At 44.3% G+C, this 57,671-nt stretch carries 52 protein-coding genes (2 of these 52 running past the window's edge); 35 read left to right on the top strand and 17 right to left on the bottom strand.

The window, feature by feature from the left end; all coding sequences use genetic code 11:
- Positions 1 to 887 carry the 5' portion of a class I SAM-dependent methyltransferase gene (locus tag ACTXGJ_RS03860; RefSeq protein WP_439241667.1) on the bottom strand. The gene continues 649 nt to the left of window position 1, outside the view, so only the first 887 of its 1,536 coding nucleotides appear in the window; the start codon lies at positions 885 to 887; the stop codon falls past the left edge of the window.
- A gap of 338 nt (positions 888 to 1,225) precedes the next feature.
- Here ACTXGJ_RS03860 and ACTXGJ_RS03855 point away from each other — a divergent pair, with 338 nt between their 5' ends.
- Positions 1,226 to 2,017, top strand: coding sequence for a glucose 1-dehydrogenase (locus ACTXGJ_RS03855; protein ID WP_443565180.1), 792 nt, complete (start codon positions 1,226 to 1,228; stop codon positions 2,015 to 2,017).
- Positions 2,018 to 2,199: 182 nt separating this feature from the next.
- Here ACTXGJ_RS03855 and ACTXGJ_RS03850 read toward each other — a convergent pair whose 3' ends face one another.
- The 3 genes from ACTXGJ_RS03850 to nadR all read right to left on the bottom strand — a co-directional run bounded on the left by ACTXGJ_RS03850 (position 2,200) and on the right by nadR (position 4,780).
- Positions 2,200 to 2,667, bottom strand: a complete 468-nt coding sequence (locus tag ACTXGJ_RS03850; RefSeq protein WP_443565179.1) for an Mpo1 family 2-hydroxy fatty acid dioxygenase — start codon at positions 2,665 to 2,667, stop codon at positions 2,200 to 2,202.
- Positions 2,668 to 2,886: 219 nt separating this feature from the next.
- Entirely contained in the window at positions 2,887 to 3,639 is a 753-nt protein-coding gene (gene pnuC, locus ACTXGJ_RS03845) for a nicotinamide riboside transporter PnuC (protein WP_439241661.1), read from the bottom strand.
- 94 nt (positions 3,640 to 3,733) lie between these two features.
- Positions 3,734 to 4,780 (bottom strand): multifunctional transcriptional regulator/nicotinamide-nucleotide adenylyltransferase/ribosylnicotinamide kinase NadR, encoded by a 1,047-nt coding sequence (nadR, locus tag ACTXGJ_RS03840; RefSeq protein WP_443565178.1) that lies wholly within the window; start codon positions 4,778 to 4,780, stop codon positions 3,734 to 3,736.
- Positions 4,781 to 5,166: 386 nt separating this feature from the next.
- On the opposite strand from nadR, the gene ACTXGJ_RS03835 reads away from it, so the two are divergent.
- The 4 genes from ACTXGJ_RS03835 (at position 5,167) to ACTXGJ_RS03820 (ending at position 9,504) form a co-directional block, all read left to right on the top strand.
- Entirely contained in the window at positions 5,167 to 5,379 is a 213-nt protein-coding gene (locus tag ACTXGJ_RS03835; RefSeq protein WP_439241657.1) for a PspC domain-containing protein, read from the top strand.
- Between the two features lie 466 nt (positions 5,380 to 5,845).
- Positions 5,846 to 6,913 (top strand): glycine--tRNA ligase subunit alpha, encoded by a 1,068-nt coding sequence (gene glyQ, locus ACTXGJ_RS03830; protein ID WP_439241655.1) that lies wholly within the window; start codon positions 5,846 to 5,848, stop codon positions 6,911 to 6,913.
- A 9-nt stretch (positions 6,914 to 6,922) separates the two neighbouring features.
- Positions 6,923 to 9,016, top strand: coding sequence for a glycine--tRNA ligase subunit beta (glyS, locus tag ACTXGJ_RS03825; RefSeq protein ID WP_443565177.1), 2,094 nt, complete (start codon positions 6,923 to 6,925; stop codon positions 9,014 to 9,016).
- Between the two features lie 170 nt (positions 9,017 to 9,186).
- A complete protein-coding gene (locus tag ACTXGJ_RS03820) occupies positions 9,187 to 9,504 on the top strand; it encodes a hypothetical protein (RefSeq protein ID WP_439241651.1) in 318 nt (105 codons plus the stop codon).
- 12 nt (positions 9,505 to 9,516) lie between these two features.
- On the opposite strand, the gene ACTXGJ_RS03815 is transcribed toward ACTXGJ_RS03820, so the two are convergent.
- Both ACTXGJ_RS03815 and ACTXGJ_RS03810 read right to left on the bottom strand, forming a co-directional pair.
- Positions 9,517 to 10,122, bottom strand: coding sequence for a cell division protein ZapA (locus ACTXGJ_RS03815; RefSeq protein ID WP_443565176.1), 606 nt, complete (start codon positions 10,120 to 10,122; stop codon positions 9,517 to 9,519).
- A gap of 44 nt (positions 10,123 to 10,166) precedes the next feature.
- Entirely contained in the window at positions 10,167 to 10,628 is a 462-nt protein-coding gene (locus tag ACTXGJ_RS03810) for a hypothetical protein (RefSeq protein WP_439241647.1), read from the bottom strand.
- A gap of 191 nt (positions 10,629 to 10,819) precedes the next feature.
- On the opposite strand from ACTXGJ_RS03810, the gene ACTXGJ_RS03805 reads away from it, so the two are divergent.
- From ACTXGJ_RS03805 to ACTXGJ_RS03790, 4 genes are all read left to right on the top strand, one after another.
- Positions 10,820 to 11,473 (top strand): UPF0149 family protein, encoded by a 654-nt coding sequence (locus tag ACTXGJ_RS03805; protein ID WP_439241645.1) that lies wholly within the window; start codon positions 10,820 to 10,822, stop codon positions 11,471 to 11,473.
- A 92-nt stretch (positions 11,474 to 11,565) separates the two neighbouring features.
- Positions 11,566 to 12,051, top strand: a complete 486-nt coding sequence (locus tag ACTXGJ_RS03800) for a nucleoside deaminase (RefSeq protein WP_443565175.1) — start codon at positions 11,566 to 11,568, stop codon at positions 12,049 to 12,051.
- Between the two features lie 194 nt (positions 12,052 to 12,245).
- Complete coding sequence (gene argE / locus ACTXGJ_RS03795) at positions 12,246 to 13,478, top strand: acetylornithine deacetylase (protein WP_443565174.1); 1,233 nt, start codon at positions 12,246 to 12,248, stop codon at positions 13,476 to 13,478.
- Positions 13,479 to 13,641: 163 nt separating this feature from the next.
- Complete coding sequence (locus ACTXGJ_RS03790; protein ID WP_443565173.1) at positions 13,642 to 14,382, top strand: LysE family translocator; 741 nt, start codon at positions 13,642 to 13,644, stop codon at positions 14,380 to 14,382.
- Between the two features lie 146 nt (positions 14,383 to 14,528).
- Here the strand turns inward: ACTXGJ_RS03790 and miaB are convergent, their stop codons facing one another.
- Entirely contained in the window at positions 14,529 to 16,016 is a 1,488-nt protein-coding gene (miaB, locus tag ACTXGJ_RS03785; RefSeq protein ID WP_443565171.1) for a tRNA (N6-isopentenyl adenosine(37)-C2)-methylthiotransferase MiaB, read from the bottom strand.
- 469 nt (positions 16,017 to 16,485) lie between these two features.
- Here miaB and ACTXGJ_RS03780 point away from each other — a divergent pair, with 469 nt between their 5' ends.
- The 4 genes from ACTXGJ_RS03780 to ACTXGJ_RS03765 all read left to right on the top strand — a co-directional run bounded on the left by ACTXGJ_RS03780 (position 16,486) and on the right by ACTXGJ_RS03765 (position 21,838).
- Positions 16,486 to 18,636 (top strand): lytic transglycosylase domain-containing protein, encoded by a 2,151-nt coding sequence (locus tag ACTXGJ_RS03780; RefSeq protein ID WP_443565170.1) that lies wholly within the window; start codon positions 16,486 to 16,488, stop codon positions 18,634 to 18,636.
- A gap of 424 nt (positions 18,637 to 19,060) precedes the next feature.
- Positions 19,061 to 19,861: a T2 family ribonuclease gene (locus tag ACTXGJ_RS03775; RefSeq protein WP_439241633.1), complete on the top strand. Its 801-nt coding sequence runs from the start codon at positions 19,061 to 19,063 to the stop codon at positions 19,859 to 19,861.
- A gap of 516 nt (positions 19,862 to 20,377) precedes the next feature.
- Entirely contained in the window at positions 20,378 to 21,361 is a 984-nt protein-coding gene (locus ACTXGJ_RS03770) for a malate dehydrogenase (protein WP_439241631.1), read from the top strand.
- 237 nt (positions 21,362 to 21,598) lie between these two features.
- Entirely contained in the window at positions 21,599 to 21,838 is a 240-nt protein-coding gene (locus tag ACTXGJ_RS03765; protein WP_439241629.1) for a DUF2789 family protein, read from the top strand.
- A 93-nt stretch (positions 21,839 to 21,931) separates the two neighbouring features.
- On the opposite strand, the gene ribF is transcribed toward ACTXGJ_RS03765, so the two are convergent.
- Positions 21,932 to 22,972 (bottom strand): bifunctional riboflavin kinase/FAD synthetase, encoded by a 1,041-nt coding sequence (gene ribF / locus ACTXGJ_RS03760; RefSeq protein ID WP_439241627.1) that lies wholly within the window; start codon positions 22,970 to 22,972, stop codon positions 21,932 to 21,934.
- A gap of 146 nt (positions 22,973 to 23,118) precedes the next feature.
- Between ribF and ACTXGJ_RS03755 the strand changes: the two genes are divergently transcribed.
- A complete protein-coding gene (locus ACTXGJ_RS03755; RefSeq protein WP_439241625.1) occupies positions 23,119 to 23,733 on the top strand; it encodes a GNAT family N-acetyltransferase in 615 nt (204 codons plus the stop codon).
- Positions 23,734 to 23,789: 56 nt separating this feature from the next.
- On the opposite strand, the gene ACTXGJ_RS03750 is transcribed toward ACTXGJ_RS03755, so the two are convergent.
- From ACTXGJ_RS03750 to ampD, 3 genes are all read right to left on the bottom strand, one after another.
- Complete coding sequence (locus ACTXGJ_RS03750) at positions 23,790 to 24,404, bottom strand: hypothetical protein (RefSeq protein ID WP_439241623.1); 615 nt, start codon at positions 24,402 to 24,404, stop codon at positions 23,790 to 23,792.
- 104 nt (positions 24,405 to 24,508) lie between these two features.
- Positions 24,509 to 26,059, bottom strand: coding sequence for a murein biosynthesis integral membrane protein MurJ (gene murJ / locus ACTXGJ_RS03745; RefSeq protein ID WP_439241621.1), 1,551 nt, complete (start codon positions 26,057 to 26,059; stop codon positions 24,509 to 24,511).
- Between the two features lie 117 nt (positions 26,060 to 26,176).
- Positions 26,177 to 26,812 (bottom strand): 1,6-anhydro-N-acetylmuramyl-L-alanine amidase AmpD, encoded by a 636-nt coding sequence (gene ampD / locus ACTXGJ_RS03740; RefSeq protein ID WP_439241619.1) that lies wholly within the window; start codon positions 26,810 to 26,812, stop codon positions 26,177 to 26,179.
- 216 nt (positions 26,813 to 27,028) lie between these two features.
- Between ampD and ACTXGJ_RS03735 the strand changes: the two genes are divergently transcribed.
- From ACTXGJ_RS03735 to lpxC, 13 genes are all read left to right on the top strand, one after another.
- Positions 27,029 to 29,242 (top strand): Lnb N-terminal periplasmic domain-containing protein, encoded by a 2,214-nt coding sequence (locus tag ACTXGJ_RS03735; protein WP_443565169.1) that lies wholly within the window; start codon positions 27,029 to 27,031, stop codon positions 29,240 to 29,242.
- A 50-nt stretch (positions 29,243 to 29,292) separates the two neighbouring features.
- A complete protein-coding gene (locus ACTXGJ_RS03730; protein ID WP_439241615.1) occupies positions 29,293 to 30,153 on the top strand; it encodes an NAD-dependent epimerase/dehydratase family protein in 861 nt (286 codons plus the stop codon).
- Positions 30,154 to 30,231: 78 nt separating this feature from the next.
- Positions 30,232 to 31,242 carry a hypothetical protein gene (locus ACTXGJ_RS03725; RefSeq protein ID WP_439241613.1) on the top strand — a complete coding sequence of 337 codons (1,011 nt, stop codon included), beginning with the start codon at positions 30,232 to 30,234 and terminating at the stop codon, positions 31,240 to 31,242.
- Positions 31,243 to 31,328: 86 nt separating this feature from the next.
- Complete coding sequence (gene pyrE, locus ACTXGJ_RS03720; RefSeq protein ID WP_439241611.1) at positions 31,329 to 32,060, top strand: orotate phosphoribosyltransferase; 732 nt, start codon at positions 31,329 to 31,331, stop codon at positions 32,058 to 32,060.
- A gap of 68 nt (positions 32,061 to 32,128) precedes the next feature.
- The gene (gshB, locus tag ACTXGJ_RS03715) at positions 32,129 to 33,100 is read left to right on the top strand and encodes a glutathione synthase (RefSeq protein WP_439241937.1); all 972 of its coding nucleotides are present in this window, start codon (positions 32,129 to 32,131) and stop codon (positions 33,098 to 33,100) included.
- A 162-nt stretch (positions 33,101 to 33,262) separates the two neighbouring features.
- Positions 33,263 to 33,706, top strand: coding sequence for a DUF2147 domain-containing protein (locus ACTXGJ_RS03710; protein ID WP_439241609.1), 444 nt, complete (start codon positions 33,263 to 33,265; stop codon positions 33,704 to 33,706).
- A gap of 220 nt (positions 33,707 to 33,926) precedes the next feature.
- Positions 33,927 to 35,012, top strand: a complete 1,086-nt coding sequence (gene murG, locus ACTXGJ_RS03705; RefSeq protein WP_443565168.1) for an undecaprenyldiphospho-muramoylpentapeptide beta-N-acetylglucosaminyltransferase — start codon at positions 33,927 to 33,929, stop codon at positions 35,010 to 35,012.
- 84 nt (positions 35,013 to 35,096) lie between these two features.
- Positions 35,097 to 36,536 carry a UDP-N-acetylmuramate--L-alanine ligase gene (gene murC / locus ACTXGJ_RS03700; RefSeq protein ID WP_439241606.1) on the top strand — a complete coding sequence of 480 codons (1,440 nt, stop codon included), beginning with the start codon at positions 35,097 to 35,099 and terminating at the stop codon, positions 36,534 to 36,536.
- Between the two features lie 72 nt (positions 36,537 to 36,608).
- Positions 36,609 to 37,703: a D-alanine--D-alanine ligase gene (locus tag ACTXGJ_RS03695; RefSeq protein WP_439241604.1), complete on the top strand. Its 1,095-nt coding sequence runs from the start codon at positions 36,609 to 36,611 to the stop codon at positions 37,701 to 37,703.
- A 348-nt stretch (positions 37,704 to 38,051) separates the two neighbouring features.
- Positions 38,052 to 38,864, top strand: a complete 813-nt coding sequence (locus tag ACTXGJ_RS03690; RefSeq protein WP_439241602.1) for a cell division protein FtsQ/DivIB — start codon at positions 38,052 to 38,054, stop codon at positions 38,862 to 38,864.
- 158 nt (positions 38,865 to 39,022) lie between these two features.
- Positions 39,023 to 40,315, top strand: coding sequence for a cell division protein FtsA (gene ftsA / locus ACTXGJ_RS03685; protein WP_439241600.1), 1,293 nt, complete (start codon positions 39,023 to 39,025; stop codon positions 40,313 to 40,315).
- Between the two features lie 138 nt (positions 40,316 to 40,453).
- On the top strand, positions 40,454 to 41,632 hold the full coding sequence (gene ftsZ / locus ACTXGJ_RS03680; RefSeq protein WP_439241598.1) for a cell division protein FtsZ: 1,179 nt from the start codon (positions 40,454 to 40,456) through the stop codon (positions 41,630 to 41,632).
- Positions 41,633 to 42,027: 395 nt separating this feature from the next.
- Positions 42,028 to 42,945, top strand: a complete 918-nt coding sequence (gene lpxC / locus ACTXGJ_RS03675; RefSeq protein WP_443565167.1) for a UDP-3-O-acyl-N-acetylglucosamine deacetylase — start codon at positions 42,028 to 42,030, stop codon at positions 42,943 to 42,945.
- Positions 42,946 to 43,233: 288 nt separating this feature from the next.
- Here the strand turns inward: lpxC and ACTXGJ_RS03670 are convergent, their stop codons facing one another.
- A complete protein-coding gene (locus ACTXGJ_RS03670; protein ID WP_443565166.1) occupies positions 43,234 to 43,737 on the bottom strand; it encodes a hypothetical protein in 504 nt (167 codons plus the stop codon).
- Positions 43,738 to 43,952: 215 nt separating this feature from the next.
- On the opposite strand from ACTXGJ_RS03670, the gene ACTXGJ_RS03665 reads away from it, so the two are divergent.
- The gene (locus ACTXGJ_RS03665) at positions 43,953 to 44,681 is read left to right on the top strand and encodes a CHAP domain-containing protein (protein ID WP_439241592.1); all 729 of its coding nucleotides are present in this window, start codon (positions 43,953 to 43,955) and stop codon (positions 44,679 to 44,681) included.
- A gap of 142 nt (positions 44,682 to 44,823) precedes the next feature.
- Here ACTXGJ_RS03665 and ACTXGJ_RS03660 read toward each other — a convergent pair whose 3' ends face one another.
- Both ACTXGJ_RS03660 and ACTXGJ_RS03655 read right to left on the bottom strand, forming a co-directional pair.
- Positions 44,824 to 45,519, bottom strand: coding sequence for a DOMON domain-containing protein (locus tag ACTXGJ_RS03660; RefSeq protein WP_443565165.1), 696 nt, complete (start codon positions 45,517 to 45,519; stop codon positions 44,824 to 44,826).
- Between the two features lie 170 nt (positions 45,520 to 45,689).
- Positions 45,690 to 46,001, bottom strand: coding sequence for a YhbY family RNA-binding protein (locus ACTXGJ_RS03655; protein ID WP_439241588.1), 312 nt, complete (start codon positions 45,999 to 46,001; stop codon positions 45,690 to 45,692).
- Between the two features lie 358 nt (positions 46,002 to 46,359).
- On the opposite strand from ACTXGJ_RS03655, the gene ACTXGJ_RS03650 reads away from it, so the two are divergent.
- From ACTXGJ_RS03650 to ACTXGJ_RS03625, 6 genes are all read left to right on the top strand, one after another.
- The gene (locus tag ACTXGJ_RS03650) at positions 46,360 to 46,992 is read left to right on the top strand and encodes an RlmE family RNA methyltransferase (protein WP_443565164.1); all 633 of its coding nucleotides are present in this window, start codon (positions 46,360 to 46,362) and stop codon (positions 46,990 to 46,992) included.
- A 305-nt stretch (positions 46,993 to 47,297) separates the two neighbouring features.
- Positions 47,298 to 49,193 carry an ATP-dependent zinc metalloprotease FtsH gene (ftsH, locus tag ACTXGJ_RS03645; protein WP_439241584.1) on the top strand — a complete coding sequence of 632 codons (1,896 nt, stop codon included), beginning with the start codon at positions 47,298 to 47,300 and terminating at the stop codon, positions 49,191 to 49,193.
- A 258-nt stretch (positions 49,194 to 49,451) separates the two neighbouring features.
- Positions 49,452 to 50,354: a dihydropteroate synthase gene (gene folP / locus ACTXGJ_RS03640; protein WP_443565163.1), complete on the top strand. Its 903-nt coding sequence runs from the start codon at positions 49,452 to 49,454 to the stop codon at positions 50,352 to 50,354.
- A gap of 128 nt (positions 50,355 to 50,482) precedes the next feature.
- On the top strand, positions 50,483 to 50,758 hold the full coding sequence (locus tag ACTXGJ_RS03635) for an FAD assembly factor SdhE (RefSeq protein ID WP_439241580.1): 276 nt from the start codon (positions 50,483 to 50,485) through the stop codon (positions 50,756 to 50,758).
- A 70-nt stretch (positions 50,759 to 50,828) separates the two neighbouring features.
- Positions 50,829 to 51,296 (top strand): protein YgfX, encoded by a 468-nt coding sequence (locus tag ACTXGJ_RS03630; protein WP_443565162.1) that lies wholly within the window; start codon positions 50,829 to 50,831, stop codon positions 51,294 to 51,296.
- A 287-nt stretch (positions 51,297 to 51,583) separates the two neighbouring features.
- Positions 51,584 to 52,312 (top strand): YidB family protein, encoded by a 729-nt coding sequence (locus tag ACTXGJ_RS03625; RefSeq protein ID WP_443565161.1) that lies wholly within the window; start codon positions 51,584 to 51,586, stop codon positions 52,310 to 52,312.
- A gap of 158 nt (positions 52,313 to 52,470) precedes the next feature.
- Here the strand turns inward: ACTXGJ_RS03625 and ACTXGJ_RS03620 are convergent, their stop codons facing one another.
- The 3 genes from ACTXGJ_RS03620 to trmB form a co-directional block, all read right to left on the bottom strand.
- A complete protein-coding gene (locus ACTXGJ_RS03620; RefSeq protein ID WP_443565160.1) occupies positions 52,471 to 53,670 on the bottom strand; it encodes a regulatory protein RecX in 1,200 nt (399 codons plus the stop codon).
- A gap of 53 nt (positions 53,671 to 53,723) precedes the next feature.
- Positions 53,724 to 54,797: a recombinase RecA gene (recA, locus tag ACTXGJ_RS03615; RefSeq protein ID WP_439241572.1), complete on the bottom strand. Its 1,074-nt coding sequence runs from the start codon at positions 54,795 to 54,797 to the stop codon at positions 53,724 to 53,726.
- 1,054 nt (positions 54,798 to 55,851) lie between these two features.
- Complete coding sequence (gene trmB, locus ACTXGJ_RS03610) at positions 55,852 to 56,703, bottom strand: tRNA (guanosine(46)-N7)-methyltransferase TrmB (RefSeq protein WP_443565159.1); 852 nt, start codon at positions 56,701 to 56,703, stop codon at positions 55,852 to 55,854.
- A gap of 485 nt (positions 56,704 to 57,188) precedes the next feature.
- Here trmB and ACTXGJ_RS03605 point away from each other — a divergent pair, with 485 nt between their 5' ends.
- Positions 57,189 to 57,671 carry the 5' portion of a DUF2628 domain-containing protein gene (locus ACTXGJ_RS03605; RefSeq protein WP_443565158.1) on the top strand. It continues 447 nt past the right edge of the window, so only the first 483 of its 930 coding nucleotides appear in the window; it begins with the start codon at positions 57,189 to 57,191; its stop codon lies beyond the right edge, outside the window.

Here is a 57,671-nt window from a genome sequence, read left to right as displayed (position 1 = left end):
TAATCGCGCCGAAACTGCTTATTGTGCATATAGTCTTTGACGCTTTGGGCGAACATAGGGTCGTCTAAGCTTTCTATAAAGTTGAGCTGCTCGCTGTTATAGCTACTAGGCTTATAGTCTTCCAAAAAATTGGCAGAACAAGCAAAGCTAGTCTTAGTCGGAGACAACCAATCTGCCATCTCAGAAAAATACATCGGCTGCCAATCGCGGTTGAAGTACTCATGAGCTAAATAATTGGGGTTTTGCTGGCTGATATCGTCTAAGCGCTTGGGTATAGAAGGCACTTGTTGAACGAGCGGCTGACAAAGCGTCAATAGCTCTTGGGTGAACTTAATGGAAGCTTCGACACGTTTTCCCATTCCTTGTCCGCGGCTACCATGCATATGATCGTGCTCGGTGAGCATATGACGTATAGGAGAAGCGGCTGACCAACCTGGCAAAGTGTTATAGCTGATATAGAGGACGCCGCCAACCTTTAATTTGCGGCGAATAAAATCAGCGATAACTTCGCGGTTCTCGTTAGAGACCCAGGACCAGATCCCATGCAGGCCAATAAAATCAAAATCGGGCAAATCCTCACGGTTGCAGAATTCGCTAAAAGACTGATCAAACAGATGCGCGTTGCTTGTTGAGATATTAGAGAGCTCTTTGGCAAAGCTGGCTTGTGAGGGATTGAAGTCGGTGCCATACCATTCGACGTCTGAGGCTGCGGCATGAGCATTAATAGACATACCTTGACCAAAACCCAGCTCGCAAGCAGTCGTGAACTTAGGTGCATCTAGTCCCGCCATTAGAAAGGGGATTTTGACACTATTAGGGTTGAGCTCTGAATAATAGCCATAAGTATAGTTGATATCGCTGATATAGCCTTCTGACCAGTTTGCCATTTTACATCCTTGTTTCATCGGTGAGTTTATGGAACGCTTGAAAATCTCATGCTAGAGCGTGTTGAACGCGCCCTAATTATCATACTGCCACAAATACTAGGGTAAAAATTTAATATATCGCGTTTGCAGCATGCTAAAAGGCTGCGCTGTGACGTAATAAGGTTACAAAAAGTCAGTCAACTTGCCATATCTACTTGAGGTTAGCACAGCATAATGAATTGTGTAATCTTTAAGCGATACTTAAAGTATAAGTTTTAGACTAATAAAATTAAGATAATCGTCACTGCAAGTTTACCCAAGCCTAATAACAAATCATAATTAAAATAGGAGTATTTTTTATGCCAAAATTTAAAGATAAAACGTTTAACGAGCTATTTGACCTATCAGGCAAGATCGCTATCGTCACCGGCGGCGCTAACGGTATCGGTAAAGCAAGCGCCCTACGACTGGCGCAAGCGGGCGCTAACATTGTCATCGCTGATCTAAAAATAGACGATGCCAAAGCCGCTGCCCAAGAGATTGAAGGCTTTGGCGTTAAAGCCCTAGCGATCGAGTGTAATATCTTAAAAGATGATGACCTAAAAGCCATGGTAGAGCAAGCGGTCAGTGAGTTTGGCACGGTCAATATCTTGATTAATAACGCGGGCGGCGGTGGTGGCGGTAAAGAAAATCCATTTAAGATTTCGGTAGATGACTTTCGCCGCGATTTTGAGCTAAATGTCTTTAGTGGCTGGCGCTTATGTCAGTTATGCGTGCCGCATATGAAAAAATCAGGCTATGGTTCTATTGTCATTACCACATCAATGTCGAGTGTCAATAAAGATCCTAATATGAGTGGTTATGCTGCCTCCAAAGCAGCGGTCAACCATATGGTTGCGAACTTAGCACATGACTTCGGCCCTGAGGTGCGTATTAATGCGGTCGGGCCGGGAGCCACGCGTACCGATGCGCTAAAATCAGTGCTGACGCCCGAAATTGAAGAAAAAATGCTCTCACATACGCCAATTAAGCGCTTAGGTGAAGCGGACGATATCGCAGGCGCTATGCTCTATTTTGCTGCGCCAATCTCAGAGTGGGTCAGCGGTCAGACCTTGTTTGTCAATGGCGGCGGCGTGCAGACTCTGAGTTAAATAAATGACACTTTATCAGCTCCTATATTTAAAACTACAGTAGCTGATGTTAAGGCAAATAAAAGCGCGATCTTGCTAGCAAGATCGCGCTTTTTTGCTTATTTAGCCGTAATAAAATCTTTGCAAAGATGAGACGCTGGGCTAAAGCAAAAGCCGTAGCTTTGTATCTAAGATAGAACGCTCTAAGCCGTTTGCTTATTCTTACCACCCATTAAGCTATTGACCACCCAAGCTGGGCCAATTAATAAGAACTGTAAGTCTTCAAAGAAAGAGGGCTTTTTACCTTCGATCTTATGACCGACAAACTGGCCGATCCAAGCGACCATGAAGATGCTGGCCCAAACCTTAAAGCCGATAGGTAGCGCTGCCATTACTGATAAGCAAATCAGGATAAATATGCCCATCGCTAAAAATAATGGCGTTGACAGCTGCATATAAAACAGCAGTACTAAAGCGCTTAGTACTAAGGTAATCCAAACCGATAGCGACATACCCATGCCTAAGATACTAACAAAAATAGTCGGTACTGCCATCCAGTGGATCTTCTTATTGATTAAGTTTTGATGGCTGACTGCATATTCGCTAAGCCATTGCTCAAGCGAGCGTTTTGACATTTTTTGCTGCTTATGAGATTTAGAGTTAAGAGACATACTAACCTCCTTGTTGTTGTCTATAAAATACCGTTGGTTTATGAGGTAAAACGATAACCATACCCTTAGTTTTAGCATTATTTAGCGCGCGCTACCACTTTATCGAGTAAACCCTAGCGTCATAAGGAGATGCTTTAAGCGTTATCATCTCAAAACTATCGCAAAGTGATGCACCACTTTCTAGCTCCAACAAGCTTTAGTTTTGGATTTAAGTTGATCCTATTTACGTTGTACTTTCACTAAGTCTTGCTCGCTGCGATACCATTCATAAAGCCCGACAAAGGAGTTGACTTGATAGACCATGGTTTGAATCGCAAAGATGTAATTGCCCGTCATGAGATTCACCGTGAGCCATACGAAGTTGGAGATAATCCATAACCACCAGTTAAAGGAGTAGCGCAAAATCATCGCTGCTTGCGCGGTGATAGAAAGAATAAAGGCGATAACGTTAATCCAGAAAAAAGAGATCACGCCCAAAAATAAACTACTATCGTTTTCGACAACTGCATAACCGTAGCTTGCCAGTAGCCTGTTGACAGTAGGGAAGAGCGCTAGGCCAATGACCATAAAGGTAATGGTAATGAGCCAGACCCACTTGTTCGCTGATTTGGGTATCATGTTGCCGTCAGCGTCGGTATTCTTTGACCAATAAAATAGGCCATAAAGGTGAGTGAAAAAGTTAAACAAAGGCGCTAGCATCAGCCCGACTGAACCTGCTGTGCCTTGTACCACCACTTCACCGGCGGTTGCCGCCATACCAAAACCATTACCGGCGACGTTTTTGCGAAACGATAAAGACACCACGCAGATCAGACCAATAAAAGAGACGCCCAAATAAAACCAATCTAGAGTGCTATGCTCAGTGGTGAGCCAAAACCCTGTACTTAGCGCTATGACCCCTGAGATAAACCAGATAATAATCCATTGTAGCGACCACTTGCCAGTGATGTCGTCTAGTAACTGAATGCGCATAGGGTAGTTATCCTTTAAGTCTTGCGTTTATTGGAGTTGTGGGGTTATCGATGTCTAAGCGTTATGCATGATACTTGCTGCTATTTTATTTATTCTAAAATGTTTTGCCGTAGATATGCTTATCGATAAACTCAACGGCCTGTCGATAACGCGTGTCATAATCTGGCGCGTCGATAAGGTGCGGCTCGATATTATGTCGAGCAAAAATATCTAAAAGACGCTGCTCGAAGCGACCGCGAGCCTCTGCGCTACCGAGCGTGCGCATACCGTCATCGACCCAAGGCGTATTATTATCGAGCATCACCGTATAGTCTAAACGAAACTCGTTAATACAAGCGCCAACGAAAGGGTGAGTACGGCCTTCATACTCTTCACAAAAAGCTTGGGTAGTCACAAAGTCAGTATCGACGATAGTCACAGGTGCGGTCGCATTGATCTTAGCTTGGCGGATAGCCTCAGCATGATCGAGCGCGATAGGGCCATAATCGCTATATTGCAGGCCGATCTCACTACCGCCCAAATCGGTGCCGACATAAATTCTACCCATCTCTAAAGCAAAGCTAGCGCCGTAATAGTTAGCAAGCTTATGTACCAAAGTGGTCTTGCCTGAGCTCTCGCCGCCGACGATAGCGACAGTCTTGGTATAGTTGGCGCGCGCCTCTGGATGAATCGCGGCCCAATGCGCGATAGGGTTACTTGCGATGGTATGAGAGTCAAACTCTGGCTGTAGCGGTGTAGTTAATATGGGCATGTTGAGCTGGGATTTGACCTCGCTTTGCGCTATAGGGTGATTATCCGCGACGAATAACGCGGTATCGCTAGCAAGCTCTAACTCATTGACGATATGGGTGAGCTTGGCATTAGTTGTGGCTATATCGATAGCAACATCGGCAAAGCTATCATGAATAGGCAGCGCAATCTCTTGGCTAATATGCAGGTGAATAAAGGGCAAGTCAGCACAAGCTATCTGTAGCCAGCGTGCTTTATCTTTTAAGGTGATATCGAAATCTGGATGCGGCTCAGGATGCTTTGTGATGACAATATGCAGACTTTTTGCTTGCCCCGCTGCAGCCAAGATACTGCGCATCTGACCTAAATGTAGCGGCTGAAAATGCCCAATCATTAAACCCGTATCAATCATAATCTCTCCTGCATGACTCCGTTATGCAAACGGTGCTGTTTGTGCGTTAAATTAATAGCATGGTATAAAGCTTTGGACGTAGATACAGGTGAGTTATTGTAAAAGTTTAAAAAAACAACAGCGGGAGGAGGCAAGTCATTGAAATCAATAATGATTGTCAGGGGTAAGGGTCTTAGTAAACTGAGCGAAAAGAACCAGTAACATCGCTTCCCTTGAAACATTTTGAAATAACTATTTAAAATCAGGCAGTTACCACACTTTACGACAGGTTACGGCAACTTTGATTATCATAAAGTCACAAAGCACGCTTAAAGCATCAACAGATAAAGAGTAAATACTTGTTATACTTATTTATAAGTTAAATCGCTCGAGAAGGAGTACAAACTTTGAGTAAGTTAGTTAAGTTACACCGCTCGCAAAATAATAAAATGATCGCTGGAGTTATGGGTGGTATCGCTCAGTATTTAGGATGGTCACCAACTTGGGTAAGAGTATTATTTGTTATTATCTCTTCACTAAGTGCTGCAGTCCCAGGGATTTTGATTTACATCATATTGTGGATCGTTATGCCAAAAGCAAATAGCCAGTCCTACCAGTAGTCAGCGGTGATAAATGAAGTATTAAATTTAAAATAATTTGTAAAGCTTAAATACATAATAATAAAAACAGTTTCTAGAAATAGTAGCTTATAAAAAACAAAAAGCCTGACGCAACAGGATACCGGTATCACACTTTTCCTCCTGCCCGAATGTTTACGCATTTGGGTATTTTTTTTGTTTTGTAGCGTCTGCTGAGGTATGAGCTTATTCTTTTTGGTCAAATATAGACAGCTTTGGCTCTGCATGCGCTAAATCTAGTCAGTATAAATATCTTTGTAAATATAGTTACTATAAATCAAATACTATAAATCAAATACTATAAATATAGTTACTGTATATATGGATAAAATGGCCATTTTTTAGTAAGGTAAGCAAGTTAATAGAGACGTAGCCCAACAAGCTAGCAGAGCTTAACTATTTTTAGTTAAGCTCGCTCTAATCCTACTTATTTCATAGTGATTTTTTTATGACCTCCCAAGATAGTACTTCTAATAATGAAAATTCCCCTAAAGACTCTAAACCTTTGAGCTTTCAAGATTTGATCTTAACCCTACAAAACTATTGGGCATCTAAAGGCTGCGTGGTATTGCAGCCTTATGATATGGAAGTCGGAGCAGGGACGTTTCATACCGCGACTTTTTTGCGCTCGTTAGGGCCTGAGCGCTGGAACGCCGCGTACGTACAGCCTTCACGTCGTCCAACCGATGGACGCTATGGCGATAACCCAAACCGTTTGCAGCATTATTATCAGTTTCAAGTGGTGCTCAAGCCCAATCCGCCCAATATCCAAGAGCTGTATTTGGACTCATTAAAGGCCATCGGTATCGATCCTTTAGTACACGATATTCGCTTTGTTGAAGATAACTGGGAGTCGCCTACTCTTGGTGCGTGGGGTTTAGGTTGGGAGATTTGGCTCAACGGTATGGAAGTCACTCAGTTTACCTACTTCCAGCAAGTTGGCGGTATCGAGTGCTTCCCAGTCACCGGCGAGATTACCTACGGGCTTGAGCGCCTAGCGATGTATGTGCAAGGCGTCGATAGCGTCTATGATTTGGTTTGGGCAGATGGTGAGTTTGGCCGCGTGACTTATGGCGATGTGTTTCATCAAAATGAGGTGGAGCAGTCGACTTATAACTTTGAGCATGCTGATGTGCCGAAGATGGGCGAGCTGTTTGATTTTTATGAAGCGCAAGCGGACAAACTGGTGGCTGCAGGCTTGCCATTGCCTGCTTATGAGATGGTGCTAAAAGCTTCGCATGCTTTTAACTTACTCGATGCACGCGGCGCGATTTCGGTCACTGAGCGTCAGCGCTTTATTTTGCGCGTACGTACGCTGGCGCGCAAGGTCGCTTTTGGTTATGTCGAAGCACGCGCTAAGTTAGGTTTCCCATTAGCAGACGCGGAGCACCGTCAAGCCGCTATTGATAAGTATTTGCCAAAAGAAGACATGGCAGTGGCTACTGAAAACTCTGCTGAAAATCAGCCTACCAGTACTAATAACAATGACAGTACTAATACTGACGCTAATAAATAGGAGCATCCCATGAGTACCATCTTATTTGAACTGGGGTGTGAAGAGCTGCCTCCCAAGAGCCTAAAACCGCTTCGCGATGCGCTGCAAGCTAGCGTTACTGAGCAACTAGATGAGGCTGATATTGGCTTCGATAGTATTAAAGCCTTCGCCGCACCGCGCCGTTTGGCGATTCAGATTCAAGGTATTAGCGATAAGCAGCCCGATCGCACCGAGCAAAAACGCGGCCCTGCAATAAAAGCGGCCTATGATAGCGAAGGCAATCCCACTCGTGCAGCTATGGGCTTTGCCAAAGGCTTAGGCATAGAGGCCAGCGAGCTGACGACTATCAATACTGATAAAGGCGATTACGTCGGCTATGAGCAAACCATTCACGGTCAAGCGACGACTGAGTTGTTACCTGATATTTTTCAAACGGCGCTCGATAATCTGCCGATTGCTAAACGTATGCGCTCCGGTAGCGGCCGAGAAGAGTTCGTGCGTCCGGTGCAGTGGGTGGTCTTGATGCAAGACGATCAAGTCATCGATGCGACCATTCAAGGCCATCAGACTGGCGCAAAAACCCGTGGTCATCGCTTTCATAGCCCTGACTATTATGAGCTAGATCATGCTGATAACTATGAGTCGCTGCTTGAGCGCTTAAAAGTGATCGCTGATTTTGATAAGCGCCGGATGCTGATCAACAATCAGGTTAAAACTTTAGCCGATCAAGTCAATGCCAATGCTATTGTTCCGGCAGAATTATTAGATGAAGTGACGGCGTTGGTTGATTTGCCAATTGCGCTAAGAGCGAGCTTTGAGCCCAGGTTTTTGCAAGTGCCGCAAGAAGCGCTTATCTCGACCATGCAAGCGGATCAGAAATATTTTTGTCTGACCGACAAAAATGGCAAGCTGCAACCGTACTTTATCTTTATCACTAACATCGAGTCCAAAGATCCCAATCAAATCATCGAAGGTAACGAGAAAGTCGTACGTCCGCGCTTAGCCGATGCAGAATTTTTCTTTTTGCAAGATCAAAAGCAGCCCTTATTTGCGATGACTGAGAGCCTGAAGACGCGCGTGTTCCAAGATCAGCTTGGGACGATTTGGGAGAAGTCTGAGCGTATTGCCAAGCTTGCTGGCTTTATCGCTGGGCTCATGCAAGAGCAAGGACAGAGTATTGACCTTGATGAGACGGTACGCGCAGCCATACTAGCCAAAGCCGATTTGGCAAGCTCTTTAGTCGGGGAATTTCCAGAATTGCAGGGTATCGCCGGGACTTATTATGCGCGTCTAAATGACGAGCCGGAGGCGGTCGCCGCTAGTATCGAGGAGCAGTACTTACCTAAGTTTAGTGGTGACGTATTACCAAAAACGCCGATCGGTATTTGCTTAGCTTTGGCAGATCGTTTGGATACGCTAGTTGGTATTTTTGCGATCGATCAAGCGCCAACAGGCTCAAAAGATCCGTTTAGTTTACGCCGTTCGGCTATCGGTATTTTACGGATTTTAATCGAAAAGCAGCTACCTATTAATTTAGTGGCATTGGTTGAGCAAGCGATTAAAAATTATAGCAGCAGCGAGGGTAGTAAGATTGCGAAGATGGGCGATACCTTTACCCAAGTGATGGCGTTTTTAAATTCGCGTTATCGCGCGATGTATACCGAACAAGGCGTCAGCGTCGATACTATCCAGGCGGTACAAGCTATCAATCCGCACATGCCGCTTGATTTTGATCAGCGTATCCGCGCGGTACAGTCTTTTAGTGAATTGCCGCAAGCAGAGCAATTAGCTGATTCTAATAAGCGCGTAGCTAATATCATTGCTAAGTCAGAAGGTGCAGTCGCTGATAATGTCGATGAGTCGCTACTGACTGAAGCCGCTGAGAAAGACTTATACGCTAAAGTGCAGCAAGCGCAGCAGCAAATCGCGCCGCTGTTAGAGCAGGCGAATTATACCCAAGTCTTGCAAACCTTAGCCAGCTTAGATGAACCGCTAACGCAGTTTTTTGATAACGTCATGGTCAATAGTGAGGATGCCGCGCTAAAAGCTAATCGCTTAGCACTATTAAAGCAAGTCCGCGCGCTGTTTTTAACGGTTGCTGATATTAGCGAGCTACAACTCTAAAAGTCATCGTTTTACTTACTAAATCAATATAAACCAAAAACTGGCTTTATTAAGCCAGTTTTTTTGTGAATGATTCCTATGCGAAGCGCGTAACTTACCGTAAAATCTAGAGATGAAGATTTAAGACCCTAATATCCAGAGCGTTGCCCGCTACTCAAAGGAGCCTTGCCGTGTTCGCTGTTATTACCACTATTATTATCATTTGGATCTGTATGTGGCTGTTCTATAAAGTCATGTATCCGCGCCCGCCCAAAAGCATGATGCCGCAAGCAGGCGATATCACCACCCCGCGCACCTGTAACTTCTGTGGCCATAGTCTTGCTGAGTATCGCGGCGTGCTCGAAACTCAGCCTAATACCGAAGCTACGCTAGCTGCAGATGACATGACGGCTGATACGGCTACTAAAAAAAATCAACCGCTATTTTTCTGTAACTACGAACATCAGGCCGACTTTCATGCCGGTAAAGTCTATAAGGCTCACTCCTAGGCGTGCTTTGGTTTAGAGAACCGACTGCGCTTCTTGCAGGATTTTATTTAATAACTGCTCGTTTTGTTTGCTTTGCTGCTGACGCTCAGCTGCTGAGGTTTTATGAGCGTTGATTTGTTCATATAAATTCAAGCAAGACAAGACTAACAGGTTCTCTTGGTTCAGCTTAGGCGCGTCTTTTTTGATAGCAGTGGCAAAGTCATTGATAAACTTTTCAGCCGCTCTTAGCTCTTGCTCTTCATCAGCAGGACAAAAGATAGGGTAGCTGGCACCAGCGATCACGATATCTATCTTTTTGATTTCCTGTTTTTTGCTTTCCGGATTTTTATTCTCTGGTTTTTTGTTTTGCAGCTCTGTGGTTTTGTTGACGGATTTACTATTAGTCATATCATTACTTTTGCTATGGTCAGTTGTTTTAGTCAAGTTATTAGCATTAGCCGATGGGCGTGCCGCTTTGCTTTCAACTACTCGGCTTTGCGTGTTTGCGTCTTGAGGCTGAGTCGTCGGTATATTTGGGCTATTATCAGTTTTTACAGTACTATTCTTATTACTAGTGTCGCCACTTTTACTAATCGTTTCGAGCGCTGATTTTTGCGAGTCAGTACGGTTATCAGTCATAAAAAATCCTACAAAATAAAGGTTTGAAATTGACGTTAAAGCGCTTAGCTATCCATCTGGTCAATACGGGTCAAGCGCTGCAGTACCACTTGAGTACGCTCAGCAGCCAGTTGGTTTTTTTGCTGTAAATCGCTATTTTGTTGCTTGATATCGTCAAGCTGCTGATGCGCTTCTTGGTTTTGCTGCTCTAAGCGCTGATTGATCTGTTCAAGCTCACTATTTTTTTGTTCTAAATCGCTCAGTTGCTGCTGTAGTTTGTCTTGCTCTTCTCCTATCATGTGATGAGCCTCGGCCAGACTTTGATAGCGTTTGTCTAGATCGCTCAGCTGTTTTTTGGCAGTATCGCGCTCATTGGTGCTACTACTGAGCTGGGTTTTTAGAGCGGACAGCTCTTTTGGATCAGGATGGGGCTGTTGTTTTAATTGACTGAGCTCGCGACTGACCAGTTGATGCTGTTTTTTTATATCTAGTATCATTTTTTCTAAATTTTTTAATTGATCATACATAGTCAGTTTTTATCCCTAATAAACGTTATGTGAATGAATTGTCTTTATGCGTTTAATAATGCCATAAGTGACCTCATAATATCTATATCAACAAAGTAATTGCCGCTGATTGTCTAAGCGGGCGTTTTTATGCAAATTTATACTTTGTAGCCATTATTTAACCTTAATTTATTTTGAATCAGGATGTATTTATGAATGATAATATCTCAGGCTGGAACACTTGGTCGGATGCGTTTGCAGATTGGACGGATGTGACTATCAGTGAGATACATGGCTTGATGACCGGCTTGATGACCGCCTGTAACGCGCCTGATGAGGCAGGTTGGGCGGCTATCTTGAGCGAGCTTAGCTTTGAAGCTCTGCCCGAAGAGGCGCTAACTTTATTGACCGAAGAAAGCGAAGACACGGTATTTCAGCTAAAAGATAAAGATGATGCTTACGCTTATACGCCTCTAGTTCCCGATGATGAACATGATTTGTACGAGCGTGTAATAGCGCTGAAACAGTGGGCAAATGGGTTTATGACCGGTTTTGGCATTACTGATTGTAGCCTCAGTTCTGAGGAAAATGAGATGCTCTCTGATTTGGCTAAGATCGGCGCGATTCGTTTGGCAGAAGATGACGAATTTGAGGGCGGTGAGGAATCCTATCTTTATATTTATGAGTTTGCACGTATGGTGCCCGTCAGCTTTGCCACGCGCAAACGTAAATCGGTAAAAGAGTTGGCGATAATTGCTGGCCTGCCGATAGATGCTAAAACCACTAAAGAGCTACAAGCTGAGGGTAAGCTGCCCAAGCCCATGCCACCGGTCATGGATGTTATGAATCAAAACAATCCTTCATAGGCAAAGTGAAGATTTGTTAATATTTTTATCGTTGATAAGATAACTGCAAGGTTTAGCGATAAATGCTGATTAATAAACACAAGGGAAATAATATGATAACGGATGAAGATAAGGTTCATTTACGACGCTGCGTTGAGCTAGCAGCTGAGGCTCTCGAAGCCGGCGATATGCCATTTGGCAGCGTATTAGTCGATGGTGATGGTAAGGTATTACGAGAAGATCGCAACCGTATTAACAGTGTCGATGCCACTTACCATCCGGAGATTGCGGTAGCGCGCTGGGCGGCAAAAAATATGACTGAAGAGGCGCGAGCCAAAGCCACCGTTTATACCTCAGGCGAACACTGTGCGATGTGCTCTGCTGCACATGGGCTAGCGGGGCTAGGCCGCATTGTATATGTCAGTTCCGCTAAGCAATTGGGCGAGTGGATGGCGGAGATGGGCGTAGACTCGCCCCTGTCAATTAATGCGTTAGCTATCTCAGAGGTTGCCCCTGATATCCCTGTCGATGGGCCAGTCGAAGGCTTAGATCAAGAGGTCAAAGAATTGCAGCGCCATGCTCAGCAAAGAGGGGAATAGTGGCTGCTACTATAGTCAGCTGAAAATAAAATTGTCATGGCTTTATGGAACGCGCTACTGGTATAAATTTTACTTGCGTGTTGTGTTGTTGCAGCCAGAGGCTGCGCAAAATTCATTCCAGTATCGCTATGGCACTTTTAAAGTATATCAACTATATTATTTCTAAAATCGCTTTTATAAGATAAGGATATCCCATGTCTACCCAGACAGTTACTCATAGTAACGATCAAATAGATGCTACTCATTATCCTAAGCAAAGTATCGATTGGCTGACGCGCCTGATTGGCTTTGATACGGTCAGTCGCCATTCAAACTTAGCATTGATTGAAGACGTACAAAGCTACTGTGAGCAGTTGGGTTTGAATGTCAAACTAACTTTTAATGACGAAAAAAACAAAGCCAATCTATTTGTCACTGTGCCAGCGGGTCGTAATGCTGAGCAGATAAATGGCGGCTTAGTATTGTCAGGGCATACTGATGTGGTGCCTGTTGATGGTCAAGACTGGAGCTCTGATCCGTTTAAAGCTGAGATTCGCGGTGATAAGCTCTATGGGCGCGGGTCTTGTGACATGAAAGGCTTTATTGCTTGTGCGTTAACTATCCTACCCACAGCGGTACAACTATCTAATAGCGGTCAATTGCGTCGCCCGCTACATTTGGCACTATCGTTTGATGAGGAAGTCGGCTGTTTAGGAGCCCCTTTGATATTGGCCGATCTAAAAGCATGCGATATCACTCCTGATTACTGCATCGTCGGTGAGCCCACGAATATGACAATGGTCGTCGCGCATAAGGGCATTGCGGTCTATCGTTGTCGCGTCCATGGCAAATCTGCGCATTCATCCTTGACCCATAAAGGCGTCAACGCCATTAGCTATGCTAGTCGCTTGATCGGTTATGTCGATAGCTTAGCGGATGAATTCACCAGCCGTAAAGATAACGATGAGATGTTTGATGTGCCGTATTCGACCTTATCAGTCGGTACCATACAAGGCGGCACTGCGACTAACATCGTGCCGAACCTATGCGAATTTACTTTTGATTATCGTAACTTGCCGCATATGACTCAAGACGATATGTTAGCGCCTATCAAAGCTAAAATCGCTGAATTAACTGCTCAGATGCAGCAGCGCGCTCCTGAGACGGGTATTGAGCTTTTACAAGAAGAGGGTGTACCGGCAATGACCGATAATACCAATGATGAGCTACAACAGCTCATCGCCGCGCTCACGGGCGATCATGAGCGTCACAAAGTCGCTTATGCTACCGAAGGCGGTCAATTTACCAATAGCGGTATTCCAACGATCATCTGCGGCCCGGGTAGTATCGAGCAGGCGCATAAAGCTGATGAATTTGTGGCGCTGAGCGAGATTGAGCGCTGTGATGGTTTTTTGCAGAAATTGTTAGACAGTTGTACGGTTAACTAGCTGTTTAATGATAAGACAATTGTAGCTTACGTTCATAAGTTGGAAGCGTTTAGAGTATAATCATGATTAATAAAACACCGTCTTAATGGCGGTGTTTATTTTTTGGTTTATCGCTCATAAGCTGAATTTTAATAAATAGAGTTGCAAATAGTAGGGGTTGTTGATGTCTTGGCATCTATTTACGATATTCTTTGTCAGTACCTTTTTTATCTCCGCCACCCCAGGGCCTAATATGTTGTTAGCCTTTCAGTACGGGCTAAATTATGGTGTAAGGCGTACGCTGTGGACGCTGGCTGGATTAAGTCTTGGCTTATTTATCTTATTGCTCTCAACCTTGCTTGGACTGGATGTGATTAGTCGTCAACAGCCTTGGTTATTAGAAGTTATCAAAACCGTCGGGGCAATATATCTCATTTATTTAGGTGTCCTTTCATGGCGCGATACGGGTCATAGCAGCTTGATGGCAGAAGCCAGTGCAGTGAGTGAGGAAGTCGCTAAACTTGATTATTTTGAAACATCTGACAGCTCATATAACGTACAGCAACCAAAACCGCGTAGCTTATCTAGTGCAGCGGTCAAGGTCATTCCTAGCAATTCAAAGCTATTTCGTACCGGCATTTGGGTTTCGTTATCTAATCCCAAAGCGATTCTGTTTTTTGCCGCCTTCTTTCCGAAGTTTATCAATTTTAGCGCGCCGCTTTGGCCGCAGTATATAATGCTGACTTTTGGCTTGTTCTTAAGCGAAACCATTTGGCAGATTATCTATACGCTTGGTGGGAAGCAGTTGGCTGGCTGGCTCGATGTTAGCGATCGTTTGGCTTGGCTAAATCGTGCTTGCGGCGTGATATTTATGTTGATTGCCGCCGCTTTATTGGCTGAGGTGGCTAGTCATTTTATAAGTTAAATAACACTATTATTTACTCATTAGAATACTGACTGATAGTCACTTACAAAAAAGCCGCTCGCTAATGATAGCAAACGGCTTTTCTTGTTTTACATTATTGGGTATGCCTTGCTTAGAAAGCACCCTACGACTGAAGTGCAATCAATCTAAGCTAACACTTCGATTAGCTCACCTTTAACCATATGCGGGCTGACAAAATCAGTCACTTTTACGCTGACGATTTTACCCAGTAGCTCATCCATTTTATCGACATCGTATTTGAACATCACCGTACGCGTATTGTCCGCGGTACCAATTAAGCAATCAGGATGGCGATTGGCGACTTGTTCAACTAATACGCGAGTGGTAGTGCCGACCATCTCATGCGACTTAGCTAGCGTGGAGTCGATAATGACCTTTTGGAATTCAGCCAAGCGTTCCTTTTTAGTTTTGAAGCTGACATCATCTGGCAGCTCTGCCGCTGGCGTGCCAGGACGCTTAGAATAAATAAAGCTGTACGAATGATCAAAGTTTAATTCTTTAGCAAGATTGAGCGTATCCTGAAAGTCCTGATCCGTCTCGCCAGGGAAGCCGATAATAAAGTCACTTGATAGATGAATATCAGGGCGAATGGCTTTAAGCTTATTGATCTGATCAATATAAACATCGATAGTATGGTTACGCTTCATCGCAGCTAAGATAGCATTTGAGCCACTTTGAACGGGCAAGTGCAAGTGCGAGACCAACTCAGGCAACTGCGCGTAAGCATCAATGATATCATCGGTGAACTCTAGCGGATGGCTGGTGGTATAACGAATACGCTCAACGCCATCGATGTGTGAGACATAATGTAACAGTTCAGCGAAACGGCAAATGCTGCCATCGTCTTTTTCGCCGCGATAGCCATTGACGTTTTGGCCTAGTAGGTTTATTTCACGAATGCCTTGCTCAGCTAAGCTGTCGATTTCTGCTAGTACATCATCTAATGGACGCGATAACTCTTCACCGCGGGTATATGGCACCACGCAAAATGAGCAATATTTTGAGCAGCCTTCCATGATAGAGACAAAGGCCTTATAGCCTTCGACTTTTGGCTCAGGCAAGAAGTCAAATTTCTCAATGCTAGGAAAAGAGATGTCGATAGTACCGATGCGGTTTTTGGGCGCGATATTACGCTGCTCATTTGACTGATCATACAGCTCTGGCAGACGGTGCAAGGTCTGCGGACCAAAGACCATATCGACATAAGGCGCACGTTTTTGGATATTATCGCCTTCTTGTGAGGCCACGCAGCCGCCAACGCCAATGACTAAGTCAGGACGTTTTTCTTTGAGTTTACGCCAACGGCCCAGCTCTGAAAATACTTTTTCTTGCGCTTTTTCGCGGATAGAGCAGGTATTCATCAGGAGCACATCAGCCTCATCGATATCATGAGTGACTTGCATACCGTGCGAATCGCCGAGCACGTCGAGCATTTTGTCAGAGTCATAGACATTCATCTGACAGCCTTGGGTGGTGACAAAGACTTTTTTGACAGGAGCGGCTGCAGAATGGGACTCTTCAAGCGCTGTTGCTGCCTGCGCAGCAAGGGTCGTTTCAGCAGTAGAGCTCGTATCGGTAGTATCGATACGCGGGTCAAATACAGTAACACTCATAACAAGAAGTCCATGGTTAAACAGATTGGCGGGGCTAAGCGCTGAAGACTAAACGCTGCAGACCAAGCACTGAAGATAAGTCGCGTATTTTATCATAATCAGTCTGTAAAGTGAAAAGTAAGCATCAGCGAATGTCATTCATCTGCTAAATTATTTATAATAGTATCAATTGCTTATCATTCGCTCATTAATGACTTACCATTGTTTAAGCGCTCAAGGCTAAAGCAGTGGTGCTAGCTTGCAACTGTATCCTATTAATACGAGCTATCAAAAGGCGAGCAATATCATTTTGTTGTTACTGGGCACTGTCCTAATTATGGATAAATGGTAAAGCTATTGGTTGAAAGTTAAGCAAATATAGTATGATAAGTTGTCTTATCGCAGCGGTATGCACCAAATCGCTATGCACATGCCAGTAATTCACCTGCTACTAACTTACCTGACACTGAAGAATATAAAGAGAATCCGTATGACAAAATTGCGCGTTGCTCATAACAGCAAAGATAAAACGACTACCGAGCACACTCTAAGTCTACAAACATTAAAGAGCGTCAAAAATAGCAAGCTGCGAGTGAGTGCATTGAGCTTAGCGACCGCTATGGGGGCGCTTGGATTATCACAAGTGGCTTGTGCTGAGCTGACTTGGGGTGATGGCGAGAGCTTTGAGCAAGAAGGCAGCTACTATTCAGGCAATAGCTATCAGCAGGGCAGTAGCGGCGTGGACTATTTTAATGCCGCCGCTCAAGCGGAAAATAGAGGCGATATCAGCGGCTTGTTCAACTATGAGCAGCTGATGAGTGGTAGCCTGTTTGCCATGTATCCGACTTATTGGCGAATGAATTTGGATCTTAATTCGCAAAGTTCAGCGGCCGTCTCGCAGTTCGTCCGCCAATACCCAGGTACCGTTATGGCCGAAAAGCTCGTCGCTGATTTTGCAGAGACCAAAGCAGGCGCTAATGATTATGCCTCAGTGCGTCAAGTGGCGAACCTGATTACCAATGCTGATAGATCTGAGCGCTGTGCGATTGCCCTTGGGTTCAATAATGGCGGCGATACTATGCGCGCCTTGGCAGAGAAGTCTGAAGTTTGGTTAACCACCAAAAAACAGCCTGCCTTGTGCGAGCAGTTGGCAATGGAGATGAATAACAACGCGCTTATTAGCAATAGTGACCGAGTCTCAAGACTAAAACGTATGCTGCGTGTCGGCAAGACAGGCGATATTATGGCGCTATCTTCACGCTTGGGGACGCCTATTCCTTATTCAGCACTGAGCGAGATTCAGCTCAATCCTTCCTCGTTTCTTAGCCGATTCACTAGAGAGCCCAACAGTCAAACCAACCAATACCTCTATCTGTACGCGATGGGTCGCCTCGCGGATAAATCCTATCGCGAAGCCGCGCTACAGTTAGACTTCGATATCAAGCAGGACAATCAGCGTAGCGCCCGTTTATTAGATGATGACACGCGTCGCTATGCTTATCGTATTATTGGCGTCAAAAGGATGAATTATAATACCGATGATGGCTTTAATAGTGAGGCAGTAGACTGGTTCCGTAACAGCCTAGACGATGATTTTAATTTTGAAGAAGCCGAAGATTATGCGATGGCTGCTATCCGCTTTAGTCGTTGGGATGATGTCGCTGAAGCCATCTCTAAGATGGATAGCGAGACCCAAAGATCAGATCAATGGCAATACTGGCTGGCGCGCGCTTACGAGCAATCGAGCGATGCTAATAAGCGTACTACCGCCAAAAGAATGTATCAGCAGCTAGCAAAAAGTAATGACTACTATGGTCTAATGGCCAAAGACAAAATCGGTCAACGCTTCGATGCCAGCCGTTTAGGCGGCAATAACTTACCTAACATTAGCAGCGCCGATCGCGCTCGTGTGATGCAAGAGCCAAACTTTGCGCGTGCCTTTGCTCTTTATAACTCAGATGCCAATCGCTCGTTTGCCAACCGCGAATGGAACTGGGCGGTCAAGCAAGCTCGTGATAAGCGTGATGATAATCTGATCATTGCCGCCGCGCGGGTAGCGCATGATATGGGCTGGCTCGATCGCGCGATTTATGCGGTGGATAATACCGATAGAGTGGACAACTTAGCGCTATCGCATCCGATGCCGCACCAAAGCGCAGTGGTACGTTATAGCCGCGAGGCGGGCATTGATCCGGCATGGGCTTATGGCATTATGCGTCAAGAGAGCCGCTTTGTGACCTCGGCACGCTCGAACGTTGGCGCTAGTGGCCTGATGCAAGTCATGCCTGATACGGCTAAGTACATCGCACGCAATCTAGGCGAGAGCTATAGTGCCAGCCGCGCCAATAGCGGCGATACTAATATTCGTTATGGTACTTGGTATATGGGTGATATCTTGGGTAAGCTCAATTATCAGCCTGTCCTTGCAACCGCTGGTTATAATGCCGGCCCTAACAATGCCAAACGCTGGCAGCCGGTCTATGGCTCGCTCGCTGCCGATCAATATGTGGAGTCTATTGCTTATCCTGAAACTCGCAATTACGTCAAGCACGTGATGGAAAATGCGACTATTTATGGTAGTTTGTTAGGCCGTTCGCAAGCGATTACTGACCGTATGGGAGTAGTACCAGCTGCTTTTTAGCAGGTTCATTGCTTAAGAATAGCGTTTGATGTGATTAGTAGCGCAGTTTTATAGCAAAAGCCATCAACATAATAATGTTGATGGCTTTTTTATAACCTTCATAAAAGACAAAGGTGTAGATGAGACTTTCACTAGTCGCTACATTGTTTTCTATATCATTGACTAGAAGTTTGTTATGCTAACTTACGTTTTTGCTATAGATTAAACAAAGTGTTTTGTTAGTATTAGACTAATCTGTCTAAATGTTATAGATTGCTAGCTTTTTATTTAGTTAGCGTCCAAAATTGGAATAATAAATACTTGTTTTTTAATGCTTGCTCCTACTGTTTGATAACTGTTGAATATCCTTTTGACTATGATAAATAAATATTTAAATTTTACAAAGTATCAAGCAAACGGCCGTCAATCGTCTGTTTGGTTCCGAATGTCTGCTACCTCAGCTGAGCCACAGTCCATAAAGCTAATAAAACTGACAAAATCCTCACAACACCCTAAGCTAAACCCTTCTTTACGGCATAAGCAGGCTTTACAACAGTCATCTACTATTCCTTTTAGTAATCGACAAGACCTGCAAAAACTGTCAGAGGTTTATTTATCTAAAGTTGCAAAGCTAGCAGGGCTAATACTATTACCTAGCGTCTTTATAGCGCCTGCACAAGCGGCAAGCGCAGTCAAAAATGGTCAGCGTGTACTTATGGTTGAGATGACCCCTGCGCTATGTAGTCTACAGCCCACGCGTGCGCGTATGCGTCAATGTTTAGAAGGCTATTCTTTTACTATATCCGGCCTAGATTTAGGCTATGGTGAGCGCTGCGGCCGTGGTAGTGAGCCGCGTCTGACCCCGCTGCAGCTTAAAGTCGTCAACCGTATTATGCCGGATACGACGGTGCGCAGCCAAGTGTGGCATCGCTATGGTACTTGTAGCCCACTAAGCGCTAATAGTTATTTTCGTCAAATTATCAACTATGCTGGAGACCTAAAGCTACCCAGCGAGCTGACAACGGGTAACAGCTATACAGTGTCGAAATCGAGCTTTCTCAAGCAGATGACGAGCCTCAATCGGGGTATGAGTTCGTCTGACATCGATCTGATATGCCAAGCGGGTAGTCGCCGCCAATCCATTTTGACCGATATTAATATCTGCTATGAAGGCAATAATTTTGCCAGTTGTAGCAATGTTGTCGATAGTTGCGGCAAAAAGTTCATCATCTCCGGCGGTCAATAATAAATCGCGTAAACAAGCAGATAAAAAAGTCCGCTAAGTGTGCCCGATAAATATAAAAAGACTAATGTAATGGACAGCAAGATTATCATTAAAAAGTTCTTAGCTATAAGGTTAAAAGCTTTTTCTAATATTGTTTTATAGCGTGTTTTGAATGAGTGGTTAACTTCTTTTTTAGAGTTTTTATCCTGACTCATTTTGTACTCTATTCATTTTAAATTGATTTTTAGGGGGCACAGAGAGTTATCGTTTATTTATTCACTGCTATCAATATTCACTCTAGTTGATAATACTACAGTAGAATTAGCATAAAATGTAACAATATAGCCCGCAAAACTTCAGCTTGCCTGCTATTGTTCCTAGACGGTTCCCTAAACTAGGTGCTACACTAGCTCTCGTTTTATGCGCCTTTTGCATAAAAGCCGTGTTTAATTCGAACCATTATGACTGAAAAAGCGACTACTTAATAAAGATATTGTCGAACAAGATACTGTCTAATAATCAATTGGAGAATACTCTATGAAACAGCCTGTACGTATTGCCGTCACTGGCGCTGCTGGTAATATCAGCTATGCTATGCTATTCCGTATTGCTTCTGGTGAGATGCTAGGTAAAGATCAGCCCGTTATTTTGAATTTACTTGAAATCACTCCAGCACTTGACGCCCTAAAGGGTGTGGTTATGGAGCTACAAGACTGTGCTTTTCCGTTATTAGTAGATATCGTGCAAACTGATGATGCCAAAGTTGCTTTTAAAGATGTGAGTTATGCATTATTAGTAGGTTCGCGTCCACGTGGCCCAGGCATGGAGCGTAAAGACCTATTAGAAGCTAACGCTGCTATTTTCTCAGCCCAAGGTAAAGCGTTAAATGACGTCGCTAACCGTGATGTCAAAGTTTTAGTCGTTGGTAACCCTGCCAATACTAATGCCGTTATCGCTCAGCGTAATGCACCAGATCTAGATCCACGTAACTTCACAGCGATGACTCGCTTAGATCACAACCGCGCTATTGCACAGTTGGCTGAACAGACTGACAGCACTGTTAATGATGTGAAGAAGATGATCATCTGGGGCAACCATTCCTCGACTCAGTATCCAGATCTAACTGCTTGTACCGTCAACGGTAAGCCTGCTTTAGATTTAGTCGAGCGCGACTGGTATGAAAATACTTATATTCCAGAAGTACAAAAACGCGGCGCGGCAATTATTAAAGCGCGCGGTGCTTCTTCAGCTGCTTCAGCTGCTAATGCCGCGATTGACCATATCCGTACATGGGTAATGGGCACGGATGGCGACGATTGGGTCTCTATGGCGGTCTACTCTAACGGCGAATACGGCATTGCAAAAGGTTTGATCTACTCGTTCCCTTGCACTTGCAGTAATGGCGACTGGTCTATCGTTGAAAATGTTGATGTCTCGTCAGACTTTTCAAAAGAGAAAATGGCCGCCACTGAGCAAGAGCTTAGTGAAGAGCGTGACGCGGTATCTCACTTGCTGCCATAAGCGCTATTGGTGTAAGTTCTGATTAAAAATACAAAAGCCTTGCTTATCGAGCAGGGCTTTTTTATGCTTGATTCGTTAACACAACTGGTAAGCTTAGATAAACATTGACTAACAGCTTTTATAAGTGGGCTTGCTACAATGAAGACGTTCGCTAAAAAGTACTAAAATAGCACTACAAAGAAGTCATATAATAAAATAACCCTGTTAAAGCTCGTATTAACATTAAGGAGAAGTACTATGTTAGGTGAAGTCGATTACAATATGAATGAATTATTCGCTCAGTTAGGGCTAGAGAATTCAGATGAGGCCATTGATAAATTCATTGCGGATAATCAGTTAGGAAAGGATGAAGAGCTAAAAAAAGCAGATGTTTGGACGGATAGTCAGCGTATGTTTTTGGAAGAAGAATGGAAAAAAGATGCCGCTTGGGTAGAGGTTATTGATGATTTAAATGTCCGCATGCATCCTGATGCTTAGTAGTTAGAACTTAATAAGTCATCCATCGAAAAAGCCACTTTAACGATTGTTAAAGTGGCTTTTTAGTTGACAGTTGAAACTCGATAATCTTTCTTAGCCTAGCTGCTGCTCTCGCCAAGCTAGCAAATCAGTTACGTCTTGGTGAATACCTTTTTTTAGAGCCTCTAAACCTTCATAGTTACGCTCGCCGTGCAAGTAGTGCAAAAAGCGTACTTGCAAGGTCTTATCGTATAGATCAGCTTTAAAGTTTGGGAAATGGACCTCTAAGCGCCACTCTTGCTCTTTGGTCACTGAAGGTCGTGTACCAATATTTGCGGTACCAAATAGACTATGCTCTCGTAGTCCTGCTACGCCCGTTTGCCCTTCTTCTGCAAGAGCGCTCAGACCATCCACTACAACATGACCTTGTTCATCGAGGCGGACCACATCGACTGCAAAGATACCATGTAAAGCAGGCTTTATTCGAGCAAGCTCAATATTGGCAGTTGGAAAATCCATAGTCCGGCCGATTTTATCACCGCCAACCACCTGCCCCATAATCGTATAGTCGCGGCCTAACAAGCAATTGGCTGCATCAAGCTCACCGGTTAATAGTAAGTCGCGTACGCGGGTTGAGCTGATGCGATCATCTTGCTGCTCTTCATCAGTGACAGTTTGAAGATCGGTCACTTTCAAGCCATAATTCTGCAAAAACTGACTGTCGCCGGTGCGATCGTGACCAAAGCGGAAATCATCGCCTAAAACTAGCGCTTGTACGTTTAGGCGCAGTGCTAACAGATCGGCGAAAGCAGTGGCTGACAGCGCTCGAAAATCACTATCGAAGCCGGCTACAATTAATGTATCTACTCCAAACTCCGCTAGCAGTGCTTGCTTTTCTGCTAAAGTCGTCAGGCGAGCAGGAGCTTTTTTCGGGGCAAAAAACTCTCGCGGCTGCGGCTCAAAGATCATCACCGCTGCGCTAAGCTTTTGCTCATCAGCCAATGTACGCACTTTTGCGAGCATCGCTTGATGGCCCAAGTGCACCCCGTCAAAATTGCCAATAGTCAGTACACAAGGCGCTAAGTCATTAGCGTTAGTCTCTTTATTAACAATATAAGGCGGCGCGATCAGTTGTTCTAAATAATAGGTATTCATAATTTACAGCTATGATAGGAGCGGTTAAATAAAAGACACACATAATGAATCTACGAGCATAAAGGGCTTCAAGGATTGCCATTATAAAGTAAAATAGTCGAACTCACACTGCAAACTATAGACCACGAACTATCTCAAGGAGAGCTATGTTACAGAATGCCATCAGTCATCATGCGCAGACGACCGCGGCCTTATTAAACCCAGTCCCATTAGATGATAAATTTGTTGTGCAACGTGCAAGTATCGATGATCTAACGGCAATATTGGATATCTATAATCAAAGTATCGCCGGTAAGCAAGCGACTGCTCAATTAGCACCCGTCACTAGCGCTGAGCGCACCAGTTGGTTCGATGAGCACCTAAATAATTCAAAACGGCCCATTTATGTGGTAACCACGAGATCAGCGATATCAGTTGACTCGCCAGCTGTTATCGTCGCTTGGGGCAGTTTTAGCGATTTATACGCGCGTACGGCCTACCATATCAGTAGTGAGGTCAGTATTTATTTGCATCGTGATTATCACGGACAAGGCTTAGGTCGCCTGTTAATCCAATGGATGCTGAGTCAAGCGCCAAGTCTGGGTATCCACAATATCGTGGCGCTTATCTTCGCTCATAACACCCCAAGCTTAAAGTTGTTTCGCAAGCTTGGCTTTGAGCAATGGGGCTATATGCCGCAAGTTTGTGATATGCAAGGTTTTATCGCCGACGTAGTAATGCTTGGCATAACGAACCAAACTACCAGATCTCCAAACCTTTAAAGGTTTATCGGTAAGCTAGTATCAGTATATATAGTTTTGACTTATCTGTTAGTTCTCTAGCCCAAAATCTTCCACTGACCATTGACTTTGCGTAGCTGATAAGTCAAAGGAGCCGGCTCGCTTTGACCTTTGAGTCGCAGCTCTCCTGTGATAGTCGCTTTCGTTTTATCGACACTATATTGAGTATTGGTTATCGTCACGCTCTCGACCGTTTGCTGAAACGCGCTTTGAGTGTTGGCAAGCTCTTGCTCAAAGTTTGCCATATCGACTTGATAGTAGCCGACCGCATCTTCGACATCGCCATAATATAGCGTGTTAAGCGCTTGCTTGACCGTATCTTCTGGAGTATTTGGCTCAGTAGGGTTCGTGACTAAGCTTGGCTGATCAGGGGGAGTGGTCACCGGATTAATGGTGCTACTAGGCATGCTAGTCTCGTCCGCTACTTGGTCAGCGCTAACTTGCTCGCTATCATCGGCAATCACACCGTCAGTATTAGCTGCTACGGCTTCTTCCACCGGACCATTGGTATTGGCAACGACTGTCTGTTCGCTGTTATCTGCAGTTGCTTCCACATCGGTGTTGTCATTATTACTACAGCCAGTAAGCAATAAACTGGCTGTCAATAAACCAGTCGCCAATAATAGTGGCTTTGATACTAGAGTGGTTGTCATGGTAGACCTCAACATTGGTGAATATAGGACTTTGGTAAATGAATCATTATGACGATTCTGCCTAGTATTGACAATCGGTACTTATATCGCTGCTGCGCCTCAAGTTAGCCATGCTTGAGCTGACGCGGACGAAACCCTGTCACTAGTAGTACAACGCCATAGACTGCTGCCCCAATCGCGCACATAATCAACAAAGCCACAATGCGTCGCCACTGCGCAGAATCGGTTGGGAAATAGGGCAGCATCACGTAGAGCGCTGCCACCATAGCGCCAGTAGCGATGATAAACTGCGCAAACAGTTTTTTCCAATGACTATCAAAACGGAAAATACCGCGCTTATGTAAGAAGTAGTACAGCAAGCCGGCGTTGACGAAAGCGGCTCCCGTCGTTGCTAGGGCTAGGCCGCCGTGCAGAGGGATCTCAAGGAAGTAAAAAATACCAATAAACAGCACGCTAAATATCATATTGGCAAAGACCGAGACAATACCAATCTTGACCGGGGTTTTGACATCTTGGCGCGCAAAAAAGGCAGGCGCAAATATTTTGATCAGCATAAACCCTAAGATGCCGCCGGCCATACTTCGTAGCGCTAGACCGCTCATTTCAGCATCGCGCAGCAAGAACTCACCGCGTAAAAATAGTGCTTGCATCATCACATCAGAGAGGATAAATAGCGCGGCGGCCGCTGGTAAGCCCACTACAATAATGAGACGCGCCGCCCAGTCTATGGTTTTTTTGAAAGTGACATCGTCTTTTTTGGCCTCGCTGGCGGAGAGACTGGGCAAAATCACCGTACCAATCGCCACCCCAATCAGTCCTAATGGCAGCTCGCTCATACGTTCAGCAGCGTACAACCAAGAGACGGAGCCGCCGATCATTAACGAAGCAAAAATGGTATTGAGCAATAAGTTAATCTGGGTAACCGATACCCCAAAGATAGCGGGTAGCATCAGCTTTAAAATACGTTTAACACCTTCATGCTGAAAATCAACTTTAGGCGCGACCAGCAGCTTTTGTTGCCATAGCTGCGGCAGCTGAATCAAAAACTGCAACAGTCCAGCGATAGCCACCGCATAGCCTAATGCCATAATCGGCGTATCAAACATGGGCGCAAATATTAGTGCCGCGCCAATCATACAAAGGTTCAATAATACAGGCGCAAAGGCGGGAGCGGCGAAGCGTCCATAACTTTGGAGAATACCACTAGCAAAAGCGGTCATCGAGATAAACAGCAAATAAGGAAAGGTCAGACGTAGTAAGTCCGCAGTAACCGCAAACTTATCGGGCTGATCGGCAAATCCTGGCGCGAATAAGGTCACCACCCAAGGCGCTAATAAAATGACCACTACCGTCAGCATCGACAAGATCAGTAGTAAGGCGCCAGAAGTACGACTGACCAACAGTTGTACTTGTTGCAGGTTATACTTCTCTTTATATTCAGATAGTACGGGGACAAAAGCTTGGCTAAAAGCGCCCTCAGCAAATAGACGCCGCAGAAAATTTGGGATTTTAAATGCGACCAAAAACGCATCCATCAAGCCGCCAGCACCAAACACACCTAGCAGCACGATGTCACGTACTAAACCCAAAACACGTGATAGCATAGTCATACTGCTGACGACCATCGTGGAGCGGAACAAGCGACTTTTTGCCATGAGAACCTATTTGCTAGTTTGCTGATGAAGGTAAGGTTAAAAATTGACGGATTATAGCATTTTCAGACGCTTGATAAAGGGATTGACTGTGAAATCTAGTCTATTATTAAAGGGTTATTACTTATCGATTTTTTTGGCTACCATCGAGCGTAGTCGTGCCCAGTCAAAATAGTCACCCGGATCGGTTTTACGGCCTGGGGCAATATCGCTATGACCGGTCAGATGCCGGCGGGTCTTCGGATAAGCCTTATACAGTGCCACAATAACTTCACTTAACATCTGGTACTGAGTATCGGTAAAAGCGCTAAAGTCTGAGCCTTCAAGCTCAATGCCGATGCTATAGTCGTTACACTCAGGACGCCCCAAGTAGCTCGACCTACCAGCGTGCCAAGCGCGCTTCTCGAAATTAACGAACTGGGTGATAGCTCCATCGCGCTCTATAAATAGATGCGCCGATACTTCAGCGCCTTTGATGGTTTGAAAATAAGGATGGGCGTCCCAGTCCAGCTGATTGGTAAATAGCGCTTTGACATAGTGGAGACCGCTGATATCCGTCTGACCAAACGCATCGGGCGGCAAGCTAATATTGTGGATAACAATTGTATCAATATAAGCTGTATCTATATCTGCATTGGTATCTGAGTGGCTATCGTTACTATTAAGCTTATCGGGACGCTTATTTTGATTAGGGGAGTATAGCCAAGTGGCAGAAGATAATTGACCGCTGGAGATAGTCATCGGCGTGGTGGACATAGTAGTCTCTGCTATAATAAGAATAGGGTATAAAAATTATTGATAAAGTCAGCGCTTAAAGCCAGTTGATTATAAAAAATTATGCTTAATAGTCAATTTAAGATGACATATCATACACGCTAGCCAAACCAAAGATAAGCGAGTGCTTATTATTAGTCATCATTTATCACGGGCTAGTACAAAAAGCTAATGCAGCATAATACGAGAGACTATTTCATGTCTATAAATCCTAACCTCAAGGCTGTGGCTGAGAGTTCAAAATATCTTACCAAGCCCGCCCGCCTGCCACTAGCCGTTGTTGGGTTGTTATTGAGCGCGCAAGTCTCTGCTTTTTTGCCGACGCCATCGTCAGTGGTCGAGGATGAGCCACTATTAGCTAATACGGCGATTAAGGATAAAATGATTGCTGCGGATGCAATAGCGCCTACACCTATATCAAGCGAATCTTTAGTAGTGGCGTCCGCTCGCAATCCTAGCGCTACTCTTAGCTTGGCAACTAAAGCGAGCAGTGCTACTACCCTAATTGCCGATGCGCAAAATAATAGCGCAAATCTAGCAGCAGAGCAGCTATTAGCAACTTGGCGCCAGCAAGCAGCGACGCAAAACCTTGCTCAGCATAAAACTTGGCGCCGATTGTTATATTTTTTAGACGATAAAAAAGGACTGTTTGGTAAGGCTAAAAACCAAAGCACTATTGATGATCCCTCGTTTTTTTTAACGTCAAATGGCCACAAGGACTCAGCTGCTGAGCTCGATGCTACGCTTGCCGCCTTAGCGAAGCAAATCACGACACCAAACCAAGCCGCCGCTGCGACCAATGATTCGGTTATATGCCGTTTTCCTGCGCGAGTAAACTGGCTAGCTGAGCAGCTAGATATCGATAAGTTGTCTCTACAAGCCGACTGCCCAGAGCTAAAAGAGTGGATGGCTATGCTAGCGCCTGAGCAGTTATCTATTATGTTCGCCGAAGAGTATTTAGATAATCCCATCTCAGCCTTTGCTCATACGCTACTGCGTATCGACTCCAAAGCTAGCGCCGCTGACTTTACCAAAATCAATCACGCTTATGCACTCAATGACACTGTCGATGGTGATCCTGATGATCCCTTTGTGCTTTACACTATCAAGTCGGTCAGTGGCGCTTATGATAATCGGATTGAGATTGACCCATATCCAGAGAAGCTAGCGAAGTATCTCAAAGACGATGAGCGCGATACTTGGACTTATCGGTTGGATTTGACGCCAGCGGAAGTACAGCAGATCATCGCGCACGTTTGGGAAACTAAGAATTTAGAGATTCCTTATTACTTTACCACTGACAACTGTGCTTCTGAGATTTTACGCCTGATTGATGTTGTGCGTCCGCAGCAAAGTCTGTTAAGTCAGCTGCCTTATGTGGTCGTGCCTGCTGATGTGGTCAATCTTTTAAATGATGAAAACTTACTAGCCAGTAGTCGTTACACTCCAGCAGATAGCAGCGTTAGGCAAGCACAGCTTAATCAGGCGCAATTATCGGCCAAACTTGGCTACACGACTCTCAGCAAAGATGAGCTCAATAATATTAAATCAGAAACGGTCAATTCAGCCTCCAGTATGTCAGCCGATGAGCAAACGCTGCCAATCTTGCCGATTGCTACGGCAGATAATAATCCGCTGGATCGTCATCGGCTGCAGCGCGCTCATATTGGCGTTGGTCAACGCGGTGATAATAATTATATTGAACTTGGCGTGCGCGCAGGCTTTCACGATACCCTTGATCGGCCTAGCGGCTATCCGCAGTTTTTTGATTTAGAGGGGCTCAAAGCCTCGCTACGGGTTTATGATACTGAAGATGATGATGCCAATAATGATCGGGTTGAATTGCAGAATTTGACTTTGTTTCGGGGTCGCTCGTTTAACCCGGACAATGCCGCTAAGAAAGGTCAGACTTGGGGCGCTAGCATAGAGGCGACCCAAATCAACGACGGCTCTCAGCAAGACGGAGCGGCACATTTAGTCGGTAGCGCTACTTTTGAGTATGGCAAATCCTGGGTATTTGGACAGCCGCCTGCTATGACTGTGGACGCTGACGCTAGTAAGCTGACAGGTGAAATGCCACAGCAGTTATGCTACACCTTAGCGACAGGGATGCTACAAGGCGGCCGCGGTATCAATAAGGGTTTTCGTATTGGTGCTGGTATCAATGCCGGTTGCCGCTACCAGCTTAACAATCGGTTACGCCTGCAAGCCCAATTGCAGCTGCCATATTGGTATCATGGCGACAGTAGTCTGTCTGAGGTACAAGCCAATTACTGGCAACCGATTAGCACTATCGGCGTGCAGTACGATATCGATAAAAACCAAGCGTTACGCATGAACGCCAGTTACGATTGGCAAGATCGCGTTGAAGATAATGAGGATATTCAGCTATCCTATATGCGCTATTTTTAACCGCTGTCTGCAATAATAATGGCTAAAAGTTATGCCAAAAAGGAGGCGTTATGGCTACGCAAAATTTGCTGATTATTGGTCAAGGTGATATCGGTCTGCCGGTCACCAATCAACTTGCCGCAGACGGTGTGCCCGTCACTGGTCTGGCCCGTAGTGAACGCGAGCATTATGATTTGGATGATCATACCAAGTTTATGCAAGCCGATGCCTTGAGTTTGACCAGCGATCAGCTACAAGTGTTTAGCGCTATTGCTATTATCGTTACTCCGGATGAGTATTCTGCTAACGGCTATAGCAACAGTTATCTAGCTATTTGTAAACATTTAGCATCTTTGGCTGACGAATTGTCTCAGCTTGATCGTATTGTTTTTATTTCCTCAACGGGCGTTTACGGGCAAGATGATGGCGCATGGATTGATGAGCATACCTTACCCGTGGAGCCTGAGCGTGAGGCCTCAAAGATAATCTTACAAGCAGAGCAAGCGCTACAGCAAGGGTTTGAAGATAAAGCTATCATTATCCGTCCAAGCGGTATTTATGGACGCGAGCGGCTGATGCGCTTGCGAAAAGCGCAAGAGACTAATAAAGACGCTATTGCCGCGGAGCACTGGAGCAATCGCATTATGGATCGTGACTTAGTGACGATCATTGCGAAAGTGCTAACTTTAGATACCACAGATGCCGAGCAAGCAAAGCTATTAAAGCCGCTTTATATCGCGACTGACTATCTGCCTGTGACCACACTTACGCTTGATGCGTGGCTCAGTAAACAATTAGGCGTTACAGCTGCAAAAATTGATGATAATAAAATCTTAGCTACTGGTAAGCGCCTGCACAGCAACATTCCGTTAACTTGGCTTAGCTATCCTGATTGGCAAACCGGTTATCAAGACATTTTGCAGCATCAGTAAAGCTAAGTTTTTTTATTCTGATAACGAATGTTTTATTTTTCTATCTATTGAACCTCAACTTAACTGTTTGGAGCCGCTATGACCCAGCCATTTACTTCTGATACGAGTTTACCGAATGCTCAGAGCAGTGCTGAGCCGGACAAGCTTGCAGACAGTAAGGCTGAGGTCGCGCAGACCGCGAGCTGCGAGCAGCCTGCTATTGTCCATCCTAATTTTGACCCTAGGCAGACGCCACTTGATCCAGCGCGGCCTTTGACTGATATTCCAGAGCCTGCACGGCGGGTCAACGGCCAACTGCAAAGGTTTTATGGTAAGTCAGCGCGTTTTAGTGCGCCGAAAACACAGTCGTTATCCAAGTGGCAGTTAATGGCCTCAAAGCCGTTCGCGGAACATTTATCGCTACTTAGTGCCGCAAAGCTGATAAAACTGCCGGACAGCTTTTATCGTCGTTATCCTAAACAGGATAGTGAACAACCATTACCGCCTTCGTCAGCTAATCGTTTGCTGTCGTCACTAGACGATATGAATTTGCTTGATATGGCGGATATTCAAGACGCTATTGTTTATTATCCTCAACTTAGCCGTTATGGGTTTTTAGCAGATAAGTCGCCTTTAAATACCGCTTCAAATACTGCGGCTTCGTTACGTACACTGATTAAGCGTTATAATCCTGATGAGCTGCTCAGTAGTCTTTACGCTGATGACTGGCAAGTGATTTTGCAGCCGCAGGATTTTGAAATGGGCGAGGGCAGCTTGGCGACAGATATTTTGGCTTGTAGCGTGGCAGTGCATGCCTTAAAGCAATGCGCGACTCGTAAAAGTATCAATCAAAGCTATAGCGCTGAGCAAATCTGCCATTATGTGCGCAGCTACTTGCTAAGCCAGCTTTATCATGCACCGGCTAGCCGTTATCATTATCGGCAGATCCGCCTATTTGCCGGTCACATTATTGTCGCAGCGCATCATTTAGGCTGGGATATGCAAGTCAGCCACGACGGTCAAGCGTATTTTAATATCTCATCACGCTGTGGTTTGCTAACTCGTTATGCCAACATGAATGACTATACGATTAACGGCTGGTCGAGCTAGCGTCACCTACTCATTTGCTGTTGTCTATTTTTTATTATCTTTACCGATTATCTGCTACTAATTATTAACTACTAACAGGAACGCTCATGCCCATTGCCAACACCGCTCAAAACGCTACACAGGCCTCTTTTTCAGCGCAGCAATTTATCGAATTAGCTCTTGAGAATAAAGTACTCAAATTTGGCGAGTTTGTACTCAAATCTGGACGAATTAGTCCTTATTTTTTTAATGCCGGTTTGCTTGCATCAGGTGAAATGCTGTCATTATTAGCTAGAGGTTATGCAGATGCATTGGTTGAGCAGTTGGCGGTTAATGAGGCTGATAATACTGATAACTCAAATACTCGCGATGACACGCTAGTTATTTTTGGTGCCGCTTATAAAGGCATACCGTTTGTAGCAGCGACTGCGCAAGCGTTGTGGCTACATCATGGAGTTAACGCGGATTGGGGCTATAATCGTAAAGAAGTCAAAACGCATGGAGAAGGCGGCAATTTGGTCGGCACTGATGTGCAAGGTAAAACGGTCTGGATTCTCGATGATGTGATTACCGCCGGCACTGCGATGCGAGAGGTGATAGAGATTTTACAGCAGGCAGGCGCTAGCGTTGCTGGTATCCTTGTCGCCCTAGACCGTAAAGAAAAAGGCCAAAATGAGCAGTCTGCTATTCAGGAGTTAGCCGCGAATTTGCAAGTACCAGTACGCGCTTTAGTCGATATTGATGATTTGATCGGTTATCTAGCCGATGATAACAGTCAGTATAAAGATGCTCAGCAATTAGCAAAAATGCAGCATTACCGTGAGCAATACGGAGTCTAGCATTTGCACCTCAGTTTAAGAGAATTCTTATCTAAACAATAATAAAAATAGTGAGCCCTATTATGAATATGAAAAACCAAACAGCTACAAAACCCCTAAATATACTAGTCATCATGGATCCTATTGAACTTGTCAATTATAAAAAAGATACCAGTCTTGCGATGATGTGGGCGGCGCAAGATCGCGGCCATACATTAGGCTATTGTCAGATTCATGACTTATGGCTAGATCGGGGTCAGCTGATGATAGACTCGCAGCCAGTCACAGTGTATCGCAACCCTGAGCACTTCTATAGTTTAGGCGAGAAGACGACTGCTCCGGTTAGTGATTATGATGTTATTTTGATGCGTAAAGATCCGCCGTTTGATATGCGTTTTGTTTATGCCACTTATATGCTCGATCATGCCAAAGCGGCTGGTGTGTTAGTGGTTAACGATCCAAAAGCGATTCGCGATTGTAATGAAAAGCTATTTGCGACTTGGTTCAGCGAGTACATGAGCCCGACGATTGTCACGAGCAAACAAGCCCATATTCGCAAGTTTATTACTGAGCAGCAAGACGTTATTGTCAAGCCTCTAGACGGCATGGGCGGCACCGGCATCTTCCGCCTCACTGCTGATAGCGCTAATATTGGCGTTACCCTTGAGATATTAACGGAGCTTGAGACGCTGCCTATTATGGCGCAGCGTTATTTACCGGAGATTAAAGAAGGTGATAAGCGCGTGCTTATCGTTGATGGCGAAGTGGTCGATTACTGCTTAGCGCGTATTCCGGTCAAAGGCGAGACTCGCGGTAACTTAGCTGCTGGCGGTAGCGGTGTGGCGATGCCGCTGACTGACACCGAGCGCAAAGTGGCGCAAGCGGTTGCCCCTATTGTCAAAGAAAAAGGGCTGATGTTTGTTGGCTTGGACTTAATCGGCGGCCGTATCACGGAGATTAATGTCACGAGTCCCACTTGTGTACGCGAGATCGATGATCAATGCGGCACAGATATCGGTGTCGATTTCATAATCGCTGTTGAAAACAAGCTGGCTATTTGATATTTAAGACAGATCAGTAATAAAAGCGTGATGAATAGCGAACTTAGCAGCACAGTTGCATAAAGGCAGTTGTGCTAAGCTATATTGCAATAAGCTAGTGGCATATTGAAGCTTTAAACGCTGAGGCAGTATTATCTAAGTTTTCAACCACAAGGACGTAATATGGACACATTTACCAAATCATTGGTACTCACTGTTGGCTTAGCCTTTAGTCTTAGCGCTAGTGCAGCAGATCAGCTAAATAATACCAAATGGACTACTTATAATGATAATGGTCAGCCCGATGCGGTATTGAGATTCTCTGAGAACAACGGCAAGCTTTCAGCAAAAATCGTTGAGATACTAGACCCCAGAGCCAAAGACAAAAAAGTCTGTAATGAGTGCAAAGGTAAGTTTAAAAACAAGCCTTTGGTGGGTGCGACTGTGCTTTGGGATTTGGAAACAGATCCTAATGATGCTAATAAATACATCAAGGGTTCAGGGATTGAGCCAGAAACCGGAAGAACGTTTTCTGGAAAAGCTGAGTTGACAGGTGATACGCTGAAACTTCGAGGTTATAAAGGTATATCATTACTGGGCAAAACTCGGATTTTAAAGCGCCGTTAAGCTTTGTTTTTCTATTTTTATATAGCAGTCAACTATAACACCGAGTTGTGATTATTCACGGCTTGGATTTTTGTTATATACCAGGTAGAAAGCACTATATATCAGATAGTAATTTCCTCTATACTATGCGAGGTTTTATAGTGCAAAAATGTCTCGATACGGGCACAACGGCAAAACAATAACCCCTTCATATAAATAAAGTAAAGATAGGCAGACGTGCATGAAGACTCCGCATATATTAATGATGGCTGCTGGTACTGGCGGGCATGTGTTTCCAGCGCTTGCCGTAAGCGAGGAGTTGACTAAGCGCGGTGCTATTATTCACTGGCTAGGTACGCCAAAGGGTATGGAGAATGGTTTGGTTGAACCCCTTGGTTATCCGTTTCATGCTATTGATATGCAAGGTCTACGCGGTAAAGGCATTGGGCGCTTATTAAAACTGCCCGTGACTTTACTGTCAGCGACGATGGCGGCGATGAAAGTGATTCGTAGCAATCAGATTGATATGGTAGTGGGCTTTGGTGGTTACGTAACTGCTCCTGGTGGTATCGCGGCGCGTATGACCGGCACCCCGCTTATTATCCATGAGCAAAACGCCATTGCCGGAATGAGTAACCGTTATCTGGCCAAGGTGGCGACCAAAGTCTTGCAAGCTTTTGAGGATACTTTTGGCAACAGTCAGCAAGATTCTAAGCTTGAAACGGTGGGCAATCCGGTACGTAATACGATTACTGGGGTAGCCGCTCCTACAGATCGATATGATATCGATGATGATTCGCCGCTACGCTTGCTAGTCGTTGGCGGCTCTTTGGGTGCGCAAGTGCTCAATGATAATGTTCCCAAAGCCTTGGCTTTGATAGATAGGCCTTTTGCGGTGCGGCATCAATGTGGACGTAATAACGAGGCAGCCACCCAAGCGGCTTACGATAATGAAGACTTGAGCCGTCATAGCACGCAAGTTCAGCCGTTTATCGATGATATGGCTGCCGCTTATAATTGGGCGAATGTGATCGTTTGTCGCGCAGGAGCACTCACAGTGACTGAGATTCAAAACGTTGGTATCCCAGCCATATTTGTACCGCTGCCACATGCTGTCGATGATCATCAGACTGCTAATGCGCGTACCTTAACCGATCATGGTGCCGCTATTTTATTGCCGCAATCTGAGCTGACGCCCGAACGTCTGAGCAATGAGCTAAGCGCCCTTGACCGTGCCAGCTGTTTAGAGATGGCAGAAAAAGGCCATGCGCTTGCCAACCGTAGTGCTACTAGGCAAGTGTCTGATATCATTTGGGGTTCGTTGTAAGTGTTGTAGTCTTGCTACCACTTTTTATTTCTGACTCTTAGCTTTTAATCTTTATATATTTACTTTTTCTATTGAGACCCTTTTATGCCTACCTCTACTAAAGCTCTGCCAAAACGCCTGATTGAGATCCCAGAGATGCGCCGTATTCAGCATTTGCATTTTGTTGGTATTGGCGGCTCAGGGATGTGCGGTATCGCTGAGGTGATGAATAACCAAGGCTATCAAGTCAGCGGTTCTGACATTAACGACAGCCTAGTGACTCAGCGTTTGGCGAGTATTGGCATCGAGATATTTATCGGTCATGACTCAAAGAATATCTCCAATGCTGATGTGATTGTGGTGTCATCAGCTATTGATCGTAGCAATCCTGAGATTGAAGCGGCGCTAAAAGCGCGTTTGCCTGTGGTACGCCGCGCCGATATGCTCGGTGAGCTGATGCGCTATCGTCATGGTATCGCCGTGGCAGGCGCGCATGGCAAAACCACGACGACCAGTCTACTGACGATGATGATGGCTGAGGGTCAGCTAGACCCTACTTATGTGATCGGTGGTAAGCTCAACGCGTCGGGCAAGAACGCCGCGCTTGGTAGTAGTCGTTATTTAGTTGCTGAAGCAGATGAGTCAGATGCTTCATTTTTGACCCTACATCCAATGTCTGCCATTGTCACTAATATCGATCAAGACCATATGGAAACCTATGAGAATAGCTTCGATAAACTCAAAGCCGCCTACATTCAGTTTTTACAAAACATGCCTTTTTATGGCCTAGCGGTAGTTTGCGGTGATGATGCTGAGTTATATGACATGATTGATGATATTGGCCGTCCGGTACTGACTTTTGGACTTGAGCCTTTTAATGATGTACAGGCGATTGATGTGGTAGCGGAAGGAACCAAAACCCACTTTACCGTATTACGCCGCGATCATGAGCCGCTGCGTTTGACCCTTAATATTCCAGGGATTCATAATGTCTATAACGCGCTTGCCGCTATTACTATGGCAACTGATGAGGGCGTGGATGATGAAGCTATCACCCGTGCGTTGCAGAAGTTCGCTGGAGTCGGACGTCGTTTTGAGCAGCATGAAGCGGTCGCCCTTGATGAGGGTGATGTGTTATTGATTGATGATTATGGCCATCATCCTAAAGAAGTTGATGCCACGATTAAAGCCGCTCGCCAAAGCTTTCCTGAGCGCCGTTTGGTGATGATGTTCCAGCCGCATCGTTATAGCCGTACTCGCGACTGTTTCGATGATTTTGTGGAAGTACTCTCTAGCGTCGATGAGTTATTATTATTAGAGGTGTATTCTGCAGGCGAAAACCATATCAATGGCGCAGATACCAAGTCGCTCGCCCGTAGCATTCGTCTGCGCGGTGAAGTGGAACCGACTATCGTTGATAAAGATAATATAGCGCCAGTGATGCAGCGTTTGCTAAAAGCTAACGATATGCTTATCACCCAAGGTGCGGGTAATGTCGGGCAGATTGCGGTTGAATTGGCTGCTAATCAATTGTATTTAAAATAGCCTCTGAAATAGTCGGCTCTACCATGATAGAGCGCCGCGCTTAGCCTTCAAAAGAACGTTAGGAATTTATATATGAATCGTCAAAATAGTCAAAGCCTCACGCAAGATAGTAACGAGCACATTCATGAAGCCAATATAGAAAACCCAGAACCGGCATTAGCGGCAGCTCAAAGTGAGCAAGAGGCCAATGATAAGCAAGCGTTTGATAACGAACCAGTCGATAATGACCAAGCTTTAAGCGCTGCTCCGCTAGTCAAAGACGCCAGTGTGTTTGGCAAGGTTGCGGTAGTATATGGCGGCAACAGTAATGAGCGCACGGTCTCTTTAGATAGTGGCGCAGCAGTATTACAAGCGCTACAAAATCAGGGCGTTGATGCCGAGCATTTTGATCCAAAAGATCAAGACATCACTGAGCTGCGTGCTTATGACCGTGTGTTTAATGTCTTACATGGTCGCGGCGGTGAAGATGGGCTATTGCAAGGCGTATTGCAGTGGTTAGATATTCCGCAAACCGGCTCAGGGGTATTGGCTTCGGCGCTTGGCATGGACAAGGTACGTACTAAGCAGCTGTGGCAGGGTTGTGGTCTGTCGACAGCGCCATTCTCATTACTGACCGCGGATACCGACTGGCAGCAAGTGGTCAATATGCTCGGTCTGCCTTTAATCATTAAGCCAGTACACGAAGGCTCTAGCATCGGTATGACTAAGGTCAACCATTTAGATGAGCTACCAGCTGCCTATGCTACTGCGGTACAGTGCGGTGATGCGGTTATGGCTGAGCGCTGGATTACCGGGCGCGAATTCACTATCGTTATTGTCGATGATGAAGCTTATCCAATCATTCGCTTAGAGCCTGCTGATATTAGCAACTTTTATGATTTTGAAGCTAAATATAATCGCAACGATACCAGCTACTATATCCCTTGTGGTCTGAGTGCTAGTGATGAACAGCATTTACAAGAGCTGAGCCTAGCCGCTTTTCGAGCGGTAGATGCTAAAGGCTGGGGTCGTATCGATGCGATGCAGGACAATAGCGGGAGCTTTTGGTTGCTGGAGATTAATACCGTACCTGGGATGACTAGTCATAGCTTAGTACCTATGGCTGCCAAAGCTCGCGGCATGGATTTTGATAGCTTATGTTGGCATATTTTATCGCAGACTTTGTAGCTTTGTAGGCTCAATTTAATCAAAGCAAATGACATGCAATAACCCGAGCTAAACTTGCTATAACATAGCTTAGTGTAAACTTGTGTAAATTCCTTAATCACAACTCGGGTTAGGCTATTGTTTAGCTAGAAAATACGTTAATATTGCAGTGATTGTATTGTTTTTGCTAGGATTGTCGCATTTTAACCCTAGCAGCACTCAGTCAAGCGCTCACTAATCGTACTGTTAAAAACAACTTTAAAATACCTTTGTAAATGAACGGACTACTGAAGCTCGTTACGCCAGTATTTAGTAAGATTTAGTACATATTAAGTGTAAAATCAATCGAGTATAGGGACGGATGCAATTATGGCTCAAACTGTCGATGATGTGGCTGAGCTCATGAATAGTAAACCGGATCGTCCGAAACGAAGCTTACCACTCCCAAATTCGGCTAAATATTTTTTTACGGCTATCGTAGTTGCCCTGTTATTATTGATATTAGCTATGGGTGCTAAGGCTTTACGCGACGCGCCGCCTGCTACGATACAGGTCAGCACTCAAGGACTGAGCGCGGTTCAGTATCAGAGCTTGCAACAGACGATGAGTCAGCAAACCGTTAGCAGCTTTTTTACCAATGATTTGCAGTCTTTACGTGATATCGCAATGAGACCCGCTTGGGTTGATCAGGTGAGTGTGACTCGAGATTGGCAACGCGGGATTGTTATAACCGCGCTCCCAAAACAAGCGATTGCCAATTTTGGTACTGAGCGACTAGTAGACGCTAAAGGCGAGGTGTTTGTACCTGCTGATAGTAGCGACTTGCGCCAACCTCAGTTTGCAACCTTGCAAGGCGCTATCGAGCAAGCACCGGTCATCATGCAGCAAATGCAGCAGATCAACGACTGGTATGCGCCGCTTGAAATGCAAGTTGAAGATATTATCTTGACGCCGCGTATGACGTGGTTGGTTCGTTTTGATAATGGCTTACGTGTGATTGTAGATAATGAAAATACTGCTCAGAAGTTACTAAGTCTGAGCCAATTATTGGCCGCGCAATTGCATGATCGTCGTAGTGAGATGCAGTCGATAGATCTACGTTACAAAAACGGCTTTACTATAGCTTGGCATGTCAAAGCAGAGAATGAGACGGCTAGCACCGACAGTGCAGCTAATCTTTAGCTTATATTTTATTCATCTTTGTGAAATGGATCTTTACTTTAGAGTTTTCTAAAGGATAATTTAACGAAACTCGTTAGATAGATTGCTTCGCAAGTACTTTTTAATGATTAATGGGAATGTGAAATCGTTCCCTGATTAGCGATAATTTGTCTGGTAACATGAAAAATACTGAAAATCTAGTTGTTGTCCATCTTAGTGCCACTGCAGTTTATGCTGTGATTGGTAGTGTTGTCTCTGCAAAAGACATCCGTATCATGGGTGTCGGTCAAGTCAAAAACAATGACTTCTATCAAGGTCGAATCAAGCATCGCGAACGTCTACAAAGTGCGATTAAACAAGCCATCCAAGAAGCAGAAGATACCGCAAATTGCCGTGTACATAGCGTCTGGCTGACTTTAGCGACCCCTGAGTTACTTAGTAAGAATAGTACCGGACAGGTTGCTGTTGAAGAAGAGGTGGTGCTAGCTAAAGACATGGTACAGGCATTGTCCAACGCAAAAACTAAAGACTTGCCTTCTGATTATTATCTGATGCACTGTTGTCAGCAAGGTATCTATATTGATGATATGGACTCCATGGTCGATGATGCTATCGAGATGATTGCCAAAAACATCACTGTGCTTTATCACATGATGATGATGCCGGTGGCTAGCCGCCAAAATATTCAAAAACTCTTGCAAAGCTGCGATGTAGGTATCGACCATATCGTCTTTGATGCGGTCACTAGTGCAGAGTACAGCTTGATGAGCGAGGAGCGTCAACAGGGCGTCTGTTTGGTGAATATCGGTGCGAGCACCACGAGTATTTGTGTTTATAAAGAAAACAAGCTTATCTTTACCCATTGTATCGCTAGCGGTAGTCATGAAGTAACTATGGATATCTCAGCCGATGTGGGTATCTCGATGATAGAAGCTGAGAGACTCAAAAAGTCCTATGGCACCGTCGATACCAATAGTATAGACCCTAGCGCGTTCTTTTTGTTTAAGCCACAAGGCTCAAATGATGAGATCAATATCGGCATTTACAATTTAGCCCGCATTATTGAGGCGCGGTTTATTCAGATATTTACCGAAGTAGCGCGTCAGCTACATGACGCGGATTTGATAGGTTTTATCGATCGCGGCATCGTTTTGACAGGCGGTGGTAGTACGATTAAAGGTATGGTGCCTTTTGCCAAAAAATTATTAAAAATGCCTGTCGTCATGAGTAATACTCATCCGGCCATCAGCGCTTTTAATCATTTTGACAATGAAGATACCTTTAAACAGCTTAATACTCAGATTAATGATCGAGCTTATCATACGGCTTTTGGGGCTTTATTATATAGTCAGAGCGAGCAGTTTCGTCATAGTGAACAAAGCGAGCCCGAAGCTATTCAAGAAAGCCGAGTAAAAGGCACCTTCCAAAGAGTCGGTCAGCGTTTTACTAACGTCTTCAAAAAGATACTATGATAGTTTGAAAACTAAACTAAGATATACTTATACTCATTTTATTTAAATACATTTATATATAGTCAGTCGATATGACAGAACCTGCCTGCACTATGACGTGTCGACCCTTACGCTATTTGCAACTGGAGAACTCTTTTTATGTCAAAATATACCATGCCAGATGATAGTCAAGTTCAAGACAATGGCCAAGCGCGCTTCACTGTATTTGGGGTAGGCGGCGGTGGCGGTAATGCAGTGGAGCATATGGTGCAGCAAGGTATCAGAGGCGTCACTTTTGTCTGTGCCAATACCGATAGACAAGCGCTAGATCGGCTAACCGCTCCTAATAAGCTCCAGCTTGGCGCTAAGACTAATCGCGGTCTCGGCGCTGGTGCTAACCCAGAAGTCGGACGTGAGGCTGCGGAAAGCGAGGAAGAAGCGATCCGTGAGATGCTAGAGAACTCTGACATGGTATTTATTACTGCCGGTATGGGCGGTGGTACGGGTACAGGCGCTGCTCCAGTCGTCGCTCGTATCGCTAAAGAGTTAGAAGTGCTGACTGTCGCTGTAGTCACAACACCCTTTAAGTTTGAAGGTGGCAAACGCATCAAAGCGGCCAAAGCAGGCATTGAGCAATTGACCAACTTTGTGGATTCTATCATTACTATTCCTAATGATAAGCTGATGAGTATCTACGGTAATATCTCAATGCAAGACGCTTTCAAAAAAGCGGATGATGTTCTATTACATGCCGTGCAAGGTATTGCTGAAACTATCGCTCGTGAAGGACTTATCAATATCGATTTTAATGATATCCGTACGGCGATGACCGCTAAAGGGCATGCGATGATGGGTATCGGCCGTGCTAGCGGCGATGACCGTGCGCGTCAAGCCACTGAGAAAGCGATCAGATCACCTCTGCTTGATGATTTGCGCCTAGAAAACGCTAAAGGCTTGCTAGTCAACGTCATCTCCTCTGAGTCGCTATCTTTAGACGAGTTCAGTCAAATCAGTGAAATCGTCGAAGGTATCACTGATAATGACGACGCCAATATCTTTTATGGTTCGGTCATCGATGAGAAGATGGGTGATGATTTGCATGTTACCGTTATCGCAACCGGTCTGACTTTGAATGAAGACATCCCTGAAATGCCAGTGCCTTCCGTGACTAGCACTCAATCAGTAGACCCAAGCACACATACGAGCGCTTTAAATAGTCAAAAACAAACTCAAGCACAGCAATATCAAGACACTGCGCCGCGTACAGTGCCGCAAGAACAGCCGCAAACTAAGACCAACAGTATCCAAGATTACCTAAAGCGTCAGCAAAATAAATAGACTGCATTTAATTACTTGCTCATTTGAGCCTGCAACGAAAAACCAGCGTATCAACGCTGGTTTTTTTGTTTAAAAATATGACGATTAGTATTAATAAACCCCAAAATTAAATTTCAATATTGGGTTTAATCGTTGAAAATATGTTGTGAGTGGTTAATATTATTGAGTAAAAATAAGGGTTTAGAGAAAGGTTGTTTATAATCAATGTCAAAGCTGTACACCTTGATTTATCTACTCTTAGCTAGCCTTTGATGAATAAATATAGTTAAAAAGACTATGACAATGAGTATTGTTAATAGCTTAAATATGGAAATTAGTGTTTTTTGGCTATAGCGAATTAAGGGGTAGTAATGGTACACTAGGGCAATTGTAACAAAATATGTGGGATTACAGCCATGAATCAAAGAACTATAAAAACAGCTTTAGCGGTCACTGGTACCGGCTTACATAGTGGTCAGCCAGTGGATCTCGAGTTTCATCCACAGCCTGTTGACACCGGTGTTGTTTTTGAGCGTTCCGATATACTAGGCTCAGAACCGATTCCAGCCAGCGCCTTTTTGGTGCAAGATACTATGATGTCTTCTAACTTAGTGTTTGGGGGTACACGCGTAGGTACCGTTGAGCACTTGCTAAGCGCTATTGCTGGCCTTGGTGTGGATAATTTACTGATACGAGTCTCCGCAAGTGAGATTCCTATCATGGATGGTAGCGCTGCACCTTTTGTAGGCTTATTACTACAAGCTGGCTTTGAAGAGCAAGAAGCGGCTAAGAAGTTCCTAAGAATCGTCAGACCAGTACGAGTTAAGGTCGATGACAAATGGGCTGAACTTCGCTCTTATAATGGCTTTGAAATGAATTTCGAGATTGACTTCGATCATCCTGCCTTCGACAAAGACTTTCAACATGCCCAGTTTCACCTCTCTACTCATAACTTCATTGAGCAGTTAAGCGAAGCGCGCACTTTCGGTTTTATGAAAGATATCGAAGCACTGCGCAAAAACAACCTTGCTTTAGGTGGCAACATGGACAATGCTATTGTCATTGATGAGGCGAGAGTATTGAATGCTGAAGGCCTACGCTTCAACGATGAGTTCGTCCGTCATAAGATATTGGATGCATTAGGCGACTTATATCTCATCGGGTATCCTATATTGGGTCGGTTTAGTGCTTACAAATCAGGCCATGCTCTAAATAACTTATTGGTTCGCGAGATATTATCTGATCCAAATAACTTTGAAATTGTAACATTTGATGACAATGTAACTTGTCCTATCGAATATTTACCTCTTTCTGGGCTAGTTGTTGAAGGATAAATACACGAACATACAGGATGTATCGCAACATTTACGCAATATTACATAGTTTACGAAGTAAAACATTCATAATTTTGACTATATTAGAGTGTTAAAGCTAGATTAAATCGCTGAAAGTTAGATGGTATAAAAGCTAACAGCTATCAGAAAACGTCCAATGACGATGTCAAGTTAAAGACAATCTTCGTTGGACGTTTTTTTTTGTGTCAAAAATTCTGGAGAATGAGTTAGTCTTGATTATTTTTGAGGGGTTTTTTTACATAAGTTTACAATGTAAACTACAGATTTTCAGTCATTTACCAGCCGTAAAAGCGCTTTTTGTAGGTTTTTATCTGTGGTGACATGCTCTGCTGCCTGTGATATAGTCCGTTTTGTGTTTTGGCTAAGAGCCTGATGTATATTGGTTTGATCGGATTTTGAGACCACTGATTTTTCTGAAACTTTAGAATTATGAGCGGCAGTATGAGCTACCACGACGTTGATTTGCTTGAGTTGTTGAAATGTAATTGACTGCTCTGTTAACACCGATAAGTAAGCATTTTGTAAATAGCGAATGTGATTAGCAGCAGTTACTGAACCTACACTGAGTGTGAGTTGCTCATTAGTCAGACCGACAACCCAGCAGGTATTAAGAATCTCTTCTGGTAGACAATCTACCAATAGTTTTTTTATCTCAGTGGTTGCTTGGATAAACACACGCATATTATCGCTCAAGCTCCGAGGTAGCGCGTTACCAGCAAATGCTTGATGATCGATAAGCTGGGCAAGTCGATTGGGTTGTTTTTTTGACATCGTATTGCTCATTGCTAGATATAAGGTTGAAGCGGACAATCTACGAGGCGGATGACAGGACTAGTAATGATGCTAGTGTCAGGCGCTTAAGACTAGAGGGTTAGCTGCTACACCTAGGATTTTATCATGATTGTTTGATGGTTATATCCTTTAAATTAATTGATGCTTCGTTATGGATGACGAGCGATCTTGTATTAACAATAGGTAGTAAATTTATGAAACAAGCTTTATTAATTTTGTCAGTACTGGGAATGGGCATAGCACAAACAAGTGGTGCTGTAGAAACGACCTTTCAATCAAATAATACCTTGACTCATACCATCACTAATATCTCTGCTGCTTCGAACTACGGTTCTAGCCAGAACATCTACAGCACCAACAGTGGTGCTCATGTTTTTAGCAATGACGAAATCAGTCAGGCTATCGATAACCTAAGCGCTCATGCGAAGCAAAAAGAATATCAGTTAGCGTCGCTAACTAGCCGTTTATCTTACGAAAGACAACAACAAATTCGCAATAACATCCCAGATAGTAACTCAGCTCCTGCTCTCGCTGCTGCCCGTGCTTCAAGAGCAGCATTGTCTAGAAGCTCTGGTTACTGCGCTCGTTATGTCCGTAAAGCGCTACAATCTGCCGGTTACGAGTTTACGCCCAACCCATCCGCTTATCAGTATGCCACACGCGGTACGCTAGCTAATGCAGGTTTTACTAAGATCAGCAACGACATGCAGCCGCAAGTCGGTGACGTTGTTGTTTTTAATCGTACTTCAAGCCGCCCACATGGTCATATTCAGATTTTTGATGGCAATGGCTGGGTCTCTGACTTCCGTCAAAATAGCATTAATCCATATAGTGGCACGCACAGCTATACCACATGGCGCGATTCACAATATGTTGATGATGCCTCAAACCGTGGTATCTACTTAGCAATGGCTGACGAGTAAATGCTTCAGTACTTGCCATAGTGAGTTATGATCTAACTGTCGTCAGTTAAGCAAATAAACCCAGTAATGATCTAGATGACATTACTGGGTTTTTTATTGTACGCCTATACGCCTAATTGTACGCCTATGAGTTTTTGCTACTTTATAGCTGTTTATCAAGTTGAAGGTATGACCAATGCTGGCGCTGATGAAAATCAGCTGGAGAGGTATGATAGGGTGCAAAATAAAGCGGAATCTCATTAAAATAAATAATGACGCAAGGATGTATCAAGGCAGTAGGGTCAGGATTCAATATAGGGTAGGGCAGCTTATCTAATGAGATTGAGAATCGGCGCTGTTTGGTTAAGATATCGCTACTTGCCAATGCGGTATCGTGCCATTGAATAGCGGCAGGGTGTTGGCTGTCTTTTATCAATAAAGGAGTAGGTGGCAGCGTAGCAGGGGTACGGTAGTCTGCAAACTGATAGACAGCGTATTGACCATTTGGACTGGCATTGATCTCAACATAGCTTGCCGCGTTATTGGTTATAAAGCATTCTAGGCAAGTTTGCTCCCATAAATAATCCTTGAAGCCAACTTTCTCTTTATTCCATAGTGGCCACTGCAGCTGCTCAAGTAAAGTTATAGAAGGTAGCTCAATCTCATACCTGAGATTTAAGCTGGTATTGACTGCGCTACTCTTTGCGTTTAACTCATCACTATCAGTATTAGCTAAATCTGCAATGCTAGCCGTCACCGTAACTACAATTTGCTGTAACTGTGCAGTGGACACGCCAATCTTGTTGGCATCATTAATTAAGTTATCGGTGGCAAGCTTGAGGATAAAAGTCTGGCTCATGTTAGGGATTGCCTTACAGTTCACAGGTTAAATGATTAAAACGAGCTGAGCGGCCAGCAAAACAAGATGGCAAAAGTAGAAGCGTGAAAATGACAAAAGCCGCAAGTCTAATAAGCTGCGGCTTTTATTATAAGCTAACCTTCTACTATAAAGTCAGTAGTGGCTATCGATTAATTAGCATGACGAGCTAAGTTTGACAGCTTAGGGTTGGCGTTTGGGTTTTGGCGTAATAACAGCGCCATACGGCCGATAGTGTGAATAACATTCGCATTCGCCGTGGTCGCAATCTCAGTACTAACGATATCACGCTCATGCTTACTGCCTGCTGGCAGCTTAACCTTAATCAACTCGTGATCGGTTAAAGCTCTATCGATCTCTTCACTAATAGCAGGGGTGATGCCTTTATTGCCGATCATAACGATAGGCTTGAGCTCGTGGCCAATGCTCTTTAGGCGTTTGATTGTTTCATTATCAAGTTGCATAACATTCCTTATATCAATAAGTTTTAGTGCCTGCATCAGCGACAGAGCATTCTGAGGCGACCCAGACAATATCATCAAAAAATTTAATCAGTATTATAAGCAATATAAGTCTATCTTGCTTGAATTCGGTAGGATTTTGGACGATTTTAAGTGAGGGAAATGTTAAACTGAGCCTATTGTTGCATTATAGAGCCGCTTGGCTTCGGTTGATATAGCTAGCAAACAAAACAGCATTATAATGTTAACTTTATAAGCTATATTTCATAAAATTAAATCAATAAAAGAAAACGATGCTAGAACTGGTTTTTGCATAGCTTTTTGTCATCAGATCATCGTTGTCACTAGAGGAGCAAGCATCTTGGCTACCCGTATCGAAAATAAAAAACTTTCCAAAAGTAGCCGTGCTTGGATGAAAGAGCATCTCGATGATCATTATGTCAAGCAAGCGCAAAAAGAAGGTTACCGTGCCCGCGCAGCTTATAAACTGTTAGAAATTAATGAGAAAACCCAGATTATCACCAAAGGTATGACCGTAGTGGATTTGGGGAGTGCTCCTGGTAGCTGGTCGCAGGTAGCGAGCAAGCTAGTAGGCGACACAGGTACTTTGATTGCCTCGGATATTTTACCGATGGATGCTTTGGCTGATGTCGCTTTTATTCAAGGTGATTTTCGCGAAGCTGAGGTTTTTGACGCTATTATGGCAGAAGTCGGCGATAGCCAAGTCGATGTGGTCTTATCCGATATGGCACCCAACACCGCTGGTAACAGCGCCGTTGACCAGCCGCGTATGATGTATCTGTGCGAGCTGGCAGTAGATTTTGCCTTAGCGACCCTACCCAAAGGCGGCGCGCTAATTATGAAAGTTTTTCAAGGCGAGGGCACACAAGAGCTAAGGCAGCAAATGCAAAGTGATTTTAGTAAGGTTCGCAGTATCAAGCCGGCCGCCTCTAGACCACGCTCAAAAGAGATGTTTTGGATAGCGATTAGATAGTGGTTTGATAAGTTTAAGCGCTGCTAGGCTTGCTACAATAGTTAACTGAAAAATGATACCTAGTGGTTGAATTGTACCGATTGAAACCATATATCGTGGTATATTAGCTTTGTTTTAAGCAATCATTAAAATGAAGTCGTCTAAGAATAACTGGTTATTTATATTGGTTTTTATCTTTTAATCGTGGCGTTTAGTCACCATATACTATATATAGTCAACATAAAGACTGAAATAAATAATGGGTTAACGCTTTGAAGGCGTCACGTGTCGAGTTGACACACCAATAAGTAGGGATGGGAAAGCTTGTGAGCGACATGGTAAAAAATACCTTATTGTGGCTGGTGGTAATCGGCGTTCTAGTGCTAGTGTTTAGCGGCTTTGATCAATCATCTGAGCCAGATAACCTTAACTACTCTGAGTTTGTGACCGCAGTGTCAGAAAATCAAGTAGCTAGCGTTGAGATTGACGGTGAACAAATCACTGGTGAGAAGAAGAATGGCTCAACGTTTGAGACTATTAGACCTGCAGTGGCTGATGAGCAGTTAATGCCAATGCTACGTGAAAATCAGGTCGAGGTTGAAGGCACGGCACCAAAACGCCAGAGTATACTGATGCAGCTATTGATTGCCAGTTTCCCAATTCTATTGATCATAGGTCTCTTCTTATTCTTCATGCGCAATATGCAAGGTGGCGCTGGCGGTAAAGGCGGCGGACCGATGAGCTTTGGTAAGTCAAAAGCGAAAATGCTGAGTGAAGATCAGATTAAGGTTAATTTCAACGACGTCGCTGGCTGTGAAGAGGCCAAAGAAGAAGTCGTAGAAGTGGTTGAGTTCCTACGGGACCCTGATAAGTTCACTAAGCTTGGTGCGACTATCCCTCGTGGTATCTTGATGGTCGGCCCTCCGGGTACTGGTAAAACCTTGCTAGCCCGAGCTATCGCTGGGGAAGCTAAAGTACCGTTTTTCTCAATTTCAGGTTCTGATTTCGTTGAGATGTTTGTCGGTGTCGGTGCTTCGCGTGTTCGTGATATGTTTGAACAAGCGAAGAAGAGTGCGCCTTGTATCATCTTTATCGATGAGATCGATGCGGTCGGTCGTCACCGTGGCTCAGGTATGGGCGGCGGTAATGACGAGCGTGAGCAGACGCTGAACCAATTGCTCGTTGAGATGGATGGCTTTGAAGGTAATGAAGGGGTGATTGTTATCGCCGCGACTAACCGTGCTGACGTGCTAGATAAAGCGCTATTACGTCCAGGCCGTTTTGACCGTCAGGTACAAGTCGGCTTACCGGATATCAAAGGCCGTGAGCAAATCTTAAAAGTGCATCTCAAGAAGCTGCCGAATACTATTAGTGTGGATGCGCGTGCTTTAGCTCGTGGTACGCCTGGCTTTACCGGTGCTCAGCTGGCTAACCTTGTCAACGAGGCAGCACTATTTGCCGCGCGCCGCAATAAGCGTAGTGTCGATATGAATGACTTTGAAGACGCTAAAGATAAGCTCTATATGGGTCCTGAGCGCAAATCGATGGTGATTCGTGAAGAAGAGCGCCGCGCTACGGCTTATCACGAATCAGGCCATGCCTTAGTTGCTGAATTACTACCCGGTACTGATCCGGTGCATAAGGTAACGATTATGCCGCGTGGTTTTGCTCTAGGGGTCACTTGGCAGCTGCCTGAGCATGATCAAACCAGTATGTATAAGTCGAAAATGCTCAATGATATCGCTATCTTATTCGGTGGCCGTATCGCAGAAGAGGTATTTATCGATCAGATGTCAACGGGTGCTTCCAACGACTTTGAACGTGCGACCAAGATGGCGCGGGCGATGGTGACTAAGTATGGTATGTCAGACGCGCTCGGTATCATGGTCTACGAAGACGATGATAGCTCGCAAGGTTACTTCGGCGGTGGTGGTCGGACGATTTCTGAAGCTACGCAGCAAAAAGTCGATGATGAAGTACGCCGAATGTTAGAAGAACAGTATGATATCGCGCGCGAACTGATTGAGGCTAATCAAGATAAAATGCATGCGATGGTAGACGCTCTTATGAAGTGGGAAACGATCGATCGCGATCAGTTACAAGATATCTTAGCCGGTGAAGATCCACGTCCACCGAAGATTTATCAGCATAACGAAGTTAATTTATCGAAGGATAGAGGTAAGCCTGAAGGCACTATTCCACCGCCATTGCCAGCGATGTAGCTTCGATAACGTCTTTGATGAATACCGACTAGTTAAATAATAAAAGCCCTTTTTATAAAGGGCTTTTTTGGGTTAAAATTTAGAGATTTCGTTCATCAGTGACGTTATTTTGGAAAAAAATCTGCGCTCAGTTTTAGCCGTCTCAAAGGTTTGAGAGACTTTAGGTATACCGCTAATTTACTGATATGATAAGCTAAAAATTTGAGTTAAGAATTAATAATTGTTTATCTGTAAATCGTTATCTATATGGGATTTATTATGCCTTTGTTTCAGCCTCTACCGGCTTATAGTATCAGGGTACGTCACAAAACTTTAGACTTATCGAAGCCGCAGATTATGGGTATTTTGAATGTTACCCCAGACTCGTTTTCTGATGGTGGCCAGTTCAATGCTATAGATAGTGCCCTGAGTCGAGCGCAGGAAATGATCGCAGCGGGTGCGACTATTATCGATATTGGCGGTGAGTCAACACGCCCGAACGCTGAAACGGTAGCGACAAGTGCAGAGATTGAACGCGTCATACCAGTAGTCAAAGCCATTCGCACACACTGTGGTGATGAGATATGGCTGTCGATTGATACCAGCAGTCCACAAGTGATGGAAGAGGCATTCGCGGCTGGCGCAGATATCTGGAATGATGTACGCGCTTTAAAGCGTGAGGGCGCTGCTGCCATGGCCGCTCAGTTGCAGCTGCCGGTGATGCTGATGCATATGCGCGGTGAGCCAACTACTATGACCAGCTTAGCGCAATACGATGATGTTATTAGCGAGGTTATAACAGAGTTAGCAGCGCGTGTAGAGGATGTGGTCAGTGTCGGGGTCAAACGTGCTAATATCATCCTTGATCCAGGCTTTGGTTTTGCCAAAAACTATGAGCATCATTGTGCGTTGTTGACCCAACTAGCAAGCTTACAAAGCTTAGAGCTGCCGCTGATGTTTGGCGTTTCACGCAAGCGTTTTTTGGCAGAAGTCCTCAACCATAGTAATATTGAAGCAGTGCAAAACTCACCAGCTATCGAACGTGATACGGCAAGTACTGCTGCGGGTTTATTTGCGCTGCAACAAGGCGCAGGTATTATTCGTACCCACAATGTGGCGATGATGCAGCAAGCCGTAGCACTTTGGCAGCAGCTCACAGACTATAATAATTTATCAGCTTAGCTTAAACGAACGATGCTTAATATTTTTGTGAGACAGAGATAAACTAAGTTCGTTTTCGAACAAACATTCATCATACAATTAACAACCGCTTAAGCAATAACCGCTTGTTAACGACTAAAGAGTTATCTATGACTACCCAACCAGAGCCTACCACTGAGCAACGCCGTATCATTTATCAAGCCCGTCGCGGCCTCAAAGAGTTAGATTTTTATATTGATCCTTATGTTAAGGAGCTTTATCTGACGGCTGATGTTGCTGAGCAAGCCACCTTTGCTGAAATGCTCACTTACGAAGACCCTGACTTACTAGATTACTTTACCAATCAAAGCCAACCGGAAGATGCCGCAGTTTGGGAGTTAGTGAATAAGATTAAGACTTGGCGTCATAGTAAGCACTTAATGTAGCAGGTACTTAGCTGCGTTTTATAATTACCAACTGCTTGTCGCTATTTTAATTAACGTACTGGATAATCAGATGGCAAGGTCGTGCTTATCGCTACGGATTGATACCCCTATACAGCCTACTAGTTATTTACGGTCTTTATCGTATGGCAGTTTGGCGGCTATCATTGTTCTATTGGCATGGTTAGCGAAATTATGGCTTTGGCAGTATGTGCTGATTTTGCTCGTAGCTGCTGCTGTTATTAGTTATTTGGCCTTATCTAAGCCAATCTTAATACATCTCAGCCAACCTCCTATTAGTCAGCGCGTCGATCTTGGTTGGCAGCTGCTGATGCGTACGGGGCGCGCTGATGAGCTATGGCAAGCTAAGCTGTCTACAGTTCATCAGTTTTCATGGTTAATACATTTAACACTCGTTATGACTGAACCTTATCAGCGTCCCTTTACAGTAACCATATTTCGCGATCAAGTGGGCGCTGAACAGTGGAGACAACTGTGTATTTTGGCTAACAGTATCGATGGCACTACTCAAAGCGACTAAACCGCCAAGCTGCTCTCAAGTAGGTAATCGATTGCAAACCCTAGATCTATAGTCAGTTCAAAATAAAGTTGTTATAAATTTGAACGCGCTACTGGTATAAATTTTACTTGCGTGCTGTTATCACAGAGGCTGCGTAAAATTCATCCCAGCAGCGCTATGACACTTTTAAAGTAATTCGACTATATAAAATACTAGACGATACAAGCCATAACAAAACAACCCTCTAGCGGTAGAAATGGATTTGTTATATTAAGGAGAAGTAAAAAACACCATAACAGGAGAGTTTTATGAGTTTATTAGGGAATTTAGTCTCACAAGTTGCCCGTAGTGCGATGGATCCAAACGATGCACAGCGTAACCCAGTCAATCAGCGCACTAGCCCGCGCCGTACTGGCGGTCTTGGCGATATATTAGGCAGTGTGCTAGGCGGAACGGCCGGCGCTAATAACCAAGCCGGAGGCTACAATCCGCAGCGATATGATCGTCAGCCAGACAATGGGTTTGGTTTGGATGATCTATTAGGCGGCTTGACTGGCGGCAGTCAGCGCGGCAGTATGAGCTCAGGAGCAGGCGGTCTTGGCGATATCTTGGGAAGTGTACTAGGTGGTTCTCAGCGTAGCCGAAGTGGTTTTGGCGGTAAAGGGATGCTGATAGCAGCGCTTATGCCGATGGTGCTTAGCTGGATACAGCGTAATGGCGGCTTGAGCGGCGCTTTATCGAAAATCACTGGTATGGGTCATGAGGCGCAGGCGCGCTCTTGGCTGAGCAATAGTGAGCTCAATGATAATTTAGATCCTAATGAGGTCAATCAGCTGTTTGATGAAAGAGAGATCCAGCAAGTAGCCGCGCAGACTGGTGCTAACGATAGCGAAGTGCGGCAAGGATTAGCAGAGCTACTCCCTGAGGTGATGAATCAGCTAACACCAAATGGTAATTTGGATAATGAAAAAGAAGCCAATCAAGAGATTGATGCAATTATTGGTCAGCTATCCAATCGCTTAGGGACGCTAAAATAATTGTCAGCTTAGCTAGTTGCAATGCCTTTTAAATCAATGTGTTTAAAAGAAATGTCTTAAAGGATAAGGTAGCTGGCGACAATCTGGTTGTCGATAATATAGCGATTAAGTATAAAAAAGGAGTACTTTTTGGAGTGCTCCTTTTTTCTAGCTGTATGCTAAAACCTCTCTTCTAGAGTCTCTAGCGTATAGTTAAGCGCCTCAAAGCAGACATCCATCTGAAAACCGCGATATTGCAAAAACCTGAGCTGTTTAGCTTTGTCTTTTTGTTCGACAGGTATATCATCACCATACTTCTTAGTGCGAGCTTCTACCGCAAGCTTAAGCCAGTCAACACCTTCAACTAAACTGTCAGCTTCTGCTACAAACTCCCGAAACTCTTCAGACTCTGCATTTGCCATATCGATGAGCTCATCGATATTGCTTGGCATAGCTATTTTCTTCTTATAAAACTCCTGCTTGATACGCTGACGGCCGCGACCTTTACGAATGTTTTCGCGAATGAGCATCAAGGTAGTGCGATAGTCACTTTGATAGCCTTTTTCTTCAAACTCAGCGAGTAATTTATCGATACTATCTGGATCTTGCTCTTTATCGATAAGCTTTTGTTTGAGCTCCGCTTTGCCATACTCTCGGCGTGAGAGATAATAAAAAGCCAGCCAACGCAAACGGCTTTCGGCCTTGATAGCATCGATCTCGGCCTGTTTTTGTGCAGGCGTACGCAAGTAAGCTTTTAGCGCTGAGGGTAGGTTGTCCATCTCACTAGCACTTAGTGCCGCTATAGCTTGGGTAGGGTTATTGTCACTAGCTATTAGCGTAGCATTGGTGGTGGTTTGTCTAATACCAGAGTGACCGCTGTTGTCTTTACCATTAATAGGGTCAGCGCGGTTGAGCAGCTTATCTGTATGAACTTCACGCTTAACCTCAGCTAGCATCTGCTGGATAGTTTGTGAGTCTGGTGGTACATAGGCGGGCGCGTCGTTAGGCTCAGCTATAAAGGGCGCTGCCGCATGGAAACGTTTTTTACGCTTTTTGCGCTTGGTAGCTTTTGGCTTAGAGGGCTGATTAGCATCAGAGCAGTCATTAGCGAACAAGCTATCCTCGCTATCGTCTAACGAGGCGTTATTTGTTTTCTCCTCAAAGAGTGTATCGGAGGTATTTTTAGCAAAACTGTCTTTAGTAGAGGCTTTATCTAAGCGCTGCGCTTTTTTTGACTTTCTGCGATTAAATAACTCGCTCTGCGTAAGCTTGGCAGGTTTTGAGGTTGTTTTGGATGGCGATTTACTTTTATCGCCAGCAGAGCTAGCCGAATCGGAGTCCGATTCGGCTAGTATTTGGGCCAATGTTTTAATCTGCATTTTTAACCTATAAGATAAGATACTAATAAGTTAGCGATTGTCGATAGGCAAAGCTACTGTATAGGATCAACCTGTAGATCTTGCGCCTCATTGCTATCTGCGGCTACCTCATCTTCCTCGACTCTGTTATATCCCGGTACACCAAGCTTTTCAGCGCGTATCTTAGCTTCGATCTCCTCAGCCACGGCAGGATTTTCTTTTAGATAAAGCACCGAGTTAGCTTTACCTTGACCGATTTTTTCGTCGCCATAGCTATACCAAGACCCTGCTTTTCCTACTGCGCCAATCTCAACGCCTAAGTCGATGACCTCCGCTAAATGGTTAGTTCCTTCCCCATAAGTAATCTCGAACTCAGCTTGACGGAAAGGGGGAGCCATTTTGTTTTTGATGACTTTGACACGGGTTTGGTTACCGATGATCTCATCACCGTTTTTGACCGCACCAATACGGCGAATGTCCATGCGCACAGAGGCATAAAACTTTAGCGCATTACCGCCAGTAGTGGTCTCAGGGCTACCGAACATCACGCCGATTTTCATACGGATTTGGTTAATAAATACCACCATACAGTTGGAGCGCTTGGCATTACCGGTGATTTTGCGTAGGGCTTGACTCATCAAGCGTGCTTGCAGACCCATGTGCGAGTCGCCCATCTCGCCTTCAATCTCAGCGCGCGGCGTCAAGGCGGCAACCGAATCAATAACAATCATATCGATAGCGCCTGAGCGCACCAACATATCGGTAATCTCAAGCGCCTGCTCACCATTGTCAGGCTGTGAGATCAACAAGTCATCGGTGTTGATACCAAGCTTACGTGCATAAACCGGATCAAGCGCATGCTCAGCATCGATAAAAGCACAGGTCCCGCCTTGCTTTTGACACTCGGCAATAGTTTGTAGCGTCATAGTGGTTTTACCTGAGCTTTCAGGGCCGTAAATCTCAACAATACGCCCTTTAGGTAGGCCGCCGATTCCTAGTGCAATATCTAAGCCTAGAGAGCCTGTCGAGACCACATCGACATCCATAGCAACGGAATCATCACCTAAATGCATGATAGTGTTTTTACCAAATTGCTTTTCGATTTGTCCTAGTGCTGCTTTGAGTGCTTTAGCTTTGTTGTCGTCCATAATGGACTCCTTTTAGTAATGAATGATGTACAAGTAATGTTTTAAGATATAGGAATTGCTAAATGAGTAGGGGTAGTCTTTATGAGCCCAAAATAGTCGAAACGATTAGAACCACGACTTAGATATCTATCTTTACTATACAGTAAAAAAAATAGGCTTAGCAGTAAAATTAAGTTTAGGAGGATTGAGTAATAAGCTAGCTAAATCATTAAATAATCGCGGCTCATCGGCTTAATTAAAATCTTTAGCTAAAGGCTCTTAGCCAATAAAGTCAAAAACAGTTTTAGAATAGAAAGTGCTGCTTGTGGTTCGTTTCACTTTTTGTTAGTGAATTAGATAAGGCTATTATAACAAAATCCAAGTCAAATAATGAGTTTGCCTAAGGCTAGACGACAATAGATGTCGCCTAGTTTTTGTAATTTTAGGGTGCTTTTATACCGACTAAATCACCCTTAACTCTGCATAAACCAAGAACATTTTTGCCCCGTTTTGTCAATAGCAAACCGAGTTGTCCACAGCAAAAAGATAATAAAAATCTGCTAGCTGTGAAACATGAGTCGCCATTAAATTATTTCTTAAAATAATTAAAAATAAATTTTTATAGTTTTGAATTAGTCGTAAAACATTGATTTTATTAATAAAATAAATTGTATAAAAAATAACCAATTTTACCTAAAGCGTTAAGCTATCGACTCAAACTCTTGTCAAGTACCTAGTTATCCACAGGGTTATCCACAGCTTCTGGGGAGAACTCCGCAACCCCTTGTACTATCAATGTTTGCGCAGATTCTAAAATTAGTAGCGACTAATAAGTAGCCACAATAACACCTAATATATCTCCGATATACAGGGTCGAGAGTCCTTCCATTGCAAGGTTTCACATGTAGTGAATCCTATGATTAAGCTGTTTTTTAATAAAGATTTTAATACTCTTAGCTATTTTGACTTAAGCTTTCGATAGAATAGCCTAAAATGAAAAAACGACTGTTAGTAACAGTCGCTAAGGGTATTCAAATAAGATTCGAAATGATAAATTTAAAGAGTCTGATGACGGCTAGTTCTTAGTATAAATCAAATCCCATACGCCGTGATCACGGTCGATACCGCGGCGCTCAAACTTAGTCATCGGCCGGAAGTCAGGACGAGGAGTAAAGTTGCCTTTGCCAGCATGATTGCTAAGTTCTGCAAAGTTATCGAGTACCTCAAGCATCCAAAAAGCGTAATGTTCCCAGTCCGTAGCGGTATGAAACCAGCCAGCGGGTTTTAAGGTTCGAGTGACAATCGCCATACGCTCGGTACTGACAAAGCGGCGCTTAAAATGACGCTTTTTGCGCCAAGGATCTGGGAAGTAGAGCTGAATGCGATCGATATGATTCTCAGGGAGCTTTTTGAGTAGCTTTATGGCATCGCCGTTAATGATCTTGATATTAGTCAAGTTTTGTGTGCCTGCCATATAAGCGCATTTACCGATACCAGGCTCATGCACCTCAACGCCGATGAAGTTACGAGTCGGATCGGCTATTGCCATTTCAATCAATGAATCGCCTAGCCCAAAACCTATCTCTAGAGTAAGCGGCGCAGCACTACCGTTTGGGCTATCGGCGAATAAAACGCGCAAATCGTCAATGCCGTCAAGATTGCCATCGCCAAAGCTGTTATTGACTAGATACTCTGCAAACTTAGGATCAGTTAATGCTTGTTCCGCGTTTTTATTCATATGCGTGCGGCGCTTCATAAAAGTATTAACGATACGAATATGCTTATCGTTATTTGCCTCTAACTCGTCAGCTGTAGATGCAGTATTAACGGCTTCAGAAGGGTTATCGCTGGTATTCTCTAATGAACTATCTACTGGGCTGGCAACTGGAGTATCGATAGGGTTATCGGAGGGGATTTGTGGGCTCATAATATAACTAAGACTTTATAAAAAGTAGACAGGTATTATAAGTTAAATCTATGGGGTTTTTAAGTGAAATATAGCTAGCAGAAAACCAAACATCATCTACAAGGTTTGTAGTGGTATTAATAGGAATTGCATGGGCTCAAAATGCATACCTCAAAACTGACTATCATTTGACTAGCGGGTACATCCAATTTAGCAATATAGTCAATTGAAAATAAAACAGTTATAGATTTAGACGCGCTACTAGGATAAATTTTACTGGCGTGCTGTGTTCCCAGAGGCTGCATAACCTATATTTAAAAAAAGCATCCGGTAGCGCTATCCCATTTTTAAAGTTTGCCAACTATATCTTATAATAACTACGGACAATGCTAGTTAGCTTAAGTCATGTCCTAAATTATCTTTCTTTTTATGAAGGTACCTGTTAATACTATCTTTTGCTCTTTATTCAAAAGCCCCAATTCTTAGAAAACAATAGAGCCACTACTATGTTATTTCTCGAAAAGGATTCGCCACCACCCTTTTATCAAGAAAAGCTAACTGCTGCTCGGCGTAAGCAGCTGGATCAATGGTTCATTGGTCATCGTACCCAAGACTATTATCTCAAGCGCTTTGCACAGTTCGATGAGCAAGGTTATTTATCCCCTAAATGGCATTGGGCAGCTTTTTTTATTACCTTTCCTTGGCTGCTCTATCGCAAGCGTTATATGGATGCGATTGTCTATAGTGTCGCGGGTTGGTCCTTTATTCAGCTGACTATTACGATTGTTTTGGTGTTTTTTGAATTTGCGGCGATGTCCTTCATTCCGGATGCTTATCAGATGCCAGTAAGAGTTGCGATAGCGGCTATAATTTGGTTTTATTGGTCGTTTATAGTGGCGCGCTGGACGGATGCCTATTATTACCGAATGGCAAGGCGTGAGATCGCCGATGCTTTAGATAATCATCCGCGTGATGAAGCGGCGCAAAAA

The sequence above is a fragment of the Psychrobacter sp. 1Y11 genome (assembly GCF_052259045.1).
Taxonomy (GTDB): Bacteria; Pseudomonadota; Gammaproteobacteria; order Pseudomonadales; family Moraxellaceae; genus Psychrobacter.
This window is presented reverse-complemented; position numbering and strand designations above follow the sequence as displayed.

Excerpts from the sequence above, each read along its gene's own strand:
- miaB (WP_443565171.1), bottom strand. The coding sequence starts at position 16,016 with ATGAGTGTTACTGTATTTGACCCGCGTATCGATACTACCGATACGAGC.
- gshB (WP_439241937.1), top strand. The coding sequence starts at position 32,129 with ATGAAAAACCAAACAGCTACAAAACCCCTAAATATACTAGTCATCATG.
- ACTXGJ_RS03710 (WP_439241609.1), top strand. The coding sequence starts at position 33,263 with ATGGACACATTTACCAAATCATTGGTACTCACTGTTGGCTTAGCCTTT.
- ACTXGJ_RS03620 (WP_443565160.1), bottom strand. The coding sequence starts at position 53,670 with ATGCAGATTAAAACATTGGCCCAAATACTAGCCGAATCGGACTCCGAT.
- ampD (WP_439241619.1), bottom strand. The coding sequence starts at position 26,812 with ATGTCCACCACGCCGATGACTATCTCCAGCGGTCAATTATCTTCTGCC.
- folP (WP_443565163.1), top strand. The coding sequence starts at position 49,452 with ATGCCTTTGTTTCAGCCTCTACCGGCTTATAGTATCAGGGTACGTCAC.
- pyrE (WP_439241611.1), top strand. The coding sequence starts at position 31,329 with ATGCCCATTGCCAACACCGCTCAAAACGCTACACAGGCCTCTTTTTCA.
- nadR (WP_443565178.1), bottom strand. The coding sequence starts at position 4,780 with ATGATTGATACGGGTTTAATGATTGGGCATTTTCAGCCGCTACATTTA.
- ACTXGJ_RS03810 (WP_439241647.1), bottom strand. The coding sequence starts at position 10,628 with ATGTATGATCAATTAAAAAATTTAGAAAAAATGATACTAGATATAAAA.
- ACTXGJ_RS03800 (WP_443565175.1), top strand. The coding sequence starts at position 11,566 with ATGATAACGGATGAAGATAAGGTTCATTTACGACGCTGCGTTGAGCTA.
- ACTXGJ_RS03790 (WP_443565173.1), top strand. The coding sequence starts at position 13,642 with ATGTCTTGGCATCTATTTACGATATTCTTTGTCAGTACCTTTTTTATC.
- ACTXGJ_RS03780 (WP_443565170.1), top strand. The coding sequence starts at position 16,486 with ATGACAAAATTGCGCGTTGCTCATAACAGCAAAGATAAAACGACTACC.
- ACTXGJ_RS03660 (WP_443565165.1), bottom strand. The coding sequence starts at position 45,519 with ATGAGCCAGACTTTTATCCTCAAGCTTGCCACCGATAACTTAATTAAT.
- ACTXGJ_RS03625 (WP_443565161.1), top strand. The coding sequence starts at position 51,584 with ATGAGTTTATTAGGGAATTTAGTCTCACAAGTTGCCCGTAGTGCGATG.
- ACTXGJ_RS03630 (WP_443565162.1), top strand. The coding sequence starts at position 50,829 with ATGGCAAGGTCGTGCTTATCGCTACGGATTGATACCCCTATACAGCCT.
- lpxC (WP_443565167.1), top strand. The coding sequence starts at position 42,028 with ATGAATCAAAGAACTATAAAAACAGCTTTAGCGGTCACTGGTACCGGC.
- ACTXGJ_RS03755 (WP_439241625.1), top strand. The coding sequence starts at position 23,119 with ATGTTACAGAATGCCATCAGTCATCATGCGCAGACGACCGCGGCCTTA.
- ACTXGJ_RS03735 (WP_443565169.1), top strand. The coding sequence starts at position 27,029 with ATGTCTATAAATCCTAACCTCAAGGCTGTGGCTGAGAGTTCAAAATAT.
- ACTXGJ_RS03655 (WP_439241588.1), bottom strand. The coding sequence starts at position 46,001 with ATGCAACTTGATAATGAAACAATCAAACGCCTAAAGAGCATTGGCCAC.
- ACTXGJ_RS03770 (WP_439241631.1), top strand. The coding sequence starts at position 20,378 with ATGAAACAGCCTGTACGTATTGCCGTCACTGGCGCTGCTGGTAATATC.
- ftsZ (WP_439241598.1), top strand. The coding sequence starts at position 40,454 with ATGTCAAAATATACCATGCCAGATGATAGTCAAGTTCAAGACAATGGC.
- trmB (WP_443565159.1), bottom strand. The coding sequence starts at position 56,703 with ATGAGCCCACAAATCCCCTCCGATAACCCTATCGATACTCCAGTTGCC.
- murJ (WP_439241621.1), bottom strand. The coding sequence starts at position 26,059 with ATGGCAAAAAGTCGCTTGTTCCGCTCCACGATGGTCGTCAGCAGTATG.
- ACTXGJ_RS03690 (WP_439241602.1), top strand. The coding sequence starts at position 38,052 with ATGGCTCAAACTGTCGATGATGTGGCTGAGCTCATGAATAGTAAACCG.
- ACTXGJ_RS03730 (WP_439241615.1), top strand. The coding sequence starts at position 29,293 with ATGGCTACGCAAAATTTGCTGATTATTGGTCAAGGTGATATCGGTCTG.
- ACTXGJ_RS03815 (WP_443565176.1), bottom strand. The coding sequence starts at position 10,122 with ATGACTGATAACCGTACTGACTCGCAAAAATCAGCGCTCGAAACGATT.
- ACTXGJ_RS03725 (WP_439241613.1), top strand. The coding sequence starts at position 30,232 with ATGACCCAGCCATTTACTTCTGATACGAGTTTACCGAATGCTCAGAGC.
- ACTXGJ_RS03805 (WP_439241645.1), top strand. The coding sequence starts at position 10,820 with ATGAATGATAATATCTCAGGCTGGAACACTTGGTCGGATGCGTTTGCA.
- murC (WP_439241606.1), top strand. The coding sequence starts at position 35,097 with ATGCCTACCTCTACTAAAGCTCTGCCAAAACGCCTGATTGAGATCCCA.
- ACTXGJ_RS03665 (WP_439241592.1), top strand. The coding sequence starts at position 43,953 with ATGAAACAAGCTTTATTAATTTTGTCAGTACTGGGAATGGGCATAGCA.
- ACTXGJ_RS03775 (WP_439241633.1), top strand. The coding sequence starts at position 19,061 with ATGTCTGCTACCTCAGCTGAGCCACAGTCCATAAAGCTAATAAAACTG.
- ACTXGJ_RS03670 (WP_443565166.1), bottom strand. The coding sequence starts at position 43,737 with ATGTCAAAAAAACAACCCAATCGACTTGCCCAGCTTATCGATCATCAA.
- glyQ (WP_439241655.1), top strand. The coding sequence starts at position 5,846 with ATGACCTCCCAAGATAGTACTTCTAATAATGAAAATTCCCCTAAAGAC.
- argE (WP_443565174.1), top strand. The coding sequence starts at position 12,246 with ATGTCTACCCAGACAGTTACTCATAGTAACGATCAAATAGATGCTACT.
- ACTXGJ_RS03635 (WP_439241580.1), top strand. The coding sequence starts at position 50,483 with ATGACTACCCAACCAGAGCCTACCACTGAGCAACGCCGTATCATTTAT.
- ACTXGJ_RS03765 (WP_439241629.1), top strand. The coding sequence starts at position 21,599 with ATGTTAGGTGAAGTCGATTACAATATGAATGAATTATTCGCTCAGTTA.
- recA (WP_439241572.1), bottom strand. The coding sequence starts at position 54,797 with ATGGACGACAACAAAGCTAAAGCACTCAAAGCAGCACTAGGACAAATC.
- ribF (WP_439241627.1), bottom strand. The coding sequence starts at position 22,972 with ATGAATACCTATTATTTAGAACAACTGATCGCGCCGCCTTATATTGTT.
- ACTXGJ_RS03695 (WP_439241604.1), top strand. The coding sequence starts at position 36,609 with ATGAATCGTCAAAATAGTCAAAGCCTCACGCAAGATAGTAACGAGCAC.
- murG (WP_443565168.1), top strand. The coding sequence starts at position 33,927 with ATGAAGACTCCGCATATATTAATGATGGCTGCTGGTACTGGCGGGCAT.
- ACTXGJ_RS03750 (WP_439241623.1), bottom strand. The coding sequence starts at position 24,404 with ATGACAACCACTCTAGTATCAAAGCCACTATTATTGGCGACTGGTTTA.
- ftsA (WP_439241600.1), top strand. The coding sequence starts at position 39,023 with ATGAAAAATACTGAAAATCTAGTTGTTGTCCATCTTAGTGCCACTGCA.
- glyS (WP_443565177.1), top strand. The coding sequence starts at position 6,923 with ATGAGTACCATCTTATTTGAACTGGGGTGTGAAGAGCTGCCTCCCAAG.
- pnuC (WP_439241661.1), bottom strand. The coding sequence starts at position 3,639 with ATGCGCATTCAGTTACTAGACGACATCACTGGCAAGTGGTCGCTACAA.
- ACTXGJ_RS03850 (WP_443565179.1), bottom strand. The coding sequence starts at position 2,667 with ATGTCTCTTAACTCTAAATCTCATAAGCAGCAAAAAATGTCAAAACGC.
- ACTXGJ_RS03855 (WP_443565180.1), top strand. The coding sequence starts at position 1,226 with ATGCCAAAATTTAAAGATAAAACGTTTAACGAGCTATTTGACCTATCA.